The sequence below is a fragment of the Mucilaginibacter sp. 22184 genome (assembly GCF_052045695.1).
GTDB lineage: Bacteria > Bacteroidota > Bacteroidia > Sphingobacteriales > Sphingobacteriaceae > Mucilaginibacter.
Map to the genome: position 1 here is coordinate 519043 of NZ_JBQEPI010000001.1, position 57327 is coordinate 576369.

Sequence of the window (57327 nt, forward strand, 5' to 3'; positions counted from 1 at the left end):
ATTTTTGACGATGGCCCGCCGCCCACCCATAAGCGTTTCTGCATGAACTCCGTATCCCTTGACTTTGAGCCAGATAGTAAGAAGTAATCCTAATGTCTTCTTTCGCTAATATTAACTTAAGTTAAAAATCACCAACGTTTGAGGAGCTAATTTTGATCACACAAACATTAAAACAACATATCATGACATCATTAAATCAATCCAGTTTCAACGTTTCCAGCCAGGCCGCTGAAACTGCCCGATCATTACGCAAGTTATATTTTACACGTGTAGCATTTTCGGTATTGTGGATTACCCTCGTAGTAACTTTAGGAAAAACAAACAATACCCTGGCAACCATCCTGTTTATTATTTACCCGGGATGGGATGCCGTGGCCACATTTTTTGATATCAATGCCAATCCGCCTACCGCCAATAAAACTCCTCAATATGTTAACGCCGGCATCAGCATCCTGACAACTATAGTAGTGATCATTTCCCTGCAAAGCGGGATTCCGGGAGCATTGGTAGTATTTGGAGTCTGGGCATCTCTTACCGGGCTTATCCAGTTTATATTAGGCCTTCGCCGCCGCAAACATTTTGAGGGCCAATGGCCAATGATCATCAGTGGCGCTCAATCGATGTTAGCCGGCGGGTTCATAATCGCTACCGCGCATACACCAAATCAAGGAGTGGCTTCCCTGGCAGGGTATTCTGCTTTCGGCGCATTTTATTTCGCTTTGGCAGCTTTCCGTTTAGGTAAAACCATTAAAGAAGCAAATGCTGCCGCTTAAAGCTTAAAAGCAAGCGGTAATTTTATCCTGTTTATCATCTTAAAAATCTATGAAAATTAAATTGATAGTGATCGGTATGCTTTTTTGCAGCACCGGTACCTATGCTCAAAACATGTTCAGCATGTCCAGTCTGCACCCTGCCGATACCCTTCGCAGCGAATCCCAGGAACAGGCGCTTCGTTATCCTTCGCTCCGGCAGGCTTCGGTTATCGCCGACCTGTTCGGCTCGGGGCATTTTGACTCAAAATTGAACGGTAAGGATTTTTCCAGCGGAAAGGTCCGTACCGCCCGGATCAGTTCTTTCTTTTCCGTACCCATCAGCAGTTGGAACGGTAATGTGATTGGCGCTACTATCTATCATAATGAACAGTTCTTTGATATCCGTGAAGCCGGCAACCAGTTGGCTGCCCCGCGTATCAACACCGGCAATGTGTCAAAAAGCACCCTTGGCCTGTCCCTCAACTTTTCAAGAACGGACGCCATTTTTCATACACCTGTAATTTATTCTGCCGTATTTACCGGGTTATCTGATAACCTGAGTGCCGTAAGAAGGTTCAATTTTAACGGTAGCGTTGTTTTTCCGTTGAAGCGCACGGCTGATGAGTATTTCTCGTTAGGTGCATTGGTACAGATCGATCCTTCAGCGCCCGTTCCGGTTTTGCCTGTAATTAATTATTTCCGTAAATTAAACAGCAGCGGCCTGCAGTTGATAATAGACCTGCCGCAGGGAGCATCGCTGAAACAAGCGCTATCCCCTAAAGCCTGGATTTATGTTGGATCGGCTGCCAATACCTATGCATCATTCTATGCATCCGGTGATCCCGCTTTGCCCAAACGGTTCAGCTACAATACTATTGAGTTTAAAACCGGCCCAGGATTCGAGTACCTGCTGGGCAAATATGTGGTAGTAGGTATTAGCGGGGGCATCAACAGCATCGCTTCGGCCAGAACAATAGCCAAAGGCAGCAGTTATGATGACGCGTTTATTAAAACTACCGGTAAATCAGTTGCCTACGGTGAATTTCGAATCTCGCTATTGCCTTTTTAACACGTGCATATAGCTTGTAAAATATAGCCAGGGCCTACAGCTCTGGCTTTTTTGTTGATGGAAATTCCAAATCGCTTGCTCATGGCGGAGGGAACTTAAAAAAAACAAACTGATTTAAAAACTAAGAAAGCGCCATATCTATCAGGCATAGAATGTGGAGCTTTTTTATGAATGTACGCTGTGCAGCTAAGGGGCGTTTTTAATGATCGGGGTACGGTGGCCACCTGCATAGATTCTTTACCTTCGGAACCTTTGGCTTATAAGGCTGTATAGTTTCTTCATGCGGCCGTAAATAAAGAAAAATCCATTATTTAAGGAGTTGTCGCTGAAATAAAGTACAATGCAGATCCACAGGCCGGCAACTACTGCCTTTTGCCAAGATAAATAGCCTGCTATTAAAGGCGATTCTGCCGCGGAATGATCCGCGTGCAGAACCAAAAGATCAATGAGCACCAGCATCTGCGAATGAAATTTTACGGTTAGACTGTTTAACGAAGATGATCACAAAGGGAACACAGAGTAAAAACAAAGTGCCTACCCATAAAAATACATCCATATAGGAAAGTAATGTCGACTGGCTTTGAACAACACCCTCCAGCGAATTATAGGCGGCTTGCCGGGCGCTGGCCGCATCAAAACCACGTGCCTGGAACTTTGCGCTAAGCAGGGCTATCCGCTGCTGAACTGCCGGATCAGTAGCGGAGATATGGCTGATAAGTGTAATCCGGTGCTGCTGCGTTTGGCGAGATACAAAGGTGGAAATGAGTGCCACACCGAACGAAGCGCCCAATTGCCGCACCATACCCGAAAGCGCGGCCCCCTGAGCAATCTGTTTCCCATCTAAGGTAGATAAGGAGATATTGGTAACCGGAACATACATCAGGCCTAAACCAAGCCCCCGCAAAATGAGTACCCAAAACAGGTTTCCGTTGCTGGTTTGTAAGGTAAGCAAGTGATACGACCAGTAACCGTATATAAAGAATATGATCATTCCTGCAACGATCAGGTATTTTTCCCGCATGCCGCGCTGAATGAGCTGGGCTACTACCGCGATGACAACGGCGACAAAAATCGTCCCGGGCAGTAACAGTAACCCGGACTGCAACGCCGTCCATCCTAATAAGGATTGGGTGTAAAGCGGAAGGACGAAGGTGGTCCCAAACAAACCAAACCCTATGATAAAGGTGAGGATAACACCGATCCTCAGATTGGTATTTTGCAACACGCGCAGTTCTACAATGGGGTATTTATATTCCAGCTGTCGCCAGATAAAACAAATAATACCCAAAACCGCAGAGATACTTAGGGTGATGATCAGCTTGCTGCTGAACCAGTCGTCTTCCTGGCCTTTTTCAAGCACGTATTGAAGAGATGAAACGCCAACTGTAAGCAAAAATATGCCAAGCCAATCTACCTGGTTTGCCGGGCGTTTCTGTTCAAACACGGGGCTGCGTACGTATTGCAGCGCCAATATAGCAGCCAAAATGCCTACCGGAATGTTGATGTAGAAAATCAGCCTCCATGAAAAATTGTCAACCAGGTAACCGCCGAGGGTAGGGCCGATAGTGGGACCGATAATGATACCCAATGTATAGATACCTTGCGCGATGGCCCTTTTTTCTTTTGGCCAGCTTTCTGTAATGATAGTTTGTGAGGTAACTAACAGTGCGCCGCCACCTAACCCCTGTATAAAACGGAAGATCACCAGTTCCCAGATATTTGTAGCGTTGCCGCATAAAAACGAACAGATGGTGAAGATAAGCACGGAGGCGGCAAAATAATTACGGCGGCCAAATTGCTGCGAAAGCCAGCTGGTCATGGGGACGATGATCACATTGGCCAGTGAATACGCGGTTACCACCCAGGCAATTTCATTTACCGTTGCACCAAGGTTACCGCGCATATCATTTAGGGCCACGTTAACTATAGTTGTATCGATAAGTTCAAGCAGGGCGCATATCACGGCGGTAACCGTAATAATTATTCGCCTGAAACCATACTCCGTAAGTGAGTTTTCTAAAGTTTCCATAGATGTTTTTTATAAATGCGAAAGCTTATTCCATAAGGAATAAGCCTTTGCACCTGGTTAATTGAAATAATGACACAGACTTCAATTGACGAGGGGTTCAGTTTTCATAATCCCTGTTGCTGATGCCTCCCTGGCAGCCAGGTATCGTTCTGCGTCCAACGCGGCCATACAGCCTGTTCCGGCTGCCGTAATTGCCTGGCGGTAAATATGGTCCTGGGCATCACCTGCGCAGAATACCCCGGGGATATTAGTATGGGTTGTACCGGGTATGGTTTTGATATACCCCGTCTCGTCCATGTCAAGCGTTCCTCTGAATATGCCTGTGTTTGGTTGATGCCCGATGGCTACAAATAAGCCGGTTACCACTATTTCAAGCGGCCGTTGCGTAAGGTTATTCAGCAGGCTTAAACCGGTTACATTTACACCATCTCCCAACACTTCCAGCACTTCTGTATTGTACAGGATCTCGATATTCGGCGTATTCCGTACGCGGTCGATCATTGCTTTTGATGCACGGAATTCATCCCGGCGCACCAGCATGTAAACTTTGTTCACCAGCTTGGCCAGGTAAGTGGCCTCTTCTGCCGCTGTATCACCTGCGCCAACAAGAGCTACGTTTTGCCCCCGGAAGAAATAACCATCGCAAACAGCGCAGCCCGACACACCAAAGCCATTGTATCTGGCTTCAGATTCCAGACCAAGCCACTTTGCGGAGGCTCCTGTGGAAATGATGACGGTATCAGCTGTCACCGTAGTTTTATTATCTATAGTCACCTGATGGAGCTCATTATCAAAATTCACGGCGCTTACGTAACCGAAACGAATGTCCGTTCCGAAGCGGATTGCCTGCGCCCGGAAATCTTCCATCATGTCGGGCCCAAGTATCCCGTTTGGATAACCGGGAAAATTCTCTACTTCGGTTGTTTGGGTAAGTTGCCCGCCAGGGTTCATGCCGGTGTACATTACCGGATTTAAGCCAGCCCTTGCGGCGTATATAGCAGCGGTATAGCCCGCTGGGCCCGATCCGATGATCAGGCATTTAATATGCTCTGTTTCCATGATATTGAAATTGATTTGATTAAAGCGGCAGCTTTCACGGCTGCCGCTTTATAACCAGTTTTGCAAAAAGCTATTACCGATAACTTACAGTAAGTTCAATCTGCACACCGGCTAATGCTTTTGAGATTACGCAATTGGTTTTAGCCTGTAGGGCGATCTCCTGGAATCCGTCAAATGACAGGCCTTCAATTGCTGTTGCAGAAAGCTCAAGCTCGATCAGGCTGATAGAACCTGTGGCCATATCTAGTGTAACCGCAGCCGTAGTGTTAAGCTCGCCGGGTTGAAATTTTTGCTGAGATAATGCGTATGCTAAAGCCATAGTAAAGCAACCTGCATGTGATGCCGCAAGTAATTCTTCCGGATTGGTGCCGATGCCTTCTGCAAAACGGGTGTTAAATGAGTATTGTGTTTGATCCAGTACCTGGCTTTGAGTAGATAGGGTACCATGACCTATTTTAAGGTCGCCTTCCCAAAAGGCTTTTGCTGTTCTTTTCATTTTTTTAAACTTTTGTTGGGTCAAAAGTCTGCTTATCAGAAGGTCGATTTTTTCACTTAAGTTAATCCTGCAGCAATAAGCTGTCATCAAAATGTCTTAATCGGCAAGGCAGCCAAAATGCACGTGGGAACTGTAGCTTAGTATCCTTGCCGAAAGCTGCAGGCACTTATTTACCGTGTATTCATCAGTATGTTTCTTACCAATAGAGATTGCATAAATGATCTATTATGACCAGATTTAAGGAGGAGTTAATTAAATATTTTACACCGGCAGGTAACTGCCAATGCAGGATTGTCTACATAGCCCGAGTGACGTTATGCGGCTAACAAAACTTAGTTTAGGAGCTGTTCCCGTTTATATATATTCTTAACTGGCGGTAAGATTAGGTGTGAGGCGTTATCAGGTTATTGAGTTGGTAATGCGTTACTCTTTTTCAATCGTTTTCTGATCCTGCTCAGTGACGGATTGGTTATACCAAGAAAAGAAGAGATGTGGTAGGATGGGATCCGCTCAACAATATTAGGATGTTCCTCCAATAACCTAAGGAACCGTTTCTCATGAGAGAAGAATACAAATTCCTCGGTACGTGACTGGGCGTAGGCAAAAAAAGTTTCTGCCAGCAGCCTGCCGAACTTCCCCCAATTCGGATTTCTTTCATACAGGCTGTTGAGGTCCTGATAAGAAATGAAAATAACCTCCGAATCTTCCATAGCTTCGATAAAATACCAGCAGGGGTTTTGCGAGATAAAGCTCCGGAAGGAAACGACGAACTGGTTTTCCGAGAAAAAGAAAAGATTCTTTTCCTCCACACCATTCGGTTCCCGGTAATAAATACGGAATATGCCTTTGACTACCAAGCCGAGATCATTGCAAACCATACTTTGCATGTTGAAAAAATCCCCCTTGGCAATTTTACGTGGCTTCCAAAACGCCTGGCTTTCGGCAATATCCTGTTCTGTTAACGCTGCGAAGTTTCGCAGGTGATTGGCTAATATTTCATTTTTTTCTATCATCGCATCATCTTTGATTGGTCAAAAAAGCACACGTCAACGTGCGTAAAACGGAACAAAATTCGGTGTTGAGAACCGGTTGAATTTTAACTTAAGTTAAATTCAACCGGCAGAATGACCATGTCTTAAATATTTTTCTTAATCGCGCCGAGCGAGCATATTACTTATTTTCTTTTCTGCGTACACCCTTGGCAGTAAAACCCGCTAAGTTACCTTTTACATTATCGTCGTCAACCGGGTCTATTGTCAATTCTACATCATAGCCCTGGGTCGTGTAGGCGATAATTGCCTCTTTTTCCTTTTCATCTATCTTGGTGATTTTTGCTGTTTCCTTGCCGGTTGAATCCTGTACTACTCCACTCAACTTACCGTCTTTTCTTTCAAGGGCGAAAGTCAGTTTTACATCGCCGTATGGTGTTCCGTACACCATTACGTCCCACTTACCTGGGTAGTAATCCTTCGTTTGAGCCCGAGCAGACACAACAGCGAACAGGCTGAAAACTATCAGGAACATTGTTTTGAACTTTTTCATGTTGATTTTAATTTTGAGTGTCGTTCTTTTATCGGTTAGTATAATGTTGCCGCTATCTCCGCCGGAGCTAATAATTACCAAATCATATATATCCGAAGCGTTTTTTGGCTGCATTGTATTTAAGTGATCAGTAATTCATAAACCCATTTAGTTAACTTCACAAAATAAAGGTAGAAATAAGAATTGTCATTTAGTTAATTTCACTAAATAAATTTTAAACAAAGATTTTGCCATCCGAAAATGTTAGTTTTGAGCATGCAAACGGAAGAAGAGTTCAAGGATTTTATACTAAACGGGCATCTGCATTATATTCCCAACGTATCCATTGACTGTGCAATTTTTGGCTATCATGAGTACCAGCTCAAATTACTGCTGATCAGACATAGAAATTTGGATAGCTGGAGCTTGCCTGGTGGTCATATTAAACGCACAGAAAAACTGCTGGAAGCCGCTAACCGTAATGTTAAGGTCCGCACGGGAGTTGATAACCTCTTTTTGCAGCAGTTTAAAACCTTTGGTGATCCTGGCCGCATTCCATTTGAAAAATTCGACAAAAAAAAATGGCTTGAAATTACGGGCCTTGCATCGTGGGAGGGCAACTGGCTTATGGACCAGACCATTTCTGTTGGCTTTTATGCGATAACTGATTTTTCCGAAACTATACTTCAAACTGATATCAGTACCGGAGCGTGCGCCTGGTTTGACATTGGCAGCTTACCGCCTTTGGAGTTTGACCACGACGAAATAGTGCGGGATGCCCTGTATGCCATGCGTTTGCATCTTTATCACTATCCTATCGGCCTGAATTTACTTCCTGAAAAGTTTACATTGAGCGAAATTCATGCATTGTATGAAACCTTGCTTGGAAAGAAGTTAGACATCAGCAATTTTCCCAAAAAATTGATTGCGCTCAAATTGTTGAAAAAATTGGATGAAAAGCGAAGTATCGGAGCGCATCGTTCCCCTCATTTGTACAGTTTTGATAGAGAGAAATATGAACTGGCTTTGAAAGAGGGACTGGTATTAAGCTAAATGATGATGGCGTTAAAAGCGAACGCCTTGTCCTCAAATTCCAACCCCGATTGAAGCTCCGGGGGCAAATACAATGCGCCGGATTCCTACGGCAGGCTGATTAGATCATATTCAATATTTAACACGTATTTACCTCAAGGTGTTTTTGATCACGACATAATCAAAAACGGCGGATACGCAATTTCTCTATGCTGTTGTAATCGTTTTGCTGTGGCTCAAATTCCAAAAAGAGGAATTGATTAACTTAAGTGAAAAATGATGATGGCAAATTATCTGAAGTTTGAGAAGAATAAAAACAGAACATTTAGTAATTCCGCAGGCGATACCTGGGAATCAAAAGCGCGATCATTATGCCATTAATTGAGTATCAACAAGCCCCCGACTTTCAGGCCACAGACATTTTTGGGAATCCTGTCAGCATCAGTGCATTAAAGGGAAAAAAGATTCTGCTTTCATTTTACAGGCATGTGGCATGTCCGTTCACCAACCTTCGTTTTCTCGAACTCCAGGAACTGGATAGCTATTTTAGTGAAATGGGTTTGGTTGTGCTGGCTGTTTATGAAAGCAGCAGCAAAAATCTTCAGAAATTCGCCTATGATGAGGCATTTTATGCCCGGATGATTGCTAATCCGGAATATGACTTATATTCATTGTACGATATTGAGCAAAGTACGCTGAAAGTTCTTTATTCTATGTACATGGGTGCTTATGCCAAAAGTCAGGAAGGGCAGCGGAAATTTAAGAAGAGTTTCTGTCCGGATGGCCGTAAGAATACTTTAGGAGGTGATTTTCTTATAGCTGAAGATGGTGAAATTAAATATGCTTATTATAACCAGTACCTGGGTGATCATCTGCCGGTGAAGGATATCATACGCTTTTTGAATAACGATAAATTTGAAATCGGTAGAAGATATTGCTAAGTCAATTTGATGACGACTCGAGAGTGTTCGATACAAGCTATCTTGAATGCAATGAATTAAAAAGTAATTTTTGATGATATGAAAAAGCAAGACCCTCTTATTGGCGACCAATGCTTCCGTGGCAGAGATGGCTTATCAGCTAGGCTTTGAGCAGCCATAGTCTTTGAGTAAGTTAACCCGTCACTCTCACTAGCTTTCGCACTCGGGTAAATTAACTTCATTTGAGGAAGAATCTTTAAGAAAAGCACTGCGACGATGCGGCCAAGTTTATCACCGGTGCAGAAAGTGGTGATGGATGGCGGAATGTCTTTAGCGTAACGAGGGCTGTACTGTAATGGCGCTATTCTGGTTGTCTGGCTTACGATTACGTCAGCTGTCACCAACAGATCAGTCGTCATAGCGGTCATTTCGCCAGGGATAAGCCGTGTTGGAATAGCCGCGTTCTTCCCAGAATCCCAACTTGTTCTCCGTCAGGAACTGGATGCGCTTGATCCATTTGGCGCCTTTCCAGGCATAGAGTTGCGGCGTGATCATGCGGCAAGGCCCTCCATGCTCTACGGCCAGCGGCTGGCCTTCAAAGGCATGGACTAAAAGGACATCGGGCTTCAGCGCTTCTTCCAGCGCGATATTGGTAGTATAAGTATCATAACCATAGCACAGCAGGTGGGTAGCTTCAGGTTTGGGCTGTACCAGTGCGGCCAGGTCGAGCAGGCTGACGCCCTTCCAGTGCATATCCAGCTTTGACCAGGTGGTGACGCAATGGAAGTCGGACGTGTCTTTGGTTTGCGGCAGCGCCAGAAAATCCTTCCAGGTCAGCACCACCGGGTGCTCCACGGCACCGTCAATGGTCAGCCGCCAACGTTCCTGAGATATATTGGGATGGTAACCCAGGTCGAGCACCGGCCACTTGATCGTGGCGGTCTGGCCTATCGGGATGGTAGGCATGCCATGCCGGTTGGGTTTACCTGAGCCTTTCGGCAGATCATCTGCCATTGAGGGTGTAGCCAGCATCTGTTGTTCGAAGCGCGCTTTAAGCTTCATGCGCGCTTCAACGATACGTTCGAGTTTTTCCAGATCTTCCATACGCTAATTTAAGCATTTAAAGCTTCAGCAAGCAAGCGGTAAGACTTGAGCCGGGCCTCCTGGTCATAGATATGCGAAGTAGCCATCAGTTCATTGATCCCAGTGCGGCTGATGAAATCTTTTAATTGCGTTTGAACCGTGGCCTTGCTGCCGAAAAAGGAATAAGCCAGCATTTGCATAGCGGCTTCGCGCTCGGCCGCGCTCCAGATACCGTTCATGCTATCTACCGGCGGCGGTAAAGGTTGCCTTCTACCAGTAATGATCCCTTTGAACAATTGCTGTAAAGAGGTGGCCAGGTAAGCGGCTTCCGCATCGGTATCGGCAGCTACCACGTTTACACAAGCCAGTACGTAAGGTTCGGATAAATGCCGGGAGGGTTTGAACGTTTTACGGTAAAGTTCAATGGCCTGTAAAAAATAGGCCGGCGCGAAATGGCTGGCAAAGGCATAAGGCAGTCCTCTGGCCGCCGCCAGTTTGGCGCTGTCCAAACTCGAACCAAGTATCCAGATCGGGATATCCAAACCTTCACCGGGCACGGCGCTCACGCCGTTCGGATGATCGCCGGCAAAATAGTGCTGGAGCGAAGCCACATCCTGCGGAAAGTGAAAAGCCGCGTTCATGTTCTCGCCGCGGATGGCCAGCGCGGTCGCCTGGTCACTGCCCGGCGCTCTACCAAGACCGAGGTCGATACGTCCGGGATAAAAGGTTTCCAATGTGCCAAACTGCTCGGCGACCACTAGTGGTGAATGGTTAGGCAGCATAATGCCGCCCGAACCCACGCGGATGGTGGAGGTATGCCCTGCGATATGCCCAATCAGTAAACTCGTGGCCGAACTGGCCACGCTCACCATGTTGTGATGTTCCGCGAACCAGTAACGGGTGTAGCCTAAAGCTTCCGCCTGCTGCGCATTGGCGACACTATTTTTAAAGCTGTCTGAGATGGTACGTCCGTCGATGACGGTCGCCAGGTCGAGTACGGAATAGTTAATTGCTGCCATAAGGCAAAGGTAGGCGCCCAGCATTGAGCAACTGTCAGGCATTTCCCATATTCGCGACGGGCGATACGACCATTTAACCGGTTATTCGCAGCACGCTGATCAGGTTGTCTGCATATTGCAGATGGAACTGAAGGATAGCCGGGCTGCCTGGATAAACCAATTGCACTGACCCTTCTTCGCCAATTTTCTTTCTTTTCCTAAAATCCTGAACTTAAGCACTAAGATGGTCATTTTGAAATTGGCTAAACGGGGTCAATCAGATGTGGTTTATCCAGCATAGCACAAGATACTTATTTAAATGCTGAAGCGAACTCCTGCGCGAATTCTTCGGCCTTCACCTTACCCATTGCCGGCGGGTGCCGGTCATAATCCTCACGGATCAAACCCGTGCGGATCGCCGCATTGAGTTCTACCAGTAAACCCGCCATTAAAGGCGCGACACCATGCGATTCCATGGTCGTCTTGACCTGTCCATCACCAAAGGACAGCCACTGCAGGTCCGGTTTGCCGATCGCTGTGCCCAGCACTGCAGCCACCTCTTTGCAAGTCTGCTCGTCGCTGGCGACATACCGGATCTTTTGCGTGGACGGCCGCACCAACTCTTCAGCAGCAGCCTCCGCGATATCCAGCGGCGATACTCAGACCACTTTATCATTTCCACCGTAATTGGTCGCGATCATCCCTGAAGTTTTGATCATATCGACATAGTGGTACAAATTGGTATAGAATGAAGCCGGGCACAAGTAGGAAAGATCGACGCCAGTCAGCCTGTCAAACAATTCTTCGATCCGGTGCGAACCGATAATAATGCCGGTACCCGCCGGTAAATGCGCGCCCCAGCTACTCAGCTGTACCACCCGTTTGATGCCGGAGGCGCGGATAGCTTCCGCATAACTTCCCCCACCTGCTCATAATAAGCGATCGGGGCCGGTGCCGCAAAATTCGGCGGCACTATCGTATATACCGCATCGGCACCCGTAAACACCCCGGTTAAAAATGCCTCATCGGTGACCGAACCGACCGCCGCTATGGCGCCTAACCTATGGATCGCCTCCTTTTTTCCCGGGTCGGTCGTGACAATGGCCACCGAATGCCCCTGCGCAATTAATTGCGCTGACAGCGGCTTGCTGATATTTCCCAAAGAACCTGTTACGATGATTTTCATAACACAAAGGTCCGCATCCGTACGTTTGTTGGCTTAACCAAATCGGCGCATCTTGTGTTCATATCGGCGGTCTTAAAGTTTGTGCCATTTACAAAATATCAAGGTCTCGCGCCACGTAATAACTGGGCACCAATAAGCGGAAACCTGTCTTGCGTAATTTTGAAATGTCTGTGATACCTTCAAACGGGTCGGCCAGCGGCGCTTCAGGTACCTCAAAAGTTTCGGCGGCTTTCCCCACAGATTCGGCCAGTTCATATAAAGTGATCGGCGCATCATCGGCGATATTAAAGATCTCGCCGTTCAGGCCGTCCCGTTCCAGCAGCATAATCAGGGCCTGGGCCACATCCACATGGTGCACCATGTGCATCCGCGAGCCCGGGTGACGTTTCATCTTTTTAAGCAGCGGGATGATCTCCTCGATATGCGGGTCTTTATCCCCATAGACAAAACCTAATCGAAGTATGCGCACATCCATTGCTTTCGTTAACAGTTCTTGCTCAGCCGCGATCTTGCTGGAGGCGTAGGGCCTTGGGTCATTAATATTTACGAAATCATCTTCCCTTGCCGGATGCCCGTAGCCGGACCCATACACATTGCTGGTGCTGACAAAAACAAAGCGTTTGACGTCGGCGGTAACTGCCGCATCGCCAAGCGCGACCGAACCTTCATGGTTGGTCTTGATGATCCCTTCGTTATCGGTAAACGTGCGGAACAATGCCGCCAAATGGATCACCGCGTCTACGTCTGCTAAAGCGGGCGTTAAACTGGCTGCATCAAAAGATCTCCGGTCACAACCTCGGCTCCCAGGGCCGCCAATGCGGCTGCCTTCGACGCATCACGAACCAAAATACGCACGTCATAATCTTTGGCTAATAAGCGCGGAACAAAGCGGCTGCCGACCTTGCCGGTAGCCCCGGTAACTAATATTTTCATAACCCAAAGTTCGGGTTAAAGGCGACGCTGTTTAAACGATAATCAAACCAATAAGTATGATTATCAAACCTTGCGCAGGGATTTAGGCGTAACGCCCGTTACCCGCTTGAAAAAATTATTGAAGTATGTTGGGTACCCAAAACCGAGTGCGTAAGCAATGTCCGCTACGTTCCAGTCGGTATGCTGCAATAGTGCCTTAGCCTCTGCCGCTATGCGTTCCGCGATATGCACCGAGGTCGGCTTGCCGGTCACCATTTTAACCGCCCTGTTCAGGTAATTGATGTGCACCGCCAGCTTTGCGGCAAAATCCTGGGCCGTCCGCATTCGAAGCGGTTCAGCGGCATGCTCAACCGGGAACTGCCTTTCCAGCAGGTCCATAAATAAATGCGTCATTCGGGCCGCGCCGTTAACCTGCTGCTGCGCAGGGGGCTGTATCGACAAAGCTTCATGAATAATTAATTCGATACAGCTTTTGATCAGGTCGCTCTTATATGCATAATCCCCATCACGTACGGCCAGCATCTTTTGAAAAATTCCCGTTATAAAAGCCGCCTGTTCGCTGTTCAGCCGAATGAGCGGGTTCTGCCCGGTATTAAACAAGGGCGACTTTTTGACGATCGCCGGCATAAAGGCTTCGGTAAAGATACAGGCGTAGCCGGTCGTCGATCTGGAGCGACGCAGCACCGAACGTGGTACCCTGGGATTGACAAAAAACAGTACGATATCCTGCAGTTCCACCACCTGGCCACCATAATTCATGGTCATTTCACCGGCGACCAGGCCCATTTTATAAAAATCGCGGCGCCCGTGCACCACCGGTACATCGACGTAGGCCGGCAGTTCATGCACCTTAAAACCTTGCAGCCGCAGTTCGGCCATATTGACACCTGGCATCTCTTCTTTCATCCTGCAATTTAAGCAAATCAAACTTTTTTGCTGAAAGCAGTCTTCTGTTTGCCGCGAGATTTGGCTAATGCCAGGCAAAATTACGTCAAACATTGTAAAAGATTGTTGGTTGTTACTTTATACTCACCCTAAAGCGCCTTTATCTATTCTAAAACACTACTTTGCGAGCTTGTTTGTAAAGAATTTTGGTAGGCCTTCAATTGAAAAGCTTTATTTCACCTGGGTAAGATGATCAATGCTATTTCTTTGCCAAGCTGCTATATCAATTAACAAGGGGCAGAGGGTTTTTCCAAAATCAGTGAGCGTATACTCTACCCGGGGAGGGAGCTCCTTGTACTGTTTCCTGCTGATCAAGCCATCGGCTTCAAGCTCTCTCAATTGGTTAGTTAAAACCTTTTTTGAAATAGAAGATACCCTTACCTGGATCTCGCCAAAACGCCTGGTATTTTTCGAAAGTATATATAAAATTGGCAACTTCCATCGCCCTCCGAACAGCGCTATCGTTGCTGTAACCGGACAGTCAGTATCATCTAATTCCTTTTCCATTGGTCACTTTTAGGTTACCGCTTTTTGTCTTGTTACCAACAGCAAGGGCAACTTTTCAAAATCAATATTTGTTTCTTTACATCACAAAAGTAGTTAATCTTAAAACAAGAAATATGATTTTAGTAACCGGTGCAACAGGGAATTTGGGTAAAGCCACCATTGATTCATTAGTAAACAGGGGTGTATCCTCAAACAACATTACTGCATTAGTAAGAGATGAAAACAAGTCGACAGAACTAAGGTCAAAAGGACTTCAGATCAAAGTTGGCGACTATCAGGATCTTGAGTCTTTAAAAAGTGCTTTCCGAGGCGTAGATAAATTGCTGCTTGTGTCTTCATCATCAGATATAAGCAAGAGGTTTGAGCAGCACAAAAATGCGATCAATGCAGCCAGGGAAGCAGGCGTTGGTCATATCGTCTATACAAGTTTTGACATGAAGAATTTACAGCAAAGTATCATGGGTGAAGAGGTTCGATATCATGCATATACAGCGGATTATTTAAAACAAATAGACATTCCCTATACTTTAATGAACAACACCATGTATGCTGATATGATCCCATTCCTTGTTGGGAAGGATATATTAAATAATGGTATCTCAATTCCTTCCGGAAACGGCAGAACTCCCTTTTTGCCAATAAAAGAAATGGCTGAAGCGAACGCTGTTGTACTGACTACTCCGGGTCATGAAAATAAAGAATATACCATCGCTGCCGAAACCGCTTTCTCCTTCTCGGAGATCGCTGACCTGTTATCAGATATTACCGGAAAAACAATAGCTTACAACCAACCGGAGGTAGGTTCATATATTGCCCAACTTATCCAGACCGGTGCTTCTGAAGAAGACGCAGCGTACATTGCAAGGTTCTGTAGGGCGATCGCTAACGAAGAATTCAATACCAGTAAAAGTGATGTAAAACAACTACTAGGTAGAAGTCCGGTCAGTTTAAAAGACTTCTTGGAAACCATATACAATTAGTTGTTAAGAGGGTGAGTCCTATGTCGGTGTTTGTACTGAAGTTTTGGCGTAACAGGAATAATTTGCGTTAAAGAATAAGGGGGATTAACTTAAACCTTACTTGATAAAGATAACTTCAGAGGATTGCAATTCTTGCAATCCTCATCATTGAGTGCTAACAGGTCTCGGATAGGCTCCGGACACATGCATTTTTATATACTCTTTTAGACAGAAATTCATAAAAAAACGCTATAAATCATAGATTTGTAGCGTTTTAATCTCCTTTTACCTATTTTCATGGAGCCGAAGGGAAATAAACTTAGCCTGAAAATATGCTCTATAGCTTCATGTAACGAGTTTGTCGGAACAAGTGCCACAACATCTTCCTATCGTATCACCATGTATCTTTTAAAACTTCCTGCAAGGAAGCCGACTGATTTAGAGAACTCTATAATTCGTTAAACAAAATTAAAATAATTTTTTAGTCAGTGAATCTGTCGAAAGAAAACTTCAATCAATACTAAATGATTAATTACTATGCAGCGTGAGTAGCCACGTATTGCAATGGGATCCAGAAAAATTGTGCAAAGGAATCCGGCAGTGCGCCGGGTTGTACGAGTTTGTGGATATGGAAAGAGACTAATTAGAGGGATAGTCCGAATCAGTAATTACAATTTGTTTTAAAATCACATCCCGTAAACGGTCTTCGTGTTCTTCGCCCCATCGTCCTAATGAGGCAATCACTGGAATTACAGTCTTACCAAACTCGGTAAGGCTATATTCTACTTTTGGCGGCACAACGGGATAAATTTTTCTGGTAATAAGTTCGTGTTTTTCCAATTCATTCAACTGCATATTCAAAACCCTGCGTGAAGCATCGGGAATTTTGCGTTGCAGTTCGCTTGGACGCCTATGCCCCTCATTGATGAACCACAGCAAACGGATTTTCCATTTGCCATAAAGTACTTCACCTATCAGGTCAAGCCCACAGTTCAGGTTCGGTATTACTTTCCTCTCATACATATCGCAAAATTAAACCTATATCTCAGTCTGTACAATAGGGGAAAAATTTATCCCTATCTGAATCGTAACGCCGTACTTGTGAGGAACTAACGTACTTCAGAGATTTGCTCAAAGAAATTTAAAATACAATCTAAAATGGATTATCAAAATGAGCTATCAGGCAAAATTGCCCTGGTAACAGGGGGTACAAAAGGAACCGGAAAGGCAATTGCAGAAAGGCTTTTACAAGCAGGGGCAACGGTGATTATAACTGCAAGAAATGCTCCCGAAAAAGAAAACAGCAGCCTTCATTTTATTCCTTCGGATCTAAGTAAGGCGGAAGATGCGCAAAGAGTAATCAGCGAAGTGCTCTCAACCTATGGCAGGTTGGATATCCTGGTCAACAACCTTGGTGCTTCATCAACACCTGCCGGTGGTTTTTCAGTATTGAATGATGAAGATTGGATATCAACCCTGCAAGCCAATTTACTGGCTCCTGTCAGGCTTGACAGAGGATTTTTGCCGCAAATGATCGATCGGAAAAGTGGTGTCATTATTCACATCGCTTCTATTCAGGGCATATTGCCGCTATATGATTCTACCTTGCCCTATGCCGCTGCAAAAGCAGGATTGATCAATTACAGTAAGAGTTTATCAAATGAGGTTACGCCCAAAGGTCTCCGCGTACTAACAGTTTCCCCGGGATGGATAAATACAACAGCATCGATAGCCTGGTTGGGCGAGATCGCAAGAAATGCAAATAGTACGGTAGAAGAAGCTCAGAAAAGTGTCATGGATGCATTGGGAGGAATACCTTACGGCAGGCCCGCCGAACCGGCAGAAGTAGCCGAGTTGGTTGGCTTTTTGGTTTCACCAAGAGCCAATTACTTAACAGGAACAAATTTCGTCATCGACGGCGGAACTGTACCGACTATTTAATAACTTCAAAAAATAATGATATGAACTTACCGAAAGTAATAGCAGACTTGATTGATGCACAAAACAGCTTCGACAGCGTTGCCTACGCCAATTGTTTTTCTGAAACTGCGGTGGTATTTGATGAAGGCAAAACGCATAACGGAAGGCTGGATATCCAGTATTGGATCGAAGAATCAAACAAAAAATACCAATCAGTGATGAAACCTCTTGAATATGCTGAAGATGGTATTTCAAGTGTATTATCGGCAGAGTGTTCCGGCACATTTCCCGGAAGCCCGATTACATTAAAATTTCATTTTAATATTGTTGATGGACAAATTCAGCATTTAAAAGTAACCGATTAAAATACAGAAGAGAGTGATTAAAGATTAGTCACTCTTTTCTTTTAAATACATAAATCAGGAGTTACTGCATCAATCATTTTTCTCACTGGCCAATGCCAGTTCTTTCTGTGCGTCCAGTGCTTCCAGTCGGGATACTAATGCCGCACGCATATCACGGTAGGCGTCACCACCAAGAGCTAAACGCAATGGTGCGGGAGATACTTCCACACTGTCTATCATCGCTTGGACTGACTTATCTACATCACCTTTTATGGGGAATGTCCCTGCCGCAATAGCACGTCTTACTTCACCCGCGGGCGTGTTTTCGTAGGCCTCCATTACCGGGGCAGTCGTCATGCCTGAGCCAAAAGAGGTCTGATGCGCCCCGGGTTCAACAATGGTTACACCAATGTTCAATGGAGCCAGTTCCTTAGCGATAGTGTCGCAAAAACCCTCGACAGCCCATTTAGTGGTGTGATAATACCCAAAGTTAGGGTAGGTAGTTTGCCCGCCTGCTGATGAAATTTGCAGAATCCGGCCATGGCCTTGCTTCCTGAAGTGTGGCAGTGCGGCACGAATGACCTGGATAGAACCTATAACATTCGTATTGATCTGATGGACAATCTGTTCGTCGCTGGCCTCTTCGACAGAGCAGAATAAGGCATAACCAGCGTTGTTGACCACAACATCTATTTGCCCAAGATCTGCAAATGCCTGGTCAACCACTGTTTTGATAGCAGCGGTGTCGGTTAAGTCGAGCACAGCTACCCGTAAATTTTCAGGATAGATTTCTTTCAATTTATTCAGGGCATCGGCTTTACGGACGGTAGCCACGACGCGATCGCCTTTTGCCAGTAGCTTTTCGGTAAGTACTCTGCCCAGACCGGTAGATGTCCCGGTTATCAACCATGTTTTCATAATGTATCGTTTAATTATTTACGGTACAAAATTAGGCGCTAAGAAACCGGTCCGTTAACCATGGGCAAACCAATACCGACCCTGATCAAACAGCTATCGCAATGAGGATGGGGAATGTCCGGAATAAGCCCGGAATGCCCTTGCGAAATGTGTCGGCTCTTCAAAGCCAAGGCTGCTGCTAATCTGGCTGATAGTCCAGTTGGAATGCACTAATAAGGCACGCGCTTCCAGCATCAGCCTTTCATTAATGAGTTGCGTAGTAGTCTTTCCTGTAGCTTCTTTGAGCGCCCTGTTGAGGGAATTGGTATGTACAGCCAGTTTTTCTGCAAATTGCTGCGGTGTACGTAAGCCGACCTGCTGGTTGGGGTACGCCAGCGGAAACTGACCGGCGAGTAAAGATCTAAAGGAGTTAGCCAGCCGTGCCGATGCAGTAGAACTTTTATTCTCCGGCTCCGGGTGTAATTTTAATGCCCCGTGGATGCATTCCAGCACGTAGAGAAATAAAAGGTCATACTTATGCATGTAGGACGAGGCCTGCTCCTGGAGCATTTTTTGGAACAAGCCCGTAAAGAGCGATTCGTCAGACCTGTCCAGTCGGAAGACGGATTGAGCATTTCCATTGAACACCGCCCAGTCGGCTGGCCGCAGGTGCGTGTGCAAGGGCAAAAAATCTTCCGTGAACATACAAGCATAGCCGCTACAAATACCCTCATGTACCTCCCATCGGTAGGGTACTTCGCGATTGGTAAATACCAGCGCCCACTCTTCTCCATTAAGCCGGTATTCTGTTCCCAGGTAAAAGTAGGAGGTGTTGCCCGTAACTAGGGATATTTTATAAAAATCTTTACGGCTGTAAGAAGCAGTTGCGGTCAAGCTATCCGCTGAAAATTCTTCAAGTCTTACAGCCGCGAAATAGCCTGCGGAAGGATCTTTGGCTTCTAATAAATCCGGAGCGAAAACATGGATAGGTTGAGTATTTATCATACTCAAAATTAAGTAAACCGCATTATATGGGATGACCTTGCCATGATATATTTACAACTTTGAATCCATAACGAACGGTTCTTCTGCCACGATGGGCTCCCTATACCTTCACCGTCGAAAATGATCAGGTTGGCGGTTTCGCACATTATAAACATTACGAGGCATTGTTGCTTTGTGCAAGCAGGTCGATGATGCAGTTTTTTGTGCATATTTTCAGAGATGGCGTACACAATAATCCGGATAGCGCTATCGCAAACCAGATGAATCGTTTTTCGGCCTTTCTACTACAACACTGCGACTTTTGGATACATATGCCTGCATTTGGTGGCTGATCTTTGCTGTATAAATTATTATATCATGGATTTGAAAAACAGCACCATCCTCATTACAGGCGGCACCAGCGGCATAGGCTTAGAATTGGTAAAGCAGCTTGGGGATAAAGGCGCAAGAATCATTGTCACAGGGCGCAAAATAGAGGCGCTAAACGAGACGAAAAAACGTTTTCCGAAGGTCCACACCTTTCAAAGCGATGTGAGTGACCCGGACGAGATCAGGGACCTTTACCACAATGTTACTCGGCAGTTCCCTGAACTAAACATCCTGATCAATAATGCCGGTGAAATGCGGCTGCTCGATATGCAGGACACGTCGCACAGCCTGGACGACCTCACCCGCGAGATCAACATCAACCTCGCAGGCACCATCCAGATGGCGCATCAGTTCTTGCCACACCTGATGAAGAAGCCTTCCGCAGCCATTGTAAACGTTTCTTCCGCAATAGCTTTTATGGCTTATTCTACCGCTCCTGTTTACAGCGCTTCAAAAGCCGGAGCCCACGCTTTTACCATGGCCCTGCGCCTGCAATTAAAAGGTACCACCGTCAAAGTGCTGGAGCTGATACCCCCTGGTGTAAATACCAACCTGCAAAACGACTGGGTGCTACAACCGAACCCTAGCCAGATGATGGATGTGGACAAGCTGGTCGCAGTGGCTGTTAAAGGCCTCGAAAACGACACTCCGGAGATCAAGCCGGCAATGGTTAAAGTACTGAAATTCCTAAGCCGTGTCATACCTAATGCATTAATGAACTTCGGCCATAAGGAGTTTGAAAAGTTTAAACAATTAAATAATAACAAATAAACAGTAAGGTATGAAAAAAGCAATTTTAGCAATAGCCCTGCAGCTGGTATCTCTGGCATCTTTTTCCCAGAAAATAGCGCCCGACAATATTGTTGGCATATGGCAATGTGAGGACTATAAGATAGAGGTCTTCAAATCGGAGGGTAGCTACTCCGCAAAACTATTATGGTCAAAAGATATGTTCGAGACTGACGGTAAGACCCCTAAAAAAGACAGTAAGAATCCTAACGAGAAACTAAGGGGCAGGTCCATACAGGGTATTGTTCATATCTCGGCACTTGTATTTGAGGGCGGTGAGTATGTTGACGGAAAATTGTACAGCGTGCAGGATGGGAATACTTACAGCCTGAAAGCCAAACTAAAAAGTGTCAATGACCTTGAAACCAGGGGTTATAAGGGGATTCCCATGATCGGCAAAACCTTCAAGTGGAAACGTGTCAGGTAAAGTACAGCCACCGGCCCTGACGCGAAACTTACTTTTTGTGGCCGTTATCGTATTGTACACTTCCTGTAATGCGCCAAGGACGCTGTACATAAGCAATAGATTGAAGGTGAGGTTACCCTGTTGATCGATAGCAGTGTCGGTAAAAATGTAGCCCCAGGTTCGGTTGCTTTTGCCGATTCGCTTAACGGCAGGAGGTTGAAGCCCGGGCACCTGATCATCAATTTTGGTCCCGGCAGATGGAAACAGCAGGATAAGGATCACCTCCGGGAAGTATTGAGGAGATCCACAGTAGTCTTTGATGGGCTTCCAGGCAGCTTTGCCTTACCGCAGGATATCCCTATAACACATTACGGGGCATTTGTCAACGAATTGATTTTTAAAATAAAAGAACCTAAAAACAATAAAAATGAAAAATAGTAACGAAGATCTGTCAAGGTTTTGGCTAGCGGTATCCAATGCCGCCCCGCCAATAGGATTCTTCCTCTACTTCAGACACAGGTCGCAATACCCCAACAAGGCGAAAAGGGCACTTGTAAGTGCGCTGATCGGCATACCGATCGCGATCCTGGCAGGTTATATCATGAACACCTATATCCTCGGCTAAATGGTAAAGAACATCATTTCATTACTGTTGCTGATAGCATCTGTAATGTTAAACTTTAAGCACGGCTGGGATACGTTTAATTATAAAAGTAATCCTGAATCAGTAAAAGCAATGGCAGGCCTGGGCATTTCCGAATCGGCCGTCCCTTTCCTGGGTTCGCTGGCGATCATTACCGGTGTATTGCTGTTGTTGCCCAAAACGTTCTTTTATGGCAATGTACTCAATGCGATGTTAATCACCCTGGTCATGGCATTGGCCATACGGTCAGACAATTATAAAATGGTCTTGTTAGAAATACCTTTCCTGCTTCTGCCATTGATCATGATCTGGCTGAAGTATCCGTTTAAAAATTAACTAACTTGCAGTATGGGAAACACAAGCCCCTTTAGGATCCGCTCCATCTCGGAGATACATCGTTTGATGGGGCTCCCCAAGCCGCATCATCCGCTGGTCAGTATCATCGACCTGAAAGGCCTGAGAAACGATACCGAGATCGAAGCCGTTATATTTGACCTCTATGTCATTTCCATGAAAAGAGGCTGCGACGGCTTGCATTACGGTCAGCAAAAATATGATTTTGACGAAGGTTTAATGGCCTTCTTAGCGCCCGGCCAAATTCTGCGTGGCGAAGAAAATGGCGTGCCGCCGGCCCTGGAAGGCTGGATGCTGTTTATACACCCTGACTTTTTGTGGCATACATCGCTCGCCAGGAAAATAAAGAAATATGAATATTTCGGTTATGCGACCCATGAAGCCCTGTTTCTCTCGGACCGGGAGGAGCAGCTGATCAATGACATCGTTAAGAATATTAAGGATGAGTACCATTCCAATATTGACAAATTCAGCCAGGACATTATCGTTTCCAACCTGGAGACGATGCTGAACTATGCTGAACGCTTCTACGAACGTCAGTTCATCACCAGGAAAATAACTAACCATTCGATACTTGACCGGCTAGAGGGGGAACTGGCGGATTATTTTGATAACGATAACCTGCTTTCCAAAGGTTTGCCAACCGTGCAGCATATGGCTGACAAACTGAATATTTCATCGAAATATTTAAGCAGTTTGCTTAAGCAACTCACCGGGCAGACTGCACAGCAGATGATCCATGAAAAACTGATCGATAAGGCAAAAGAAAAATTATCGACAACTAAACTGTCTGTTAGCGAGATCGCGTATCAACTGGGTTTTGAACATTCGCAATCGTTCAACAAACTTTTTAAGCTCAAAACCAATCAAAGCCCCTTACAGTTTCGGCAATCCTTCAACTGATCGCTCTCCAGGAACAGATTGCCCATAGCGGTTCGGCAAACAGCCGATCGATTTGGTTCGTCTTTATCCAGTCTCCGTCTAGTTAAATCGGCTCTAATTCGCTCTGTATTGCTATGTTCTTCTGTTAAAACCATCGCCAGGCAGTAGAGAGAGCGTAACCGAATGGTCCTCCAATAATAGGTGGATTTGCCCGACTCCTTTTGAAATCGGTTTTTCATTAAGTAGCTGATAGCTATAATCTTTTGAGCCGTATGTGATTCGTAATAATTGTCTCATAACGATTTAAAAATTAACTATCTCTTTTTGCAATACAAGTTTTTTTTAGCTGAGAGCAACTTTCGAAGTATGCTAATCCTTAGACGCTGGTATATGGCTCCTGATCTTGGAATACCGACTGTCATGTCTGCCCGGATAGAATCCGTTCGGATATTTCAGCCGGGAAAAACCGCCTGTCCCATGCCACGACTTGGAGTTACCAGGCGGCAACATCTATTCAAACCTGGGCTAAAAGAAAACGTCTGGCGATGAAAATTTGGCACTGAAGCTGAAATTTTTACAGCTGCTCGCTGCAAAAATTTCAGCTTTAAATCCATTTCTGGACTTGGCACACCACTTGTATTAGTGCTATTGAACAATCGTTCTTTAAGTTTAATGAATAAATGGTTTGATCCTTTAAAAACAATTAAAAGAAAAAAATTATGACATTGGTTAAATTTAATCCCGAAAAAAGAAACAACTCACTATTACCAGGTTTTAGTGATGTTTTCGACTCTATTTTTAATGACACCTTTTTTAATGACCGTATGGTAACCCGCGTGCCTGCTGTCAACATCAGCGAAACCGAAAACAACTATCATGTGGAACTGGCTGCACCAGGTCTGAAAAAGGAAGATTTTAAACTGAACCTGGAGCGCAATGTGCTGAATATATCTGTTGAGCAAACTGCCAATCAGGAAGATAGTCAAAAGAATTACAGCAAACGCGAATATAGCTACAGTTCGTTCGTGCGTTCCTTTACGCTGCCGGACAGCGCGGATGACAACCAGATCAACGCAAGTTATACCGACGGTATCCTTCGCATCGATATTGCCAAACGCGAGGAAGCAAAAAGCCTGCGCAGGCAGATCGAGATAAAATAATCGATTCCATCATATATCCAAGAGGGCTGCCATCATGGCGGCCTTTTTCAGGATGTACCAATGACTTGGTTTGATTAAAGTAGGACTTTAAATTCGAAGACCATGAAAACGATGAGTAAAGTATTAACAAATTTATGCATCGCAGGTTCGCTGTTTTTAGGTTTAACCGCTCCTGCTGGTGCCCAAACGGCCGGCCGGATGGCCGCTATTCGCAAGACAGCCTTTGATAGAGGGGCGAACGCGCTTAAAGTAAACTCCTCCGGATTCTATCACCCTTATGTTTATCCGGATATCGGTGTAGTCATGAATAGACTGCCGCTGGGTTATTATACCTTTAATTGGAATAACGTGCCCTATTATTATGCGGACGGCCTGTTTTATCAATCATATGCGAGTGGGAGCTATAAAGTCACCGTGCCCCCGCTCGGCGCGGAAATCCCTTCACTGCCCCTCGGTGCCGATATCATTACCATTGACGGTAATCCTTATTTCCAGTATAAGGGAATCTATTACGAGTCCGTTATCCGGCCGGAGGGACGATTCACGTACAAAGTAGTAGGAAAAGATGGTATCCTTAGGGGCGACGCTGAAGCCGATCCGGCTTTACCGCTGGTTGGAGATATTAACGACCGGGTGCCCGACGGCTCCCACCAGGTTACGTTAAACAATAAAACCTATTGGGTAACGCCGGATCAAATCTATCTGGAAGAAGTTAAAAAAGACAGGACGATCAGTTATCGCGTTGTTTGGGTACCCGAAAAGAAAAAGAAGGAACTAAACCGGTCCGTGCAAAGCGAAAGTTAAGGATTATAAGGGCTCCTGTTTGCAGGGGCTCTTTCTTTTACAAAAGCTATGAAAACACAATTCTATATCTTGTTAAGCATAAAAACGCCGCAGGGTTTTGTCGATTATGGGCAGTACTTCTTAGGTGATGACCGCCGCGCCGCAAATGGATTGTTCGGGCAGTTAAAAGGCAGCCTATACATAAAAGATTCGTGCCTTTTACATATCGACCTGATGGAAATGGTTGGTGAACTGCCTGTGAAGATTAAAACGATCTGCTGCACGCTCGACGAACTGGCTTACAACGCTAGATTGATCGCGAAAGCGGTCTTTCGGTTAAAGAACCTGGAGGAAATAGAATGATGGACAAGTTATTTTTATTTCGGACGCTTATTCTCTCTTTAATGATCTGCCTGGTGATCTTTGATGGGCTGGGGATAATGATCCATTTGGCAAATGCCTTCCCTGAACAGCATAAAAAGCTATTGCTGACCGGGGCTTTGCTGTGGGGCATCTCTCTATTTATTAACCAGGGGAGTAATGACGACGATTGGGCCGGAGAGTACTAAGCCGATCAAAATTTGCAAGTCGGGTACATCGTGTAAGTAAGAGTAAATAGTTGACTTGTACTGGTCGTATAGAATTAGGTGCTTAAAATAATATCGTTAGACCTTTGCTTATGAAATAAGGCTGGATATTCCAGAGCCGTGATCAACGGGTTTCGCAACAGAGCTCGGGGTGTTCCGTTTTTTGACCTTGCTATCTTTCTGAATTAGATATTTGAAATTTGGAATATCCACTCTCTTTTCTTCGCTGTTCATGTGGCTTATTTCTATGAAGTCACTTCAGAAAGTAAAGGTGCTACTGAAAAGCAAAAAAATCAAATCAATAAAATTAATGTGAGTAAAACACAAGGTACATTTCCTTTACACACAAGAAGACTTAACGCAATTGCTGATCCCGATAATTTTTCAACATCCAAAACCGCACATGGCCATGTGCGGTTTTGCACCAGTCATTTCAGTTATTGTTTTATATTTATCTACTAATCAACTGTTTGAAATTAAGGAACAAAAATTGATGCGAACTGGCAAATGAAGGCATATACCTTTCATATGGATTTCTATAACCTGGCTTTGCTGGGAACCATATACGTTGGGTTCGCTTTCAGCCTGATGTTATTACTTGTGCAAAAGGGGAACAAGGCTGCGAACAGGATCCTTGGCCTTATCCTCCTGATTACCGTTGTTGAGATGTTGCGGGCATTAAACACTGATATTGGTCCGGAACTGCCACAGTTTTCGCTGGCCATAGGGCCGCTCATCTATTTTTATGTAGGAAGCATAGCAAAGCCCAAATACAAATTCCGCTCCCGCGACCTGCTGCATTTCTGCCCCGCTCTGATGGAAGCCATCGCAGCTATTTATAATCCATCAGGTATCCCCTCGCTGAATACCGTACTTCAATTCCTGGTATTTATTTCGGTTTGTGCCTATTTATATGCCGCTCAAAAGCTGATCAAAGACTTTTCCCTGGCCTTGAAATTTAAGGGCGGTGACCGTTACCGACTGAAATTGCGCTGGCTGCAGAATTTAGTGAAAGGTTTCGCCTTTCTATGGCTATTGTGGATCCCTTTTTATATCATCGCTTGCTTATACCCCAATAGTCAGTCGACGCATTTATTCCAGCCTTTGTATCTTCTTTTGTCAGCATCAGCGATAGGAATGGCCGGTATGGTGATCTTAAAGCCGGAGATCAGCGCGCCGGCAGATGAACCCTATTTTTTGAAATTACCATCGCCGGATGTATTTAAGCATAGAGCCGGCTGGCTTAAACAAATGATGAGGAAGGGTGCTTATTATCAGGACCCGGACCTGAGTTTGACCACACTGGCTGGAAAGCTTGGGCTGACTACCCACGAATTGTCTGCGATCATCAATACCATACTTAAACAAAGCTTCAATGACTTTGTCAATGAGTATCGCGTAGCCGATGTAGTTCGTAAGCTACAGGATCCGGCATTTGATCAGCTCACCCTGGAGGGTATAGCTTATGATTCCGGTTTTAACTCACCCAGCACCTTTCACCGCGCATTTAAACGGGTTACCGGAGAAACGCCTGCTGCCTATAAAAAACAACTGTCATCTTATAATTTGACATATGGTTTCCGGCCCGCACTGGTAATTTCGTACCAGGTAACCCGGAATCATATGTTTAAAAATCATTTGAAAATTGCCTGGCGGAACACGACCAGGAACAAAGCATCCTCATTGATCAATATCAGCGGCCTGGCCGTGGGTATGGCTGTGGCTATGCTCATCGGATTATGGATCTGGGACGAGGTATCATTCAACAAATTCAATACGAGTTATGACCGCATCGTGCAGGTGCTGGCCAATAAGCATGTCGGCGGCAGCATTGCAACGCAGGCCTCGCAGCCTTTTCCGCTTTCGGCAGAATTGCGGGGGCAATACGGCAGCGACTTTAAAGCGGTTTCCGCCGCAGTGATCTACGAGCAGAATATCAATTATCATAACCATGCCTTTTCCCGGACCGGCTGTTTTGCCGAGCCTGCCATGACCGATATCATGACGCTGCATATGGTGAAGGGATCAAAAACAGCTTTCAGGTTACCGGGCACCATACTGATCAATGAATCATTCGCGCGGGCCCTGTTCGGAGATGCCGATCCCATCAGCAAAATTATCAAGATCAGCGATGCCTATCTGGTTCAGGTTGGCGGGGTGTATCAGGACCTGCCCCAAAACACGCAGTTGGGCAATGTTGAATTTATAGCGCCTATCCGTCTCCTGTTTAAAAATCCCGGAGATATGAATAACTGGAATAACAGTTCTTTCCAGGTTTTTGCCTTGCTGAATGAGGGAAGCCGGCAGCCGCAGGTAGCCCATAAAATACGGAATATTCTGGATGAACGCAGGAATGATGCGACCAAACCCGCCCTGGTTTTATTCCCGATGTGGCAGTGGCACCTCTATGAGTTTAAGGACGGCGTTGCTGTCGCAGGTCGCCTGCAGTTCGTGTCGCTTTTTGGCATTATCGGCTTATTCGTGCTGCTGCTGGCCTGCATTAATTTCATGAACCTGAGCACGGCCAGGAGCGAAAAACGCGCAAAAGAGGTGGGGATACGTAAAGCCATCGGCTCCCTGCGCGGCCAGCTGATAATGCAGTTCCTCAGCGAATCGTTTTTGATCGTCGCCATGTCTTTTTTGATCGCTGTTCTGCTGGCCTGGTTTAGCCTGCCATTTTTTAACGACATTTCGGGCAAGCGGCTGCACCTGATTTGGACTAACCCGCTGGTTTGGCTGGCCTGCTTTTGTTTTTGCCTTTTTACGGGGCTTATTGCAGGCAGTTACCCAGCTCTTTACCTTTCATCCTTTAACGCTGTTAAAGTATTGAAGGGAACCTTCAAGGCAGGGCCATCGGCGGCTATGCCCCGCAAAGTATTGGTGGTCCTTCAATTTGCGGTTTCTGTTACCATTATCATCGGGACCATCGTTGTTTTCAAACAAATTGAATTCGCCAGGGACAGGCCGGTAGGTTACAACCGGGACAACCTTGTATCGATCCCTTATACCGGGATCAGGGAATATAGCCCTTTCCGTCAGGAACTGTTGAACACAGGCGCAGTATCCGGCGTATCCGCGTCTGGCAATCCGACGACCGCCACATGGTCGTCGGCAGACAACCTGAGCTGGAGAGGAAAAGACCCCAACCGGCAGGAGGTTTTCGGCACCGTGCTGGTCGATCCCGATTTTGGCAACGTAGTAGGCTGGAAGATGAAGGAAGGCCGGAATTTCTCCAGACAGTTCCTGAGTGATTCGTCAGGCTTTTTGTTTAATGAGGCAGCCATCAGGCAGATGGGACTGAAAGAACCGGTTGGCGAAACCATCAAATGGCATGGCAAAGACTGGAAGGTACTGGGTGTGGTGAAAGACATGGTCATGAATTCCCCTTTCGAACCGGTAACCCCGGTGGTATTTTTGATGGATGACCGGGAGCGATCATTCAATGTGATCATTTTGAAACTGAGGGCCGGTATGCCTGCATCCGTAGCACTCGCCAGGATCGAAGCTGTCTTTAAAAAATTCGCGCAGGAGGCGCCTTTCAATTACAAATTCGCGGATCGTGAATATGCGCAAAAATTCTTAGCCGAAGAACGTACCGGAAAGCTGGCTTCCGTGTTTGCGGTGCTCGCTATCTTTATCTCCTGTCTTGGATTATTCGGAGTGGCATCATTTGTAGCTGAACAACGTATCAAAGAGATCGGTATCCGCAAGGTGTTGGGCGCATCGGTGATGAGCATCTGGGGGTCTTTATCCAAAGAATTTGTCATCCTGGTGTGTATCGCGTTGCTCTTTGCCGTGCCGTTCTCCTGGTATTTCATGCATCAGTGGCTGCAGCATTATACTTATCGTACCGGACTGTCCTGGTGGGTTTTTGCATTGACCGGAGCAGGCGCTTTGCTGATTACTTTAGTCACTGTTAGTTACCACAGCGTCAAAGCAGCACTGACCAACCCGGTGAAAAGCCTTCGGTCGGAATGACGTTGCTACAAAGAACCTGGTCCGGGGAGTTGGTTGAATATAATGTGATGCGTTCCGGGACGAGATACGGAACGCATTTTTAATATGCTATCTCCATATTTGATTATCCGGCTTGTCCCGTAAGCTTTACTGCCAGGCAAATGTTAGAGATTAGCATCGCAAATTGCTTTATACGCAAAGATCAGCGATAGCCTGGACAGGATGAATCGGGATAATATTCAAGGATGAAAGCTCCGGGCCAAGCAGCTTTAAATTATATTTTGAAGCATTAGTTCCTTTTGATCAACTAGAGCTTGAAAGAGGCGATCTTATTTTTGTTCCGGGCCTCGATTCATCATTATTATTGGATGACGACTTTTTAAAATAAAAGCCGTCCCTTTCAAAATTGGTTGACAGCGCAATATGAACGCGGTATTATTGTATGTCCCGTATGTACGGGTGGAGATTATGATGAATGAGACCACACCATTTCGGCGCAAGCATTATTAATAGCTGAGTTTGGGGAATTTATGGAATAATGTCACATTCGCACTTAATGCGCGTCTTATCGTTTAGCAAGAAATCCTTATTTCAAATAAGCTCAATGAAAACACATATTTTTCTCTTTACGCTTTTTTGCTTTTTATATGCCACCTTCACCAAAGCCCATCCTTTGTTAACTTCACCAAAAGTTGATCAACGAGTAGAGCTGCTTAGTATTGTATTTCGCTTAGCCGGCAATGATGAGTACATAAATGACAATGACACAGGCTATGTAAAAGCCATTCATGCCCATTTTGATCGTTTTACAAATCATCCCTTGATCGCCTACGCGCGCACCCTTAGAGATAGCGATAAAATTGGTTATGATGCACCTATGTCTATGGCAGTGGACTTGCAACAAGCGCCCTCATTAAGTCCGATAATACCCTTTGGAAAACAGCTTCCTGATAAACGGTGGACAGAAGCAACTGCGAACAAATTTGTTATCTTACTCAAGCAATTCTATAAGGATGCTGATTGTGATGGTTTTTTTCGTGACCAATTAGTTCGGTATTCTATAGCTGAAAAACGGTTTGAAATTACGTTCCGACAATTTGATACCGCTTGGTATCCTACCTTTTATGGACAGGCGGCAGGCGAAAGCTTTAATGTAATTATCGGGTTGAGCAATGGCTATGCTAACTACGGGCCTCATCTCAATACTTCGGGCCAAAGAAAGGTTTACGCAATAATGGGGGCCTTTACATTCGACATAAAAGGCGACCCTATTTTTGAACCGGACAATTATCTGCCTACTTTGATTCATGAGTTTAATCATTCCTTTGTTAACGAACTCAATACTCAATTTGAAAAACCACTGTCTTTGTCAGGGGAAACTATTTTTAATAAGCAAAGTCTGAAGATGGGCAGATTAGCATATGGAAATTGGAAGACCATGTTCGACGAAGCACTGGTCAGGGCTGCTGTTATTATTTACCAGGAACAACATGGGGCTGACACGATAAAAATACGACACTGTATACAAACTGAACAGGCTTTAGGATTTGTATGGATGGCCGACTTAGTTAAGCTACTTGAAAACTATGAAGAACAGCGAAAAACCAATCCGAACTTAAAAAGCTTTATGCCCAAAATTGTTGGTTTTTATTCCAATGTAGCCAAAGATATTGATGGTTATAACGAACGCTATTTAGCTAAATGCGCCAAGGTTATTTCGGTTTCACCATTGTCCAATGGTGATCAAAACGTAAATGCTGCCACTTCAGAAATTACTTTCACCTTTGACAAACCATTGGATGGGATACGCTATTTCTTCGGACCCGGTATAAAAGGATTAGAACATTACCCCAAGCCCTTGAAAATTAGTTTTTCCGATGACCATAAAAGCGTTATTCTGAAAGTCAATCTTAAACCTAATACAGAATACCAATTAAATATGGCAGGAAGCAGAATGCGCACCAATGATGGATATAGCGTAATGGATTTTTCTTTAACTTTTAAAACAGACGACAAATAATCATTAACATTTATTTGCAAAAGTCTTAGAATACGGGCCAGCTCCTGAAAGCAGACACAACGGCCCGCTTGTATACCCTCCGTAAGTGCCTCCTTTTTTAAGCATGTATCAAATCTAAATTCTATATTAGCATCAAACAAACAGCCTTTATGAAAAGATCTATTTTCTTTTTATTAATCATAATATCAATTATTGCCAATGCACAGCAAACTAAGCACAAAAAAGCCATTATTGTGCTTACCTATGATGATGGTTTAACTTCGCAGTTAAACGTAGCTATTCCCCAGCTCGATTCGGCGAACCTTACCGCTACATTCTTTTTAACTGGCAACATGACCGAAACTTCATTAGCCCGCTGGCGCCAGGCAGGTAAAAAAGGTTACGAACTGGCTAACCATACCCTGTACCATCCGTGCCTGCTAAACGTAAAAGCTAATCCTGCCGACAACTCGGCCAATTATACACCATATATTATGGTGCGCGAAATAAAGGAAATGAACACGCTGCTTTTCGCTCTCGACGGCAAAACGGGTAGCCGCACCTATGCCTACCCATGTACAGAACTTGAAGTTGGCGGCCGGAACTATGTTGACACGCTCCGCAAAACAGGACTTGCCAAATACGCCCGCATAGGCGGAGGCCCCGATGCGGTGATTACTGATTTTAAGAACCTCGACCCGCTAAAAGTACCCTCGTGGGGCGTACCAGGCAATCAAGTAACTGGTGATGCCCTGATAGATTTTGTGAAGAAAGTACAGCAAAGTGGTGGCCTTGGTGTTTTTATGTTTCATGGCGTAGGCGGCGATTACCTGATTACCCCGGCTGATGCACACCGGCAACTACTTAAGTATTTAAGCCAACACCGAAATGAAATTGAAGTAACAACTTTTATAAAGGCTATGGACGAGGTGATGGCAGCTAAATAATTACGCTACGAGGTTGATAATATCGGCCATGACGGCTTCGTACTTAATGATACGCTCACGCCCGTAACCTTCATAAGCTAATATGGCTCGTAGCGGAGAATCTTGTAACCTTGAAAATAGCAGAAGAACCGCAGGTTGTACTCATCAAAAGTAAAATGATCGCGGAAAGCCCCACACATACTTATGTTAAAGTTTCCCGGCCCGGAGAAACCGTCAGGAATAAACGTCCCAGAAAAGTTTTCCAGGTAACTGATTCCGGCCGAGGCTTTCTGAGTCCAAAATAATTAAACACACTGTGTCGTTGCACCGCTTAAACAACCGGAGCTGTTAGCAGGGAAACTGTCAAGGGCCCCGATCCTATCATCGGGGGTTCATATACCCTTGACCGTTTTCCTGCGTGGCTAATTTTGTGGACGCGGTGCTGTGACGATCTTATTTTAACGAGCTATCGGGAAAGGCAGGTGTGCCGAGGTAACGAAAAGCACGCCTGTATCGCGGAGGCGAGGCTAGCGGTGGAATGCAGCCAGGAGCGAAGCGCGTGGTGAAATACGCTGCCTGCCGCTGCCGTATGGACAATGCGCCAGGTAAATAATTTTGAACAACTTCACTTGATGCCAATCCGTCGTCTTCAATTCCGTCACCTTGTTCAAAACGATTGGAGGTGTCGATCACGATCTTTCCGTTCCAGTCCCTGAGTTTGTAAGATTTTTGATATTTGGCCAGGGTACTGCTATCAAAACAATGTCCGCGGCAGCAGCTTCGGCCACGGTTACAGCTTTTGCTCCGGTTCCAAGTTGGAGACAACACTGTTAAGTGTTTCAGGTCCCTTGCTATTGCTGATCAAAACCTGATAACCATTTGCCAAAAATTGAGTGGCTGCGACTTTGCCGATATGCCCTGCGCCAAGGATGCCTATTACTTTCATAATTTAATTCTTAATATATTTACTATAGGGTTTGGTAAATCCCCGTTAACCAATGATATGGTTAACTGACTTTAATTTTTAGCTTTACGAATTAGAAACCATACATACCACCCGAAACTGAAATTTGCTCTCCTGTGATCCACGCTGCGTCATCGGAAGCCAGAAATACTGCCGCTTTCGCAATATCTGCGGGTTGTCCCCTACGTCCAAGGGGTGTTTTTTCAACAAACATCTTTTCGTACTCACTGCCTGCGGTAACGCCCGCGCTGGCTGCACCTTCCGTATCCGTAGCGCCTGGCAAAATAGAATTGATGCGAACGTTCGAATTGCAGTTTCGCAAACCTGATGGCTCTCAAATAGGAGGCATTCATTACGAGCTTAAAGCTGACGGCAGTATTTACACCGATGAACCATCTGGTGGTTTGGACTTTTGGGGGCTTCCGTCAAACACGATAGTTAAATTGTTGATTGACCTTGACCGAACTTCACCTCATATTGCCGAAGTTGACGCACAGATTACAGCCTGGGGATGGGGAACTGGCAATGCCCTTCAAGGTAATATGGAATATCACAAATCTTTTAGCAAAGAGGGCTTCGGCCTTCAACAATCTTTATACAAATGGTAAATACAGCACTTACATCAGTAGAATATAAACACCCTGATCAACAAGCAGAAAGGGAGTACGGCTTATTAGTTGGAATTGATGAGCAAAAGAGCGAGTTACTTAAAACCTTATCATTAATATTAAATCCCCAGCGTGTGACAGCTTGGCAAAAGAAACATTACAAAAATGGCCTTGGCATATTATCCCACATCGAAAATGGATCGCCACTGATCATGCTATCAGGCGAAGTTGGCTGTGGCAAGACGGCATTAGCGCAAACCATAGGTACACCACTTGCTTTAGCGCTGGGACATCCGGTAAAGGTCTTTGAAACACCATCAAATATTCGTGGTGGCGGCATGGTAGGGGAACTTTCAAACCGGGTGACTGAAGCCTTTGAATCAGCCAAAGCGAAGTTAAAAGATGGAGAAACAGGCATTCTAATTATTGATGAGGCCGATGACCTGGCGACAAGTAGGTCGCAAAACCAGGCGCATCATGAGGATCGCGCAGGTCTGAACGTTTTAATTAAGCAAATTGACGGCATAAAAAAAAGCAAGAAAAACCTTGCCGTAATTATGATAACAAACCGGGTAAATGTTTTAGATCCAGCAGTCAGGAGGAGAACGGCGCTTCAACTTAACTTTGAACGCCCTACGGGTAAAAAGCTGGAAGCTGTTTTAGATATGCTTTTTAAAGGGGTGATACACACGAAACAGGATTTGAAAAAGCTGTTAGATTTTATCGGCACAAAAACGGTCCCCTACAGTTTCTCCGATTTAATACAACTGTAAGCAGGCCGTTTATTACGCCATAGATCATGACAAACCATTCGATGTAGAATTATATTATAAAGTCCTCAGCAATACTGAACCAACACCATTAATAATAGAATCTAAAATTGAAGCATTATGAGTAATACGCCAAAAGGCTTAATCATTATAAAGCACAATTTTTTTCAGCCAATAACCAATGAAGAGTGTATCGCTGCCTTGCCTGAAGATTGGAAAAGCCTTGACCGGCAATTCATTTCGGTTGCTCCAGCTGTGTTAAGACTTGAAAATCTATACGACACCGATCAGGTCCAAATCGCTATGAACCAGCGAAAACTCTTTTTTGATAGCATTGAACCGAAACTAAGATCAAACGCCGGACATAAAGTATTGTATTTTGGACTTGCACCTATACCATTGGCGATTGACTTAGGATACCAGTTTCATAATTTTCGTGATATTGAAGTATTTCAATTGCATCATGTAGAAAAAATATGGTATCAAACGAACAACTTGCGGTAGGAGCCGGTAGCGAAAGATATAAGTCCTAGTCACATAACAATTTATTTGCTAGTACGCTTTTTGCTGCATCATCAACTGTATCCTCGATCTCAATATTTGTGGGACGTTCAGCGATTCTCTTAAGTTCACTTATTAATGCGGGAGTCAGTTTATGTTTTGATCGCGCAATCAAGATATTAATAAGAAAGTACTTCCACGTACTGTCGTCTGTCTTTAGAACAAATAACAACTCTTTCGTCATTTCATTAACATGAGGGATTAAATATTCGGCGATGCCCGGAGCAACCTCCCAATGTGTGTCCTGAAGCCATTCCAATAATTTCGGAATATCCTTTTTGATTGTTTCAAATGGCAAATGTTTAAGCCGTTCAACAGCTGTAATATCACGAGTGTCTTTGGGAATATAATTTTCGTTTCTCATAACTTATTCTATACCTCTTACTGATGCTTGTACTTTTTTCGTATTCACATGGCTGTTTCCCCCATGTTGTAGGCCTGCCTTTGTAGCAGCCCACTCAGCCAATTCCTTAGCAGTGGCAGGCCTTATACTGGCATGCGTACCGCGATAGACTACTTGTAGGCCAAGTCTTCGCAATGAATTGACACTAATCTTGGAGGTGATCGGCACGCCTAGTTTGGCTTTTGCTTCAGCCGATGTTGTAAAAGTCGATAATCCATCTAGGTCTGAAGGTCTTGGTGTCATAGTTCCAGCTGATGGTGGACCTCCTCTATATACGTAGGTGTCATTATCATCGTCTTCATCGAACCTCACATTCCCGTAGCCATTTCTTACAAGTTCATTTGCAAGACCCTCATTTGCGTCTGCGTTTCTAAAGTTATACTTCGCTGCATTATCGAAAGCATTTTGGAGATCTTTGGCCGGGTCATCATGCGAAGAAAATAGTTCAACTACAACATAAGCCAAAAATGCAGATATGCTAGTAAATTTACCTCCTTTTTTGATTAATTCACCCTTTTCGTTTACAAATGTATTACTTTTTTCTACTTGAGCTGGCCTAACTTCACAGCAAGGATCTGTGGTTTTAGTGTTATACTCTTGCTGCAAGCTTCTGAACTTTTCGTGAGCATCCGTACCTGTGTATAAATCGCCACCATTCACGCCGCCACCATAAACAACATCCATACCGTCAGGATCTATATTTCGAATCGGATCATTTTCAGCGTAGTTATAAGGTGTCCATCTCCTCGACTTCTCCGCCAGCGGATCCACACTCGTCCATCTAGCAATTACCGGATCATAAAAACGCGCGCCATAATCGTATAGTTGAATGTTCTCTTGTAACTCCTTCGTATTGTAAAGATATTCGTTTTTTGCCGCGTTTACAGTTCTGCTGATCTCCATTCCAAATGGCAGATAATCATCCGTCTGCACCTGCCTCACTACTCCCGTTCCCATATCAAAACTCACCCGGCTGTTACCTAAATTATCAGTTAATGAGTATTCATAATTATAGGATGTAGTTCCGTTCGGTAAAGCTCTTCCTTCTTCCGTTTGTATAAAACTAAGGGTTGAGGACGCCGCTGTCCCATCATATTGTATGCCTGCTATATAATCTGTTTTGGCCGTACCTGCTAGTCTACTAAGTTTTTCTCCTGTTGCATCATAGGCGTAAGTTGAAAGGGGTACACTACCTAGTCCTATATCCTGTGGCAAGTTCAACAGATTATAACCGACAGAAATACCCTTACTATTGTCAATGGTCATGTTCCCGTTACCATCATAGGAATAAGTAAAAGTCCCGGATTTATAGCCTTTGGTTCCGGCATCAATTGATTTGTCTGTTATACTTTGTACCTGATTAGTGGCATTCGCACCTACCAGGTAATTATAAGTCAAACTATCGATGAGTGTATTGTTATATACCCTAGATAAATTGCTGATATTGCCTAACAGATCGTATTTGATGCTGCGTTCGGAAAACCCATCTGTGGAGATGCCGAAATTTAGCCGATTTAGTTGATCGTACCGATAAGTATAGGCCTTCACACTGCTGCCTGCTGTTAGCCAAGTCTGGTTGGCGATATTACCATTATATTGCGGTGTCGTTCCACCGTTATAACTCAGTTGCAAAACAAATTGGTCACAAGAACTTGCAGAAAGCCATCCCCTCTCATTATATCCATAAGTAATTGTTTGTTTAAAACTGACGTTGTCGGTGCTATGAAGGTTCTTTTTCCATACTTGCCCGATTTCATTATAATCAATTTTTGAAAGCGTTACTTTGGTATCTGCCGCCAGGGCATTATTCGTTAACTGCTCAGTAGTTTGTGTTTTTCGCCCAAGGTGGTCGTAAAAATATTGATTCGCGATAGTAACACGGGGCGTCGCAGTTCCTGTGAAGTGTCTGCGGTTAGCATTGATTAACTGGTCATTGAAATTATAGGAGCTGAGCACAACATCAAAGTTCCCAGTATTAGCGGTTCCGCCAAGGTAATGCTGTTTGTAGTTCCGGACGGTGCGTCCAAAATCATCATAATAGCTGACGTTCCATAGCATATCCGGCGTAGGATTATTGATCGTATTTAATACTACCGTTTTACTAGCCGTTGGTAAACTACGGGTCATTGAACTTGCTAAAGTGATCGCGTTATATACACTTGGAAGGTTGACAATATTATAATCATCGTAATAATTGACCGTTAGTATTTTCCCTTGTGGGTTAAGGACACCATAGCCCGTGGCTGTGGTGTTATCCCGGCTTACCCATAAAGCCGTTTGCTGGCTCGCCCAGTTTTCCAGCCATTGTTTTAAAGCATGGCTTGGCGCGGAAATGTTAGCATCACCCGTACTCCCGGTTGCACCTGCTGAAGACCAAATACCGGTCATGGCTACTCTTCCCTGTACATCATATTGCGTATAGGTCCAGATTTGGGGATTTTGTGCCCGCTGGTTGGCGTCCTGGTTGAAAATGACCTGATCTAAGGAGTTGTAAACATTAAATTCCCAGCCCTTGCCTGGCAGCTTCTTTTCTGTTAAACGATTTCTTTGATCATAGCGATATTGGTAGCAAAGATTATCCAATACCGGTTGATTTGCAGCGCTGCTTAGGCCATTATCAGGGTTGGCACCCGGCGGCAATACAAAGGCCAGGTTACCTATATCATCGTAGACATAATAAGTTGATAGGAACTGCAATGAAGGAGACGATCCCGGTACAAAATTAAAAGTTCGTTTAAGTACAACGCGACCTTCGAGGTCTTTATATTCCTCTATAGAACCACCTCTGGTACCTTTATTGTTTTCATCCCTCATAACCGTAACGTACAGCTGGCCGGCAGCATAATTCCCGGTCCTACTAAGGGTCCTTGTTTGGTCATTGTTAATATTAACTGTATACAATACAACAAGCCTGCTATTACTGGTGTCCGTCAATACTGTGGCATTGTTGCTGATATAAGTCGTCTTAACGGTATGGCCCGTTGTATTGTTTGGAACTGGTTGCCAGGATACACCCGGGGCTCCTTGCTCCGTTACCCGGTTCAATGGTGAAGGTTCGAAGTTTGTTACAGAAAATGGGCTGCTCGTCGAAACAACACCTAATGGCGGCCCGGCATAAAATTGGGCTTGGCCGCCACCAACCGTTAAGGCATCAGCCTTATAACTACCATCTGAAGCAGTAGCCGAATAGGGTAAATATTTTGTCACTTCCCGTCCATATGCATCATAGGTATAGGGCGCCACTACATCTTTTCCTGAGGGCGAGCCTTTTACCTGGATAGATTGAATAGGTCTTCCTAAGCCGTCCAGATATTGTATAACAGATTCAACGGAGTCTTTATTACCTGTGAGTGCATCCAACTTTACGTTGGTGGGGATTGCTCTTCTGGGTGTTCTCGTCCGCACATAATTCTGTGTTGTGGATTGTGCATTAGTCTGATAAGCCCATAGCAGAATTGCTAACAGGACCAGATACGGCTGAGTTTTGTTTTTATATGGTGATTGCATCTTGCTCTGAATAAGGTCTAAATAGAATAGTTATGGGCGATAGTTATAATCATAGCTTTTCAAAATATTCCTGTCCTTATCTTTGGTATTCAATAGACGGAGGAAGGAATCATACTCAAAATAGGTGGTTTCCCCTTTAGAATCGGTACTGCTTGTGGCTCCTATTATCGGATCAAACGTCAGGGTGGTCAACTGAGCATCTGCCGGATAAATGCGAACATCGTCGTAGGCGTCGCCGCCAGACATGGTAAATGTGGGTCCGGTATAAGCCTGTTCCGTTTGAAGTTTCCATACACCACCACTACGGTACCAATAGGTGATCACATAATTACGGCTATTGGGTTTCGACCAACTGACAGTCGCGTTGGTCGTGTACTTAATACCGGTATGGCCTGTTCCCGTTGTTACACCACTTGCTGTGCTTTCTTCATACCCTTCGGAATAGAATTCATTGGGTGCTGCGTTGCTTATCCTTGCGATCGGATAATTACCATTATATCCCCACTTATAGGAAATGTTTAGTCCGTTCTGAATGTGTTGTTGAGTCAGGTTTCCGAAACCGTCATAACTGACCGAGTTAAGCCGAGGCTCGTATGTACTGGACTTGATATATGCACCCGTAGTACCGCTGATGGGTAAAACACCTGTTGCCGCATTGGAGAATTTGAAAGAGGCTAGCGGAATGGCTGCGATAATTTTAGCACCATAAACAGAGTCTAGCAGTCCTTTGCCATCTGTTTTATAAGTCCGAAGAACCCCGGATAAAATATTGGTATTACTGCCATCGGCGTTCTGCTGGTATTTTACGGTTTCAATGGGTACGTCGAGCACATGATTATTGATGAGATTAGTGATAAACGTGTTGGTGCTGGTATAATCCTGCGGATACGTGATCAGTGTGGTTATAAGCTGTCCGGTGCTTTTTGTGATCTGATTCCTGGTCAAGTTGAAATGAACAGGGTTATCATAGCGGTCTACTTCCAGATGAGAAGCAATCAGATTTTGTGCAGCATCGTACTCCGTTGTTCTGGTGGTATCCTTATACACCCAATGGGAGTCCAGGTTGTATTGTGATACGTCAAACCGGTCAAAATCCCGCTCTTCTAGCGGAGTGTGCTGACGATCGTACTCACTGGAAATGACATAACCGTAGTGGCTTTCAGAACCCCTGCTGTCCAACTTATAATGATTATAGATCTTCCTGGTATAATTAAAATTTGTACCATTCTTTTTAAAATAATTGGTATTGATTTCTCGGCCGTTATCCCAGCCCGCGTTGGAAAGAGGGGCTCCTTTGGTATCATTACCCATAGTAGTATGGGCGGGTACATCCGCGTGAACAGAGTAAATATGCTCAACGCCGCCATTTTCAAAATTATTCCCCAAACCCTCGATTACACTATTATATACTACGTTCTCATCGCTGTACACAAAAAGGTTATACATGCTACTAGAACTACCCTGGGTATACGTACAAAAAGTTTCGCATTGAGTGATAGTCCGATAGCCTTTGTAGTAAAGAACATTATCCCCGTCAATAATATTATTTGCGGAGCTGTTATTTAAATTATTCAAGTCTCCATAATAGAATCTCTTTACTTGTGTATTGTTCTGCACCGGATCGAAAGTGATGACCTTCGCCACCCGCATACCTCCAAATTGCCCTAACACACTCTGATAGGTGGGATTCCCATCCGAATAAGACAAATCCGCGCTACCACCTATAACAGAACCATAGGCCGTCACTTTCAGGATGTAGGAATGACCCGCACTCAGGTTAACTGCCCCCGTTTTATTTTCAAAAGGGAGGGCCTTTAAATAGAGTACTCTTGCTCCCGTTGCCGCATCGTCTACTTCCGCTTCCGCGAATTGGTGTACGGTATCGTAAGTTCCGGGGCCAGCAAGACCGTCGCAATATAACGTTAGTGTCGAAGGTGCAACTTTCAAAATGGTGCTTGAAGTTACAGAGGTGGTTACCCCTGTTCTTGTTCCGGTACCGGTTGCATTGGTGGATATGTCCTTAACAGTAGGTGGAATAGTCACCTGTATCATTCCCTTATGTGGCTCATAGACTAAGCTATCACTGCCCCCGGTAGGATAAATTATTTTGGTTAATAAACCTTTTCTGGCATATAGAGAATCGGGGGTTCGGTTGCCCATGCTTGCAGGGAAATAAGATTTGATATAAGGGTCGTCCGCTACAGGAATAAAAATGGTATTGTTCTTCCCATTGAAATATCCGTAATGGTCCTGGGCAAATGATAAGCGAGGGGGTAATCCATTGATATCTTCGTAACTGAATTTATACTTTTGAGCGACGACTCCGTTAAGGTCCTTCTCATTTATGCTCTGTAAAAAAGGTCTGGATTTTTCGTTGCTCCCAATATAGCTATTGGAAATATAGTTTAACCCGCTATTCGAATATACATAACCTAATGTAAACTGTTTAAGAAGGGATGTTTTAGTGTTACTATAGATGTTGATATTGCCTACCAGAATATCGCCCTGTACATCTCCCCGTGCAATATTATCAATGGTAATTTTCCCCTGATCAAAATCAACTTCGCTTAACGCGACACCCTGAACACTCAACGAGGTGGAGCAGATTTTGTCGTCGTTAATAACGACGCACGTACCGCCCGTTGAACCACACCCACTGGTGCAGCCCGGAGGCTGGCAACTCCAGATTCCCGCTCCTGTGGGTGCTGTGCGAGTCATCGATTCGTTAACGGAAGCGCTGTAGAACTCGTTTGTCGCGGTATATTTAAAAACAATAGAATCCCCTTTAACGGATTTTATTTTATTGAGGTACCAGGCCGTCGGAATGGGTGATCCGTAACTCTTCCCGCAACTTGGTCCTCCTCCAGAATATGTTTTACTACTCTCCGTCGCCTGACTTCCTCCAAAAAAATACTGATCACCATTACCTGTTGTTATTTTAAAGTTCCAGGACAGCCCCGTAAAATTTGGCTCGATCTTCAAATTAGATTTATCAAGCAATACAGGTATTTTCTGAGCATCCAGAATGAATTTTCCCGCTTCCCCGTTAAAATTAAACGTGAACATATCTGGTTGTGTATCCTGACCGCTATAATCGTTGTTTACTGCTGTGTTCAAATAATTAAAAAGCGCTGGGGTAAGGCTATCAAATCCGTTCGGCGGGGCAACAAAAGTGCCAAACTCATCCGGTACGTCATATGCTGTTCGGTTGATCACGCCACCAAAATTCAACACCCAATTGGTACCAGCATGGGAAGCAACCTCATCTACTTTAACACCATTGGAAGAGTAGCTTAAGCTAATCGGCACCTCCAGATCTCTTGTCTTGATCGTATATAAAGAAATCTGTTGTTTCGCGGCTCCGGAAAATAAGCCTGGGGTAAGTCCCCCAAATTTTCCCAGCTGTGCCGCGTTTGGAGCAGGCGGCAATACTTCTGTTGCCATAAAGGGATTCTTTGGATCATTTTGCGCGAAGGACTCGACTGAAAAAAAAGCGATTAGAAAATATAAGGCCAGGTGAAATTTAGAACTAAAGGAATTCATTGTATGTTGGATTGCGGTAATTGCTAACAAAGGAATTATTAATCGAAAACGGGGAAATCATCGTATGAAAACCTGGAGGATGACTCATGATCGGATCGATCATTGCATCATGTTTCCTCAATGGAGAAAAGGCTAGGAGTCGCTTCATGATAAGGTAATAGTTAATTATTTATACCTGATAAACCTATGCAATCTATATGAAATTTACAATACGTGGTTTTACGTTTTTACTTGGTGAAAATATCCATTGCTTTTTGTTGATTTATTTTAGCATGACTCCCAGATTGTTTGAAAAACCGAAATGAATTATTGATATTAGTATGGAGCTTCTGCTAACTGCTCACCTTACACTAATATGGATTACCTGCAAAAAATCGCCAATCAATTTGGCTGTACGACTAAGTCTCAAGAAGCCGCCAGTAAGAATTTTAACGAAAAATCTTTCCGGGCATTGATCATTGATAATTATAAGAGCTATCAAGTTCATATTGATGAGTACGGACTATTATTTTCTGTTAGAATAATAGTATTCTCAGATTTTACTTTATCGGTCAATAATCCGGACCAGGCCTTTGCAATTGATCGCCCAGTCAATCGAACTGATACCGACTATGATCTATTTCTATTGAATGAAAAACATTTTGGCACGGCGAGCCGGTTTAAATACGATCCTTTTTTAAGTGAGGATTTTAACCGGTTCTGGCCTAGTCTTCAGAAATACTTTCACGCTCTTAATTTAGCAGATGATGAGGCGATCATCATTCGGGAGAATGGTATGTTTCTAACCTTGCAAAATAAGAGAGACCTTGTTCCCATTATTAATGAAACTATCAACCTGATCAACGAAAGCGAGAATATATTTGTGATTAAAAGTAAGAGGTTACTTTCTTCAGCCCCCTTCCCCGATAAACTGAAACCTCTTTTGCCATTCTTGAAAAAATGGGGTGTCCCAGATGAACATGAGCGGAGGTTATTGATTACCAATAGCAGGGATTGGCAAAAGGCAAGACTAATCCGCAACATAGCTCCGCTCCAAAATGATATTGAGACTTTTTTAAAGTCAATAAAAAATGGCCGCATTAACGCTGAGGTTCTTTTGTTGAGGAATCTTTCTAAATTGGTTAGTGAATTGAAAATAGAAAAATAGCTTTACGGGCTTGTCTCGGAAATATGAAACACTATTCTCCTTATTGCACACGCCAGGCTATTGTACCGTTTAAGCAACCGAAGCTATTAGCAAGGAACCTGTCACGGACTCCGACTCTTTTCTCGGGGTAGGGCAAGGGATTAGCGGATTCCCGCTTGACATCAGCGAACTGGATATCACCAGACTCGTCGGCCCCTATAGTGATATTGAAACCATTAAAATCGTCCGCGACCGAAAATCCGGAAAATGCAAAGGCTACGCCTTTTTGGAAATGCAGAATGAAGCCGCCGCCAACCGGGCTATCGCAGCCTTCCATAATCAACCATCGGGTGACCGGCTATTAACCCTGAAAATAGCGACCAGACCACAAGGCGTATCCCCCAAGGTCAAAACCCTTAACGAAAGGCCCTTGCATACCTATGTAAAAGTTAACCGGCCCGGAGAACAAGCGATCAAAAACAAACGCCCCCGAAAAATTTTCCAAACCACAGACCCCGGCCCCGACAACGGCTGAGCCCGGTATCATAAACACACAGGGCATTCACCGCTTAAACAACCGGAGCCGATAGCAGGAAAACTGTCAAGGGCCGCGGCGATAGCCGTGGTTTATAAATACTTGACATTTTTCCTGCGTGGCTAATTTTGTGACCGCGGTGCGATGACCAACCGATATTTTGCGCGTCAGCCCAGCAGGCGTGTATGAGGAACGAATACTTGCCTGCGTGCAATGGCGAGGCTGGCGGTGGAATGCAGCCCGGAGCGAAGCGCGTGGTGGTATTTCACCGTCTGCCGCAGCCAAGCGGCCAATGAGCATCTATCACATCGATTGGCCATAACTTTGATCCAGGTCATGCCCACGCTTCTTTTTTCTTCTCTTCCTTGTACTGTCATCCTGTGCGGGAGCCACATAAACACCTTGCCCATCCAATAATATATCCAAAAGCCCCTTACCCTGATGATAGCTTTGCTGCCTTTCTATTTTAGCCACCTGTTCCTGTTTTTGCTGTTCTTTGACTTCCTGCCTCTGTTCATAAGAACCATGCTTTAAAGTGTTAACATAACGAAAAGATTCCCCGACCTCCCGCTCATAACCAAAAGCTTTGTCAAACAATCTTTCTGTAGCCTGCTTGAAAGCGACCCGGTCAAACTGACCTACTTGCAGGCTATGCGCAGCATTGGTCCCTCTTGAATTATTCAAAGGGCTCAACTTGATACTATTACTGGCATCCTTCCGGCTGACAATGACCTGTATATGCATCTGCTCACCCGGCTTCCTATCACCCCGCATTGCCTTTCCTTTTCTTACTTCCAGATCTTTATACGTATAGTACCTATGATGCTCCAACTTGCCATAATACACCAGATCTTTGTTTCCATCAATACCCTTTCGTTTAAAATTCTTCGCGTAAGCATCCATCACCTCATTGGCATAGGCTTTCAGATATACCTTAGCACCCTTTTCTCCAAATTTTGATTTCAGGAATAGCTGTTCCTTTTCACTCGGACTGATATTGATTAGGAAAAACTTCACGTCATCTTTGGATAGCTTAGCCACATTACCGTCAATACCCTGCCTGACTTCATAAGCCTGGATATTATTTCTTCCGGCGTTGAACCAGTACTCTGGTTCGTTATTCAACTGCTCTGCTAACCGGTTCTCCTTCTCCAGGTAAGCGACCAGCTGGCTGCTGCTGCCTTTGTTATTACCCGTTTCGCTCTTCGTGATATTGACATGCATGATATAATCCTTATAAATTCCTGAGCATACTCCTGGTATGCCTGATCAAATCATCTTTTTCTACCTGCTTGGTCAGCACATTCATTTGTTCCCGACTGTTGATATAATGTTCCAGTATCTCTGAGAACTTGCCTTTCAGCCTTGCTTTATCATATTGCGCGGTATCCAACCCCGACAGGTATTTGGACATCTGCGCAATGTTCTTTGCCTGTTCCGCATAAGCCGTTTTTTGCTCATCATTATGCACCAGGATATGATCATTAAAGAAATCCACGATCTTACCTTGTACCGTAATCATCCGCTCCGAATCCTTCTTCATGGGGATCAATAAGTCCTGTTCCTGTGTTTTGATAAAAGCGACAATATTATCGGTCTTGCGATTGATCGCGTTTTTTAGCAACTCATCATTCAGGTCCCTGGGATCTTTCTTACTCTTATAAAAATAGTCCACCATATAGATAAACAGATCCAGCTTAGTCAGACCATGCTTATTCGCCAAACTCAGCAGCTTTTCATCCGTTTTAACCGGGAACCGGATGGTTTTTACATTTTCATCTTTGGTCATATTACCTACCATTTCTTCAAAATCGGTATACCGCCGGGTATACCGAAAATATAACCTATCATATTAAGCGGGGGTTAAGTATACCGCAGGTATACGCGAACCGGCCCTGCCCCGCAGGGCGAGCGGAAAAAGTCGGGTGCGCCCGACTTCCGCTCGCTCCCTCCGCTTTCGCGAAGCGACCGGCACTTTTTTCCTGATTTGCGAAGCAAATCTTTACCGGTGCAGCCAAGGGCTACACCGGATTTGTAATTATATAGCTGAATATCTGACTATATCTATATCGGAATAACCGGTTATTCCGATATGCGGTTATCCTTATAGCCCGAGATACGGATATACCGATATAAAATACCGGGCTATACTTCCCAACCGGCAGGCCAGTAAACCTGGCTGCCGAGTTTGGGATGGTATGACGGCTGATAACGGATGTAACCATATTCGTCAAATTCTTTGATACACTTGTGATATGTTGCAATAGAGGCTATCCGGCTAAAAGCCATCAGTGTCTTTCTGGTAACAGAAAACGGGCTTTTGAAACCAGCGCGTTGCCATTGGACGAATAATGCGCTGAACAAGCTGATGTGTGTAGTATTCAGTCGCCCGTCCATGCTCATGCGTTTGAGCAGCTTGCTGTAACCGGCAAGTTCACTCACCGCAATTTTATGAATACTCATTGCAGACCTCCTTCCAGTAGCTTGTTGATGTCGTCGAGCTTGTAATACATGATGCTGCCGATACGGGTAAAACTCAATGTACCGTTGATACGCAGGTTCTGTAAGGTGCCTGGTGATATTTTGAGCAGCTTTCTTACCTCGTTACTTTTGAGCCATTTTTTGGACTGGCCCTGACCGTCCAGTTGAACGAGTTTCTTAATTTCTGTTAATAGTTCGCTTTTAAATTCATTCAGATCTCCTTTAGTGATCAATTCACTTGCTTGCATAATCGCCTCCTTCGTTAAATCGTTACTTAATACTTATCCCGTCGGTGCCGGATACGAAGCAAAGATGTGTGCATGGCGATATTGTTCATTACCATAAGCCAAGCTATGGTAACGACAGGCAAAGCATAGTGCTGAAAAAGAATGTGCTGAGTAGTTTAGAAGCAATTGTTAACGTTTGCCTGCAAAAGAAAAGTGAACCTAAAATCCGGTCTTAACTTGCCCTGCGTTTTGCCGAAATGATATTGAAATACTGGTTTTCGGAAGGAATAGCAGATGACCTGCCACTCGGATTACTCGCGTCACGTGGATAGTAGCGCCGCACACGGTCTAATTTTATCGGTTCACCGTCTTCCTGAAAGTACCGGCAGATCAGTTTGGCCCAGGTGATGGGCATCTGCGAAAATACCAGTTCCTTATCGCCTACTTTTAGTGCCTCAATCTTCTTGAAAAGGTCAACCACAGTGAGGAAATGACCGCCGGCAATATTGATCGGGTAGTCGGTATCCAATTTCTCAGCCTCCCTACGCTCGTCCATAAGGCGTTGCAACTGTTCTTTGAGTATCTTGATCTGGCCTTCCTTCTCCGCGATGATCTCAGCCTGGGTACGGCCAAGGTTCCACTCATCGATACCTTGAAGATATTCTGCAAACCGGTTAAGGTGAAATTTATTCCGGAAATTAAGGGCATGGCCGGAGGTGTACCTGTCCTTATGTCTTAATTGTGCAATGGCATCCTGTATGACTTCCCACACATACCTAAAATACTCCTGTTTGGTTGCATCATCGTAGTTAGCTAAAAAGAATTGCAGGTGGTATTTATACAATTCATCGAATTCTTGTTCCCTCTTTCGATAAAGCAAATTGAGAAAGTGGTTGTCCTCAACTTTTTTATTCCAAAAAAGTGGGCGACCTATATCATTAGAGTCTTTGTTAAAATCGAACGGTGACCGGTGTTTGAAGTATTGTTCACGCATAGGTTAGATTTTAACCTAAAGTTAATAACTTGATTAAATATTACATTTAGGAAAATGAACAATATTCCAGTATATCGAATATTAGGTTTAAAGGAGTCGTTTTATGAAAAGTAAAGGACTATTTTCGAACTGCATAAATTAGAATTTACGAATTCTATCCCATAAGTAATATATGCTTGAACTAATCAGGTGGATATTCCGTCATGCCTGACCTACTGTTCCATGCCCATTTGACCAATTAGTTGGGTTGATGAAATCAAATTTTAAATATCTGGTTCAGGTACTTAGCATGGTCAAAGTGTCATGGAACTCGATGAACTTTTTTTCGGAACGCATTGATCAACGGCTTCAGAATATCCAGATAGATGTTCGGCATAATCGCTTATGCTTATTCCGTCAATGCCAGCACTTCCCCCATTGTCTCTTACATGCTTGTAAGCATCCAGCACCATTCTTTTGGTGATTGGATGTGTTTTTGTTTCGTAATAATCAATCATCCCTTTTAAAGTTGTTGTTTAAATTGAAACCAATCTGGTTCAGCCCTTTGCTCTTACCTGCTTTCGCAGGTCGTCATCACTACTACGGCTGAATCCGTCCCTGCATCGTCTTGCGGTATTTACCTTACAGGTTCTCTGCTTGTGCGTTCCCCTAATTTAGACAATGCAAGTTCTCTTGTTCCGTTAAATCGCCTGACACGGATTCCTGCTACCTATGCACCGCCTGCCGCTTAGCCAGCTTCAGTTTACTGCCGCAAAGCTTTGTCTGGATGAGATTGTGAGCTCTTCCATTTTGACAGAATTTCCTTCACATATCGATGTTTTAAGAAGGTAATTTACTTTCGTTCAGCTATTCGTGTCGTACCTGACAGCTATCACGCTGCCTTTTCCCCGGTCGCTTAGTACCATCGCCTTTCGGATGAAAGCACCACCGGTTGGTTTGCAGGATCTGTCTGTCAGCCCCTGCGGTGGGCCATACCACCATCGTTTTAACAGCATGCGACCTCTCGTCGCTTCAAGACGCACCACAATTTGTGATGTCAATGATGAATATTCGTTTTCCGAAAGCTGAAACATGAAGTCGGGCGGGAATCTTTTTAGATTTCTACTTACTGATTGATTTAAAACACGTGTTTCAATATGATATAATTCCGCCAAATCGCTGGCCAGCATTGTTTTATGCCCACGGATATAATAGATTTTATTCATGATGATTTCATCAGGTATCAATTGCTTTTCCATTTTTTTAGATTGAAAGGGTAAGGTGGGAATAAGCCCTATAGAGTGCCATTTTACCACCCTATAGAGTTTTAATTATTAAACGGTTAGATATTTCTGTTTGAGAGCGGCCATATCCTGGCTCACTTTTAAATCCAATATCTTAGCATAATGCTGGGTAGTTTTGATATTGGTATGCCCCAACATTTTGCTGACCGTTTCTATCGGTACGCTATTGGATAGCGTAACTGTTGTGGCAAATGTGTGTCTTGCCAAGTGGAAAGTTAAGTGTTTAAGAACATCCGATAAGTCAGCTATTTCTTTGAGGTAAGCATTCATTTTTTGATTACTCAATACAGGTAATAGCAGTCCTTTATTTTCACACTGCGGATGATCCTGATAGCGGTTTAATATTGCTAAAGCTACAGGAAGCAATGGTATGCGTGATGAAGTATCCGTTTTTTGGCGACTGGTAAATATCCACTGCTCGCCGTCTATGCCTATACCAATCTCGTTGCGCCTTAGTTTCTTTACATCCGCATAAGACAAACCCGTGTAACAGCAAAAAACAAAAATATCTCTTACCTGCTTCAGGCGATCAATCGTAATCTTCGGGGATGTCGTAATACTATCCAGTTCCTGCTGTGTAAGGAAAGTGCGCTCCTTTGCCTTTGCAGCAGATTTAAAATTAATGAATGGATTTTGCTTTAGCCAGCCGTTTGCAATACAGTGATTCGCTATTTTTTTAAGATGTTTAATATACTTGGCAGCAGACACCCCGGTAATTTTACAATCTGCTTTCAGGTAAAACTCAAAGCCAGTAATAAAGGCGTGGTTTAATTGCCCGATCTCTATATCCGTTTTGCCATATGCTTTTTGCAGGAAGCCGGTAAGGTGTTTTTCAGACGTATTATATCCCTTTAGTGTATTCGCCTCGAACCCATTACCGATCAATGCTTTTATTTTCGCATTATGTTCAGCAAAGAGCTGCATCAGATAGCGGTTCTTTTCTGTTTTTCCTGTGAACTGATTCTGAAGGCTTTCAGTAGTGATGTGCTGGTTGGCATCAATCAGCACCTGGTGCGCATTTCTAACTTTAGTTTGCAGGCTGTCCAGATAATTGTTAAGCGATTTGATTTCTTCCTTTGTACCGATGGCCCGACCTGCATGGCTGTTCCATTTGGCCGGATCACATTCACGTCCGGCAGACATGTCTACACGTTTGCCATCTACGGTAATGCGCATGTAAACGGCCATCGGGCCCCCTTTGTAGTTTTTTTGCTTTCTGAGGTAAAAAAGCAGATGGAAATTACTTTTCATAATTACAAGCTTAAAAGTGAAACAAAAGTAAGTTTGCAGCCTGCTTTCATCAAGATATTCACCATTTGAACATCTTGACAATCAAATAATTATGAACAATTCGGTGCGTAGTTATTTACCATTTAGGTACGCACCGAATTTGTCCCTTTTTTGTGGTAATTTGGTGCATAAAATGGCGTTTTGACATAAACAAAAAAACCTGCAATCATTTGATTTGCAGGTTTTTAGCATCTTTCGATATTGTTTTTAGTAGCCCGTAGGGGAATCGAACCCCTGTTTGAAGAATGAAAATCTCCTGTCCTAACCCCTAGACGAACGGGCCTTTTTTATTTATTTTCCCTTGTTTTGGGATTGCAAAGATATAGCTTTATAGATAAATTAAAAATAAAATTTAAAAAAAATATTTTAGCCCTAAATGGCCCCCTTTTTAAAGAGGTTTCAAACAAAATCGTCCATTTATCATTGTAAATGTTTGCCATGTTAAAGCTATCTTTATAAATAAATAAAACATACTTTATGAAAGCAATTTGGAACGATCAGATCATCGCTGAAAGTAATGATACTATCGTGGTCGAAAATAATCACTATTTCCCGATAGAAAGCGTTAAGGCCGAATACCTTGAAAATACCGATACTCATACTACTTGCCCATGGAAAGGACTGGCATCTTATTATACCCTGAATGTGGATGGTAAAAAAAACCAGGATGCCGCATGGTATTATCCGCAACCGAAGGAAGCGGCAAACCACATTACCAATTATGTGGCTTTCTGGAAAGGTGTTAAAGTAACCGAGTAAACATGAAGAAGTACGATGCCATTATTATCGGCGCCGGGCAAGCGGGTGCACCATTAGCCAAAAAACTGGCTATTGCGGGCAAAAAAACTGCCATTGTCGAAAAAAGATTTTATGGTGGTACCTGCGTAAATGATGGTTGCACACCTACAAAAACCATGGTGGCATCGGCAAAAGCTGCTTACATGGCCAGTAAAAGCGCGGAGCTTGGTGTACTCATAAAAAAGTTTTCGGTGAATATGCCTCAGATCAAAAAACGCAAAGACGAGATCGTACTTCGTTCACGCAATGGGGGGCTGCATGCGGCAGAAAAAACTCAAAACCTTGATGTATTATTTGGCGAAGCTACTTTCACTGGGCATAAAACTATTCAGGTAGAGTTGAATAATGGCAAAAAACAAACTCTGCAGGCTGATCTTATTTTTCTGAACCCCGGCGATAACCCTTTCATACCCAAAATAGAGGGCTTGAGTGATATTGACTACCTGACATCAACAACTATACTCGATCTGGATTATGTTCCTGAGCATTTATTGATATTGGGTGGTAATTATATCGGCCTGGAGTTTGGGCAAATGTTTCGCCGGTTTGGCAGCAAGGTTACTATATTAGAAAAATCAGCCAGGATCGTATCACACGAAGACGAAGATATCTCTATCGAAATGCAAAAGATATTGGAGGCCGAAGCCATTACTATCTATAACCAAACACAAGCTACAGGATTTAATCAGAAAAAAGGTGGTAAAATAACCGCCACGATATCTGTACATGGTAAAGAAAAAAAGGTCAAATGCACACATGTATTAGTAGCCGTTGGCCGCACCCCGCAAACAGAGGCACTTAACTTATCCAGTACAGGTGTGGCTGTAGACGAAAAGGGTAATATTAAAGTAAATAACAAACTGGAGACCAGCACTCCCGGCATATACGCCCTTGGTGATGCAAAAGGAGGGCCAGCATTTACACACATCTCTTATAACGATTATACCATTGTTTACCGAAATCTCATCGAAAAACAAGATCTGAATACAGATGATCGCCCAGTTCCTTATTGTATGTTTACCGACCCACAGTTGGGCCGGGTAGGGATAGATGAAACCGAAGCTAAAAAACAAGGCTTAAATTTCAAAGTGGCCAAATTACCCATGGCCCACGTAGCCCGCGCTATAGAAACCGGGGATACCCGTGGGTTTATGAAAGCTATTGTTGACACCAAAACAAAAAAGATCTTAGGAGCTACTGTTTTAGGCCCCGAAGGCGGAGAGATCATGACCGTGCTGCAAATGGCGATGGAGGGCGGCATTACGTACGACCGGATCCGCTATTGTGTGTTTGCTCATCCCCTGTATTCAGAATCATTAAATAACTTGTTTATGACCCTGGAGGATTAACCCCCGCTTATGATAAAGGTTAAAGATATAAGCAAGCATTTTGGTAAAGTTAAAGCGGTTGATACCATTAGCTTTGAAGTTCAGGAACAAGAGAACCTCATTCTGTTAGGTACAAGTGGATGCGGTAAAACTACTACCCTTAAAATGATCAACCGGCTTATAGAGCCAACATCAGGCAGCATTTTCATTAATGGAAAAAACATTGTCGATGAACAGCCTGAAACGCTAAGACGTGGCATTGGTTATGTTTTACAAAACAATGGACTATTTCCACATTATACGGTTGCCGAAAACATCGCCGTGGTACCTCAATTATTAAAGTGGGATAAAAAGAAAATAGCTGATCGCACTGCCGAGTTAATGGAAAAACTACACCTTAGCTCCGATTACCTGCATGCTTACCCCAATGAATTAAGCGGTGGTCAGCAGCAGCGCATTGGCTTGGCCCGGGCCCTGGTGTCTGATCCGCCGGTTTTATTGATGGACGAGCCCTTTGGTGCTTTGGATAACATTACACGAGCCTCCATTCATAAAGAATTCAAGGCACTTGATGAGTTAAAAAGAAAAACCATCATTATGGTTACCCACGATGTGCAGGAAGCTTTTGAGCTGGGCGACAGGATATGCCTTATGGACAAAGGAAAGATTATACAATCTGGCACACCGACCGATCTACTGTTCAGCCCAGCAAATAACTTTGTGAAGGATTTTCTAAAAGACCAGCGCCTTCAACTGGAGTTCAAGGCGATACGGCTACTGGATATTTGGGACTTGTTGCCCGATCTCCACAAAACCGACCAATCACCCACAATATCTGCCAATACAAATCTATGGACCGGCCTCGAACAGTTTAAATTTACTGATTCAGAGACGATCAGTATCAGCAAAGACCAAAACGAAATAAAAATCATTGGATTTGAGCAGCTCATGTCGGCATTTAACCAATATAAAAATAAACAGGGGCATGAATGAGCATCAGCAAACCTTACTGGAGTTTATGCAGCAGCAGGCCGATAAGCTGGCAGTGCAAACTATGCAGCACATCGGACTTACCTTTATATCGCTCTTTTTCGCAGTGTTGATAGGTTTGCCCCTGGGTATTGTTATCGCCCGTAAAAGAAAGCTTTCTGGTTCTGTCCTGGGCTTTGCCGGTGTACTGCAAACCATTCCGAGCATAGCTTTGCTGGGTTTTATGATCCCTCTTTTAGGAATTGGCCCCAAACCGGCTATTGTTGCTTTATTATTATATGCCCTGCTACCTATTATCCGGAATACCTATACCGGTATTACCGGGGTAGATGCCGCGGTAAAAGAGGCCGCCATTGCCATGGGCATGAGCAAATGGCAAATATTATTCAAGGTAGAACTTCCACTGGCTATGCCGGTTATTTTGGCCGGTATCCGCACTGCTACGGTCATTAATGTAGGCGTGGCAACACTGGCATCCTTCATCGCAGCGGGAGGCTTGGGCGAGTTTATTTTCGGTGGCATATCGCTCAACAATACCAATATGATCCTTGCCGGGGCTATTCCGGCAGCTTTACTGGCCATTATTTTTGATTTTCTGTTATCACTGGTACAAAAACTCAATTTCAGAAAACTTAAACGTAGCAGTTATGCACTGCCTATTGTTCTGTTGCTGTTATCATCGTTTTATTTTATACCCACTGCCTATGGAAGTAAGCTTACAGCCGGTTTTACGCCCGAGTTTATGGGTCGGCAGGATGGTAACCTCGGCTTAGAAAGCAAATACGGCTTAAAGATCCATACCATTGTGATCAGTGATGCAGTGATGTACAAGGCAGCCTATCAAAAAGAGCTGGATGTGATCAGCGGATACTCCACCGATGGGCGTTTAAAAGCTTATGGCCTCGTAGTTCTGGATGATGATAAAGGCATATTCCCACCATACTATGCCGCGCCAATTGTAAGGAATGACGCGTTGAAGAAATTTCCGGAACTCGAAAGAACACTGAATTTGTTATCCGGCAAAATAAATGATTCCGTGATGACCGATTTAAATTACCGTACTGACTATCTTCACCAAAGCCCGGAGCGGGTAGCCAAAGATTTTTTAGTGAACCATAAGCTGTTTAAACCAGCCCGTAAAACCAATGAAGAGAACATTGTACGCATTGGCTCTAAAATATTTGGCGAACAATATATACTGGCCAATATGTACAGCATGCTTATAAAAGGGTATACCAATTATGGCGTATCCACAAAAACAGGCCTTGGCGGAACAAAGATTTGTTTCGATGCATTGACCAATGACCAGATAGATTTTTACCCCGAATATACTGGCACGGGTTTATTAGCCATATTACAAGCCCCATCAAAAACAATAAATGAGGTAACTAAAAATAAAGATAGCACTTACAATTATGTGCAGCGGGAATTTAAAAAACAGTACCAGGTAAGCTGGCTAAAACCCATCGGGTTTAATAATGCGTATGCTTTAATGATGAGAGAGCAGCAAGCAAAAAGTTTAAATATTAAAACAATTTCTAACCTCAAACGATATTTGAATAGTAAATAGTCCCATGAATTTAGTTGATTGTTATAAGAAAGTACGGCAGCGTACCGAATACATTTGTAGCCCGCTGCAAACAGAAGACTACGTGGTACAGCCTGTGGTAGATGTTAGTCCGCCTAAGTGGCATATTGGACACACCACCTGGTTTTTTGAAACTTTTATCCTGAAACCTTATTTCATGGGCTACCAGGAGTTCAATCCCAACTACAACTATGTCTTCAACAGCTATTACGAAACTGTTGGTAATCGCGTTATTCGTACAGACAGGGGCAATTTAAGTCGCCCAACCGTTAACGACATCTACCAGTACCGGGCCTACGTAGATGAAGCCATGGAAAAATTTCTGAGCACGGAACCCTCGGGGGATATTAAAGAGCTGCTGATATTAGGCTTCAATCACGAAGAGCAGCACCAGGAACTGTTACTAACCGATATCAAATATATTTTAGGCCATAATCCATTATTTCCTCCATATTCAAGCAGCTATGTATCGCCTAAGGTGATTACTGCAGATGTTGATTTTATCAGCATCGATGAGGGCATCTATGAAATAGGATTTACCGGTGAAGGGTTTTGTTTTGATAACGAACTAAACCGCCATAAGGTTTATTTAAACGCCTATGAAATAAGCGCGAACCTGGTAACCAATGCCGAGTATCTGGAGTTTATCAACAGCGGTGGGTATCATGATTTTCGGCATTGGCATGCTGAGGGTTGGGATTGGGTGAAGAATAATCAGATCGAAGCACCGCTTTACTGGCACTTAATTGATGAGGAGTGGCATAATTACACCTTTCATGGTTTAGAATTGCTTAACCCTAACAACCCGGTATGCCACATCAGTTATTTTGAAGCATATGCATACGCTTCCTGGAAAGGGCTCCGCTTACCAACCGAGTTTGAATGGGAAGCCGCGGCAACACAATTTAGCTGGGGCAAAAGCTGGGAATGGACAGAAAGCTCTTATCTGCCTTATCCAGGCTTTGCCAAAGCCCCGGGAGCCATCGGCGAATACAACGGCAAGTTTATGGTAAACCAAAAAGTATTACGCGGCGCTTCGGAAGCTACCCCGCCGGGACATAGCCGCATCACTTACCGCAATTTTTTTCAAACAAATTTACGCTGGCAGTTTACCGGCATCAGGCTTGCTAAATAATTGCATAATTACCTCAATATGGACTCAACCTTAGCACATACGGACTTGAACGACCCATCACAAACAAAAACCGACTTGTTTTACAATGATGTGATAACCGGATTAAAATCAACACCAAAACGGTTAAACTCAAAATACTTTTATGATGCCAATGGCGATAAGCTTTTTCAGGAGCTCATGAACAGCCCGGAGTATTACCCAACCGACTGTGAGCTGGAGATATTTTCTGAAAAAACCGCCGAAATTGCAGATGCTATTGTTGCCGATGGTGATGCCTTTGACCTGATTGAATTGGGTGCCGGCGATGCCACTAAATCAAGTTATCTGCTTAAATATTTATTGGAGAAAAAAGCCGATTTCACTTACCTTCCTATTGATATTTCTGAAAATGTAATAAGCTATTTGAATATGACCCTCCCGGTTACTTTACCCGGTTTACAAATCACGGGCCTAAATGGCGAATATTTTCAAATGCTTACCAAAGCGGCCTCTATTTCGTCCCGTCGTAAGGTGGTTTTGTTCCTGGGATCAAACATTGGCAATATGCCTATAAATGATGCTATTGAATTTTGCAGGGAGTTACGCAAACATTTATCGCCGGGTGATATGGCCCTCATTGGCATGGATCTTAAAAAAGACCCTAAAGTTGTGCTGGCCGCTTATAATGACAAAGAAGGCATCACCAA

Annotated in this window: 57 protein-coding genes, 1 tRNA gene and 2 pseudogenes (2 of these 60 cut by a window edge); 31 read left to right on the forward strand and 29 right to left on the reverse strand. The window is 44.2% G+C overall.

The genetic code is table 11. The features are described 5' to 3' along the window. From msrB to ACTJKG_RS02125, 3 genes are all read left to right on the forward strand, one after another. Positions 1 to 87, forward strand: partial view of a peptide-methionine (R)-S-oxide reductase MsrB gene (msrB, locus tag ACTJKG_RS02115; protein WP_440738210.1) — the 3' portion only. Its footprint begins 432 nt before the window's first position; only the last 87 of its 519 coding nucleotides appear in the window; its start codon lies off the left edge, out of view; it ends in the stop codon at positions 85 to 87. A 95-nt stretch (positions 88 to 182) separates the two neighbouring features. Beyond that, positions 183 to 773 carry a DUF308 domain-containing protein gene (locus ACTJKG_RS02120; protein ID WP_440738211.1) on the forward strand — a complete coding sequence of 197 codons (591 nt, stop codon included), beginning with the start codon at positions 183 to 185 and terminating at the stop codon, positions 771 to 773. Between the two features lie 49 nt (positions 774 to 822). Further along, positions 823 to 1821, forward strand: coding sequence for a hypothetical protein (locus ACTJKG_RS02125; protein ID WP_440738212.1), 999 nt, complete (start codon positions 823 to 825; stop codon positions 1819 to 1821). Between the two features lie 442 nt (positions 1822 to 2263). Here the strand turns inward: ACTJKG_RS02125 and ACTJKG_RS02130 are convergent, their stop codons facing one another. From ACTJKG_RS02130 to ACTJKG_RS02150, 5 genes are all read right to left on the reverse strand, one after another. Beyond that, positions 2264 to 3850: a DHA2 family efflux MFS transporter permease subunit gene (locus tag ACTJKG_RS02130; RefSeq protein ID WP_440738213.1), complete on the reverse strand. Its 1587-nt coding sequence runs from the start codon at positions 3848 to 3850 to the stop codon at positions 2264 to 2266. Between the two features lie 81 nt (positions 3851 to 3931). Then, positions 3932 to 4909, reverse strand: coding sequence for a thioredoxin-disulfide reductase (gene trxB, locus ACTJKG_RS02135; protein WP_440738214.1), 978 nt, complete (start codon positions 4907 to 4909; stop codon positions 3932 to 3934). Positions 4910 to 4982: 73 nt separating this feature from the next. After that, the gene (locus ACTJKG_RS02140; protein WP_440738215.1) at positions 4983 to 5405 is read right to left on the reverse strand and encodes an OsmC family peroxiredoxin; all 423 of its coding nucleotides are present in this window, start codon (positions 5403 to 5405) and stop codon (positions 4983 to 4985) included. A 404-nt stretch (positions 5406 to 5809) separates the two neighbouring features. Beyond that, positions 5810 to 6418, reverse strand: coding sequence for a Crp/Fnr family transcriptional regulator (locus ACTJKG_RS02145; RefSeq protein WP_256541296.1), 609 nt, complete (start codon positions 6416 to 6418; stop codon positions 5810 to 5812). 157 nt (positions 6419 to 6575) lie between these two features. Next, positions 6576 to 7061: a hypothetical protein gene (locus ACTJKG_RS02150; RefSeq protein WP_256541295.1), complete on the reverse strand. Its 486-nt coding sequence runs from the start codon at positions 7059 to 7061 to the stop codon at positions 6576 to 6578. A 141-nt stretch (positions 7062 to 7202) separates the two neighbouring features. Here ACTJKG_RS02150 and ACTJKG_RS02155 point away from each other — a divergent pair, with 141 nt between their 5' ends. Together ACTJKG_RS02155 and ACTJKG_RS02160 are read left to right on the forward strand one after the other, a co-directional pair. Then, entirely contained in the window at positions 7203 to 7979 is a 777-nt protein-coding gene (locus ACTJKG_RS02155) for an NUDIX hydrolase (RefSeq protein WP_256541294.1), read from the forward strand. Between the two features lie 350 nt (positions 7980 to 8329). After that, on the forward strand, positions 8330 to 8899 hold the full coding sequence (locus ACTJKG_RS02160) for a redoxin domain-containing protein (protein ID WP_440738216.1): 570 nt from the start codon (positions 8330 to 8332) through the stop codon (positions 8897 to 8899). Positions 8900 to 9286: 387 nt separating this feature from the next. Here the strand turns inward: ACTJKG_RS02160 and ACTJKG_RS02165 are convergent, their stop codons facing one another. The 8 genes and pseudogenes from ACTJKG_RS02165 to ACTJKG_RS02200 form a co-directional block, all read right to left on the reverse strand. Then, positions 9287 to 9982 (reverse strand): sulfite oxidase-like oxidoreductase, encoded by a 696-nt coding sequence (locus ACTJKG_RS02165; RefSeq protein ID WP_440738217.1) that lies wholly within the window; start codon positions 9980 to 9982, stop codon positions 9287 to 9289. 8 nt (positions 9983 to 9990) lie between these two features. Further along, the gene (locus tag ACTJKG_RS02170; RefSeq protein WP_440738218.1) at positions 9991 to 11022 is read right to left on the reverse strand and encodes an LLM class flavin-dependent oxidoreductase; all 1032 of its coding nucleotides are present in this window, start codon (positions 11020 to 11022) and stop codon (positions 9991 to 9993) included. A 248-nt stretch (positions 11023 to 11270) separates the two neighbouring features. Beyond that, entirely contained in the window at positions 11271 to 11516 is a 246-nt protein-coding gene (locus ACTJKG_RS02175; protein ID WP_440738219.1) for a hypothetical protein, read from the reverse strand. A 102-nt stretch (positions 11517 to 11618) separates the two neighbouring features. Further along, complete coding sequence (locus ACTJKG_RS02180; protein WP_440738220.1) at positions 11619 to 11837, reverse strand: hypothetical protein; 219 nt, start codon at positions 11835 to 11837, stop codon at positions 11619 to 11621. Further along, positions 11825 to 12145, reverse strand: a complete 321-nt coding sequence (locus ACTJKG_RS02185; protein WP_440738221.1) for an SDR family oxidoreductase — start codon at positions 12143 to 12145, stop codon at positions 11825 to 11827. Before ACTJKG_RS02185 ends, ACTJKG_RS02180 begins: the two co-directional genes overlap by 13 nt. 88 nt (positions 12146 to 12233) lie before the next feature. Then, positions 12234 to 13015 (reverse strand): annotated as a pseudogene (locus tag ACTJKG_RS02190) (NAD-dependent epimerase/dehydratase family protein); the annotation flags it as partial. Positions 13016 to 13141: 126 nt separating this feature from the next. Beyond that, on the reverse strand, positions 13142 to 13984 hold the full coding sequence (locus ACTJKG_RS02195; RefSeq protein ID WP_440738222.1) for a helix-turn-helix domain-containing protein: 843 nt from the start codon (positions 13982 to 13984) through the stop codon (positions 13142 to 13144). Between the two features lie 210 nt (positions 13985 to 14194). Further along, complete coding sequence (locus tag ACTJKG_RS02200) at positions 14195 to 14530, reverse strand: winged helix-turn-helix transcriptional regulator (protein ID WP_440738223.1); 336 nt, start codon at positions 14528 to 14530, stop codon at positions 14195 to 14197. A gap of 113 nt (positions 14531 to 14643) precedes the next feature. Between ACTJKG_RS02200 and ACTJKG_RS02205 the strand changes: the two genes are divergently transcribed. Further along, the gene (locus ACTJKG_RS02205) at positions 14644 to 15510 is read left to right on the forward strand and encodes an SDR family oxidoreductase (protein WP_440738224.1); all 867 of its coding nucleotides are present in this window, start codon (positions 14644 to 14646) and stop codon (positions 15508 to 15510) included. A gap of 618 nt (positions 15511 to 16128) precedes the next feature. On the opposite strand, the gene ACTJKG_RS02210 is transcribed toward ACTJKG_RS02205, so the two are convergent. Continuing rightward, a complete protein-coding gene (locus ACTJKG_RS02210) occupies positions 16129 to 16512 on the reverse strand; it encodes a winged helix-turn-helix transcriptional regulator (protein WP_440738225.1) in 384 nt (127 codons plus the stop codon). A 135-nt stretch (positions 16513 to 16647) separates the two neighbouring features. On the opposite strand from ACTJKG_RS02210, the gene ACTJKG_RS02215 reads away from it, so the two are divergent. Both ACTJKG_RS02215 and ACTJKG_RS02220 read left to right on the forward strand, forming a co-directional pair. Beyond that, the gene (locus ACTJKG_RS02215; protein WP_440738226.1) at positions 16648 to 17430 is read left to right on the forward strand and encodes an SDR family oxidoreductase; all 783 of its coding nucleotides are present in this window, start codon (positions 16648 to 16650) and stop codon (positions 17428 to 17430) included. Between the two features lie 20 nt (positions 17431 to 17450). Next, a complete protein-coding gene (locus ACTJKG_RS02220) occupies positions 17451 to 17774 on the forward strand; it encodes a nuclear transport factor 2 family protein (RefSeq protein ID WP_440738227.1) in 324 nt (107 codons plus the stop codon). A 69-nt stretch (positions 17775 to 17843) separates the two neighbouring features. On the opposite strand, the gene ACTJKG_RS02225 is transcribed toward ACTJKG_RS02220, so the two are convergent. Together ACTJKG_RS02225 and ACTJKG_RS02230 are read right to left on the reverse strand one after the other, a co-directional pair. Next, positions 17844 to 18671 (reverse strand): SDR family oxidoreductase, encoded by an 828-nt coding sequence (locus ACTJKG_RS02225; RefSeq protein ID WP_440738228.1) that lies wholly within the window; start codon positions 18669 to 18671, stop codon positions 17844 to 17846. Between the two features lie 93 nt (positions 18672 to 18764). After that, positions 18765 to 19655 carry a helix-turn-helix domain-containing protein gene (locus tag ACTJKG_RS02230; protein ID WP_440738229.1) on the reverse strand — a complete coding sequence of 297 codons (891 nt, stop codon included), beginning with the start codon at positions 19653 to 19655 and terminating at the stop codon, positions 18765 to 18767. Between the two features lie 324 nt (positions 19656 to 19979). Here ACTJKG_RS02230 and ACTJKG_RS02235 point away from each other — a divergent pair, with 324 nt between their 5' ends. The 12 genes from ACTJKG_RS02235 (at position 19980) to ACTJKG_RS02290 (ending at position 32531) form a co-directional block, all read left to right on the forward strand. Beyond that, positions 19980 to 20795, forward strand: a complete 816-nt coding sequence (locus ACTJKG_RS02235; RefSeq protein ID WP_440738230.1) for an SDR family oxidoreductase — start codon at positions 19980 to 19982, stop codon at positions 20793 to 20795. 10 nt (positions 20796 to 20805) lie between these two features. After that, the gene (locus ACTJKG_RS02240) at positions 20806 to 21240 is read left to right on the forward strand and encodes a DUF2147 domain-containing protein (RefSeq protein ID WP_440738231.1); all 435 of its coding nucleotides are present in this window, start codon (positions 20806 to 20808) and stop codon (positions 21238 to 21240) included. A gap of 120 nt (positions 21241 to 21360) precedes the next feature. After that, a complete protein-coding gene (locus ACTJKG_RS02245) occupies positions 21361 to 21657 on the forward strand; it encodes a hypothetical protein (RefSeq protein WP_440738232.1) in 297 nt (98 codons plus the stop codon). Between the two features lie 187 nt (positions 21658 to 21844). After that, positions 21845 to 22198: a DoxX family protein gene (locus tag ACTJKG_RS02250; RefSeq protein WP_440738233.1), complete on the forward strand. Its 354-nt coding sequence runs from the start codon at positions 21845 to 21847 to the stop codon at positions 22196 to 22198. A 12-nt stretch (positions 22199 to 22210) separates the two neighbouring features. Next, positions 22211 to 23119, forward strand: a complete 909-nt coding sequence (locus ACTJKG_RS02255) for a helix-turn-helix domain-containing protein (RefSeq protein ID WP_440738234.1) — start codon at positions 22211 to 22213, stop codon at positions 23117 to 23119. Positions 23120 to 23817: 698 nt separating this feature from the next. Further along, positions 23818 to 24258, forward strand: a complete 441-nt coding sequence (locus ACTJKG_RS02260) for an Hsp20/alpha crystallin family protein (RefSeq protein ID WP_440738235.1) — start codon at positions 23818 to 23820, stop codon at positions 24256 to 24258. A 102-nt stretch (positions 24259 to 24360) separates the two neighbouring features. Beyond that, complete coding sequence (locus ACTJKG_RS02265) at positions 24361 to 25062, forward strand: DUF6515 family protein (protein ID WP_440738236.1); 702 nt, start codon at positions 24361 to 24363, stop codon at positions 25060 to 25062. Positions 25063 to 25110: 48 nt separating this feature from the next. Next, positions 25111 to 25404 (forward strand): hypothetical protein, encoded by a 294-nt coding sequence (locus ACTJKG_RS02270; protein ID WP_440738237.1) that lies wholly within the window; start codon positions 25111 to 25113, stop codon positions 25402 to 25404. Continuing rightward, positions 25401 to 25610: a hypothetical protein gene (locus ACTJKG_RS02275; protein ID WP_440738238.1), complete on the forward strand. Its 210-nt coding sequence runs from the start codon at positions 25401 to 25403 to the stop codon at positions 25608 to 25610. Before ACTJKG_RS02270 ends, ACTJKG_RS02275 begins: the two co-directional genes overlap by 4 nt. 525 nt (positions 25611 to 26135) lie before the next feature. Further along, entirely contained in the window at positions 26136 to 29606 is a 3471-nt protein-coding gene (locus tag ACTJKG_RS02280; protein WP_440738239.1) for an ABC transporter permease, read from the forward strand. A gap of 583 nt (positions 29607 to 30189) precedes the next feature. Further along, on the forward strand, positions 30190 to 31605 hold the full coding sequence (locus tag ACTJKG_RS02285) for a DUF4932 domain-containing protein (protein ID WP_440738240.1): 1416 nt from the start codon (positions 30190 to 30192) through the stop codon (positions 31603 to 31605). A 149-nt stretch (positions 31606 to 31754) separates the two neighbouring features. Beyond that, positions 31755 to 32531, forward strand: coding sequence for a polysaccharide deacetylase family protein (locus ACTJKG_RS02290; protein ID WP_440738241.1), 777 nt, complete (start codon positions 31755 to 31757; stop codon positions 32529 to 32531). Between the two features lie 668 nt (positions 32532 to 33199). Here the strand turns inward: ACTJKG_RS02290 and ACTJKG_RS02295 are convergent. Both ACTJKG_RS02295 and ACTJKG_RS02300 read right to left on the reverse strand, forming a co-directional pair. Next, a pseudogene (locus ACTJKG_RS02295) lies at positions 33200 to 33456 on the reverse strand (NAD(P)-binding domain-containing protein). A 91-nt stretch (positions 33457 to 33547) separates the two neighbouring features. Next, positions 33548 to 33757, reverse strand: coding sequence for an SDR family oxidoreductase (locus ACTJKG_RS02300; protein WP_440738242.1), 210 nt, complete (start codon positions 33755 to 33757; stop codon positions 33548 to 33550). Between the two features lie 10 nt (positions 33758 to 33767). Between ACTJKG_RS02300 and ACTJKG_RS02305 the strand changes: the two genes are divergently transcribed. The 3 genes from ACTJKG_RS02305 to ACTJKG_RS02315 all read left to right on the forward strand — a co-directional run bounded on the left by ACTJKG_RS02305 (position 33768) and on the right by ACTJKG_RS02315 (position 35356). Beyond that, on the forward strand, positions 33768 to 34082 hold the full coding sequence (locus ACTJKG_RS02305) for an HORMA-1 domain-containing protein (RefSeq protein ID WP_440738243.1): 315 nt from the start codon (positions 33768 to 33770) through the stop codon (positions 34080 to 34082). Next, positions 34076 to 34855 (forward strand): AAA family ATPase, encoded by a 780-nt coding sequence (locus ACTJKG_RS02310; RefSeq protein ID WP_440738244.1) that lies wholly within the window; start codon positions 34076 to 34078, stop codon positions 34853 to 34855. The genes ACTJKG_RS02305 and ACTJKG_RS02310 overlap by 7 nt, the downstream gene beginning before the upstream one ends. A gap of 117 nt (positions 34856 to 34972) precedes the next feature. After that, positions 34973 to 35356, forward strand: a complete 384-nt coding sequence (locus ACTJKG_RS02315) for an SAVED domain-containing protein (protein ID WP_440738245.1) — start codon at positions 34973 to 34975, stop codon at positions 35354 to 35356. Between the two features lie 25 nt (positions 35357 to 35381). Here ACTJKG_RS02315 and ACTJKG_RS02320 read toward each other — a convergent pair whose 3' ends face one another. From ACTJKG_RS02320 to ACTJKG_RS02330, 3 genes are read right to left on the reverse strand one after another with little or no spacing between them, the layout of a single operon-like run. Next, a complete protein-coding gene (locus ACTJKG_RS02320; protein ID WP_440738246.1) occupies positions 35382 to 35777 on the reverse strand; it encodes a DUF5071 domain-containing protein in 396 nt (131 codons plus the stop codon). 3 nt (positions 35778 to 35780) lie between these two features. Further along, positions 35781 to 39323: a DUF6443 domain-containing protein gene (locus ACTJKG_RS02325; protein ID WP_440738247.1), complete on the reverse strand. Its 3543-nt coding sequence runs from the start codon at positions 39321 to 39323 to the stop codon at positions 35781 to 35783. 30 nt (positions 39324 to 39353) lie between these two features. Then, positions 39354 to 42767: a hypothetical protein gene (locus tag ACTJKG_RS02330; protein ID WP_440738248.1), complete on the reverse strand. Its 3414-nt coding sequence runs from the start codon at positions 42765 to 42767 to the stop codon at positions 39354 to 39356. Between the two features lie 454 nt (positions 42768 to 43221). Between ACTJKG_RS02330 and ACTJKG_RS02335 the strand changes: the two genes are divergently transcribed. Next, the gene (locus ACTJKG_RS02335) at positions 43222 to 44013 is read left to right on the forward strand and encodes a hypothetical protein (RefSeq protein WP_440738249.1); all 792 of its coding nucleotides are present in this window, start codon (positions 43222 to 43224) and stop codon (positions 44011 to 44013) included. 139 nt (positions 44014 to 44152) lie between these two features. Next, the gene (locus tag ACTJKG_RS02340) at positions 44153 to 44527 is read left to right on the forward strand and encodes a hypothetical protein (RefSeq protein WP_440738536.1); all 375 of its coding nucleotides are present in this window, start codon (positions 44153 to 44155) and stop codon (positions 44525 to 44527) included. 303 nt (positions 44528 to 44830) lie between these two features. On the opposite strand, the gene ACTJKG_RS02345 is transcribed toward ACTJKG_RS02340, so the two are convergent. From ACTJKG_RS02345 to ACTJKG_RS02380, 8 genes are all read right to left on the reverse strand, one after another. Continuing rightward, positions 44831 to 45751 (reverse strand): DUF5712 family protein, encoded by a 921-nt coding sequence (locus ACTJKG_RS02345; RefSeq protein WP_440738250.1) that lies wholly within the window; start codon positions 45749 to 45751, stop codon positions 44831 to 44833. Positions 45752 to 45761: 10 nt separating this feature from the next. Further along, on the reverse strand, positions 45762 to 46316 hold the full coding sequence (locus ACTJKG_RS02350) for a BfmA/BtgA family mobilization protein (RefSeq protein WP_440738251.1): 555 nt from the start codon (positions 46314 to 46316) through the stop codon (positions 45762 to 45764). 356 nt (positions 46317 to 46672) lie between these two features. After that, entirely contained in the window at positions 46673 to 46990 is a 318-nt protein-coding gene (locus tag ACTJKG_RS02355) for a hypothetical protein (protein WP_440738252.1), read from the reverse strand. Further along, positions 46987 to 47256, reverse strand: a complete 270-nt coding sequence (locus tag ACTJKG_RS02360; RefSeq protein WP_347531115.1) for a helix-turn-helix domain-containing protein — start codon at positions 47254 to 47256, stop codon at positions 46987 to 46989. The genes ACTJKG_RS02355 and ACTJKG_RS02360 overlap by 4 nt, the downstream gene beginning before the upstream one ends. 211 nt (positions 47257 to 47467) lie before the next feature. Next, on the reverse strand, positions 47468 to 48229 hold the full coding sequence (locus tag ACTJKG_RS02365) for a hypothetical protein (RefSeq protein WP_440738253.1): 762 nt from the start codon (positions 48227 to 48229) through the stop codon (positions 47468 to 47470). An 842-nt stretch (positions 48230 to 49071) separates the two neighbouring features. After that, positions 49072 to 49467 carry an ORF6N domain-containing protein gene (locus ACTJKG_RS02370; RefSeq protein WP_440738254.1) on the reverse strand — a complete coding sequence of 132 codons (396 nt, stop codon included), beginning with the start codon at positions 49465 to 49467 and terminating at the stop codon, positions 49072 to 49074. A gap of 75 nt (positions 49468 to 49542) precedes the next feature. Then, positions 49543 to 50763 (reverse strand): site-specific integrase, encoded by a 1221-nt coding sequence (locus ACTJKG_RS02375; RefSeq protein ID WP_440738255.1) that lies wholly within the window; start codon positions 50761 to 50763, stop codon positions 49543 to 49545. Between the two features lie 250 nt (positions 50764 to 51013). Further along, positions 51014 to 51085 (reverse strand) — tRNA-Glu (locus tag ACTJKG_RS02380). 194 nt (positions 51086 to 51279) lie between these two features. On the opposite strand from ACTJKG_RS02380, the gene ACTJKG_RS02385 reads away from it, so the two are divergent. The 6 genes in view from ACTJKG_RS02385 to ACTJKG_RS02410 are tightly spaced (at most 18 nt apart) and all read left to right on the forward strand, a layout consistent with a single transcriptional unit that may run on beyond the window. Continuing rightward, positions 51280 to 51561, forward strand: coding sequence for a DUF427 domain-containing protein (locus tag ACTJKG_RS02385; RefSeq protein ID WP_172335820.1), 282 nt, complete (start codon positions 51280 to 51282; stop codon positions 51559 to 51561). A gap of 2 nt (positions 51562 to 51563) precedes the next feature. After that, positions 51564 to 52949, forward strand: a complete 1386-nt coding sequence (locus tag ACTJKG_RS02390; protein WP_440738256.1) for a mercuric reductase — start codon at positions 51564 to 51566, stop codon at positions 52947 to 52949. 9 nt (positions 52950 to 52958) lie between these two features. Then, positions 52959 to 53921 (forward strand): ABC transporter ATP-binding protein, encoded by a 963-nt coding sequence (locus tag ACTJKG_RS02395; RefSeq protein WP_440738257.1) that lies wholly within the window; start codon positions 52959 to 52961, stop codon positions 53919 to 53921. Then, on the forward strand, positions 53914 to 55488 hold the full coding sequence (locus tag ACTJKG_RS02400; RefSeq protein ID WP_440738258.1) for an ABC transporter permease/substrate-binding protein: 1575 nt from the start codon (positions 53914 to 53916) through the stop codon (positions 55486 to 55488). Before ACTJKG_RS02395 ends, ACTJKG_RS02400 begins: the two co-directional genes overlap by 8 nt. Before the next feature lie 4 nt (positions 55489 to 55492). Continuing rightward, entirely contained in the window at positions 55493 to 56641 is a 1149-nt protein-coding gene (egtB, locus tag ACTJKG_RS02405) for an ergothioneine biosynthesis protein EgtB (RefSeq protein ID WP_172335816.1), read from the forward strand. Positions 56642 to 56659: 18 nt separating this feature from the next. Beyond that, positions 56660 to 57327: the 5' portion of an L-histidine N(alpha)-methyltransferase gene (locus tag ACTJKG_RS02410; RefSeq protein ID WP_172335815.1), read on the forward strand. 325 nt of this gene lie beyond the right edge of the window; only the first 668 of its 993 coding nucleotides appear in the window; the start codon lies at positions 56660 to 56662; the stop codon falls past the right edge of the window.

What these genes read in the sequence shown, in the direction of transcription:
- ACTJKG_RS02120 (WP_440738211.1), top strand. Translation starts at nt 183, where the DNA reads ATGACATCATTAAATCAATCCAGTTTCAACGTTTCCAGCCAGGCCGCT.
- ACTJKG_RS02125 (WP_440738212.1), top strand. Translation starts at nt 823, where the DNA reads ATGAAAATTAAATTGATAGTGATCGGTATGCTTTTTTGCAGCACCGGT.
- ACTJKG_RS02130 (WP_440738213.1), bottom strand. Translation starts at nt 3,850, where the DNA reads ATGGAAACTTTAGAAAACTCACTTACGGAGTATGGTTTCAGGCGAATA.
- trxB (WP_440738214.1), bottom strand. Translation starts at nt 4,909, where the DNA reads ATGGAAACAGAGCATATTAAATGCCTGATCATCGGATCGGGCCCAGCG.
- ACTJKG_RS02140 (WP_440738215.1), bottom strand. Translation starts at nt 5,405, where the DNA reads ATGAAAAGAACAGCAAAAGCCTTTTGGGAAGGCGACCTTAAAATAGGT.
- ACTJKG_RS02145 (WP_256541296.1), bottom strand. Translation starts at nt 6,418, where the DNA reads ATGATAGAAAAAAATGAAATATTAGCCAATCACCTGCGAAACTTCGCA.
- ACTJKG_RS02150 (WP_256541295.1), bottom strand. Translation starts at nt 7,061, where the DNA reads ATGCAGCCAAAAAACGCTTCGGATATATATGATTTGGTAATTATTAGC.
- ACTJKG_RS02155 (WP_256541294.1), top strand. Translation starts at nt 7,203, where the DNA reads ATGCAAACGGAAGAAGAGTTCAAGGATTTTATACTAAACGGGCATCTG.
- ACTJKG_RS02160 (WP_440738216.1), top strand. Translation starts at nt 8,330, where the DNA reads ATGCCATTAATTGAGTATCAACAAGCCCCCGACTTTCAGGCCACAGAC.
- ACTJKG_RS02165 (WP_440738217.1), bottom strand. Translation starts at nt 9,982, where the DNA reads ATGGAAGATCTGGAAAAACTCGAACGTATCGTTGAAGCGCGCATGAAG.
- ACTJKG_RS02170 (WP_440738218.1), bottom strand. Translation starts at nt 11,022, where the DNA reads ATGCCTGACAGTTGCTCAATGCTGGGCGCCTACCTTTGCCTTATGGCA.
- ACTJKG_RS02185 (WP_440738221.1), bottom strand. Translation starts at nt 12,145, where the DNA reads ATGAAAATCATCGTAACAGGTTCTTTGGGAAATATCAGCAAGCCGCTG.
- ACTJKG_RS02195 (WP_440738222.1), bottom strand. Translation starts at nt 13,984, where the DNA reads ATGAAAGAAGAGATGCCAGGTGTCAATATGGCCGAACTGCGGCTGCAA.
- ACTJKG_RS02200 (WP_440738223.1), bottom strand. Translation starts at nt 14,530, where the DNA reads ATGGAAAAGGAATTAGATGATACTGACTGTCCGGTTACAGCAACGATA.
- ACTJKG_RS02205 (WP_440738224.1), top strand. Translation starts at nt 14,644, where the DNA reads ATGATTTTAGTAACCGGTGCAACAGGGAATTTGGGTAAAGCCACCATT.
- ACTJKG_RS02210 (WP_440738225.1), bottom strand. Translation starts at nt 16,512, where the DNA reads ATGTATGAGAGGAAAGTAATACCGAACCTGAACTGTGGGCTTGACCTG.
- ACTJKG_RS02215 (WP_440738226.1), top strand. Translation starts at nt 16,648, where the DNA reads ATGGATTATCAAAATGAGCTATCAGGCAAAATTGCCCTGGTAACAGGG.
- ACTJKG_RS02220 (WP_440738227.1), top strand. Translation starts at nt 17,451, where the DNA reads ATGAACTTACCGAAAGTAATAGCAGACTTGATTGATGCACAAAACAGC.
- ACTJKG_RS02225 (WP_440738228.1), bottom strand. Translation starts at nt 18,671, where the DNA reads ATGAAAACATGGTTGATAACCGGGACATCTACCGGTCTGGGCAGAGTA.
- ACTJKG_RS02230 (WP_440738229.1), bottom strand. Translation starts at nt 19,655, where the DNA reads ATGATAAATACTCAACCTATCCATGTTTTCGCTCCGGATTTATTAGAA.
- ACTJKG_RS02240 (WP_440738231.1), top strand. Translation starts at nt 20,806, where the DNA reads ATGAAAAAAGCAATTTTAGCAATAGCCCTGCAGCTGGTATCTCTGGCA.
- ACTJKG_RS02250 (WP_440738233.1), top strand. Translation starts at nt 21,845, where the DNA reads ATGGTAAAGAACATCATTTCATTACTGTTGCTGATAGCATCTGTAATG.
- ACTJKG_RS02255 (WP_440738234.1), top strand. Translation starts at nt 22,211, where the DNA reads ATGGGAAACACAAGCCCCTTTAGGATCCGCTCCATCTCGGAGATACAT.
- ACTJKG_RS02260 (WP_440738235.1), top strand. Translation starts at nt 23,818, where the DNA reads ATGACATTGGTTAAATTTAATCCCGAAAAAAGAAACAACTCACTATTA.
- ACTJKG_RS02265 (WP_440738236.1), top strand. Translation starts at nt 24,361, where the DNA reads ATGAAAACGATGAGTAAAGTATTAACAAATTTATGCATCGCAGGTTCG.
- ACTJKG_RS02270 (WP_440738237.1), top strand. Translation starts at nt 25,111, where the DNA reads ATGAAAACACAATTCTATATCTTGTTAAGCATAAAAACGCCGCAGGGT.
- ACTJKG_RS02275 (WP_440738238.1), top strand. Translation starts at nt 25,401, where the DNA reads ATGATGGACAAGTTATTTTTATTTCGGACGCTTATTCTCTCTTTAATG.
- ACTJKG_RS02280 (WP_440738239.1), top strand. Translation starts at nt 26,136, where the DNA reads ATGAAGGCATATACCTTTCATATGGATTTCTATAACCTGGCTTTGCTG.
- ACTJKG_RS02285 (WP_440738240.1), top strand. Translation starts at nt 30,190, where the DNA reads ATGAAAACACATATTTTTCTCTTTACGCTTTTTTGCTTTTTATATGCC.
- ACTJKG_RS02290 (WP_440738241.1), top strand. Translation starts at nt 31,755, where the DNA reads ATGAAAAGATCTATTTTCTTTTTATTAATCATAATATCAATTATTGCC.
- ACTJKG_RS02305 (WP_440738243.1), top strand. Translation starts at nt 33,768, where the DNA reads ATGCGAACGTTCGAATTGCAGTTTCGCAAACCTGATGGCTCTCAAATA.
- ACTJKG_RS02310 (WP_440738244.1), top strand. Translation starts at nt 34,076, where the DNA reads ATGGTAAATACAGCACTTACATCAGTAGAATATAAACACCCTGATCAA.
- ACTJKG_RS02315 (WP_440738245.1), top strand. Translation starts at nt 34,973, where the DNA reads ATGAGTAATACGCCAAAAGGCTTAATCATTATAAAGCACAATTTTTTT.
- ACTJKG_RS02320 (WP_440738246.1), bottom strand. Translation starts at nt 35,777, where the DNA reads ATGAGAAACGAAAATTATATTCCCAAAGACACTCGTGATATTACAGCT.
- ACTJKG_RS02325 (WP_440738247.1), bottom strand. Translation starts at nt 39,323, where the DNA reads ATGCAATCACCATATAAAAACAAAACTCAGCCGTATCTGGTCCTGTTA.
- ACTJKG_RS02330 (WP_440738248.1), bottom strand. Translation starts at nt 42,767, where the DNA reads ATGGCAACAGAAGTATTGCCGCCTGCTCCAAACGCGGCACAGCTGGGA.
- ACTJKG_RS02335 (WP_440738249.1), top strand. Translation starts at nt 43,222, where the DNA reads ATGGATTACCTGCAAAAAATCGCCAATCAATTTGGCTGTACGACTAAG.
- ACTJKG_RS02345 (WP_440738250.1), bottom strand. Translation starts at nt 45,751, where the DNA reads ATGCATGTCAATATCACGAAGAGCGAAACGGGTAATAACAAAGGCAGC.
- ACTJKG_RS02350 (WP_440738251.1), bottom strand. Translation starts at nt 46,316, where the DNA reads ATGACCAAAGATGAAAATGTAAAAACCATCCGGTTCCCGGTTAAAACG.
- ACTJKG_RS02355 (WP_440738252.1), bottom strand. Translation starts at nt 46,990, where the DNA reads ATGAGTATTCATAAAATTGCGGTGAGTGAACTTGCCGGTTACAGCAAG.
- ACTJKG_RS02360 (WP_347531115.1), bottom strand. Translation starts at nt 47,256, where the DNA reads ATGCAAGCAAGTGAATTGATCACTAAAGGAGATCTGAATGAATTTAAA.
- ACTJKG_RS02365 (WP_440738253.1), bottom strand. Translation starts at nt 48,229, where the DNA reads ATGCGTGAACAATACTTCAAACACCGGTCACCGTTCGATTTTAACAAA.
- ACTJKG_RS02370 (WP_440738254.1), bottom strand. Translation starts at nt 49,467, where the DNA reads ATGGAAAAGCAATTGATACCTGATGAAATCATCATGAATAAAATCTAT.
- ACTJKG_RS02375 (WP_440738255.1), bottom strand. Translation starts at nt 50,763, where the DNA reads ATGAAAAGTAATTTCCATCTGCTTTTTTACCTCAGAAAGCAAAAAAAC.
- ACTJKG_RS02385 (WP_172335820.1), top strand. Translation starts at nt 51,280, where the DNA reads ATGAAAGCAATTTGGAACGATCAGATCATCGCTGAAAGTAATGATACT.
- ACTJKG_RS02390 (WP_440738256.1), top strand. Translation starts at nt 51,564, where the DNA reads ATGAAGAAGTACGATGCCATTATTATCGGCGCCGGGCAAGCGGGTGCA.
- ACTJKG_RS02395 (WP_440738257.1), top strand. Translation starts at nt 52,959, where the DNA reads ATGATAAAGGTTAAAGATATAAGCAAGCATTTTGGTAAAGTTAAAGCG.
- ACTJKG_RS02400 (WP_440738258.1), top strand. Translation starts at nt 53,914, where the DNA reads ATGAATGAGCATCAGCAAACCTTACTGGAGTTTATGCAGCAGCAGGCC.
- egtB (WP_172335816.1), top strand. Translation starts at nt 55,493, where the DNA reads ATGAATTTAGTTGATTGTTATAAGAAAGTACGGCAGCGTACCGAATAC.